Here is a 55,684-nt window from a genome sequence, read left to right on the forward strand (position 1 = left end):
TGAGGATAGTAATTTTGCGTATGTGCGTGTGGCTTCATTTGATAAAAATGTAACGCGTAATGTGGCAAGTGGCTTAAAGCAGCTTGGTAAGATTGATGGAATTGTGCTTGATTTGCGTAATAATCCCGGTGGAGTGCTTGATCAAGCGGTGGATTTAAGCCGTTTATTTATTAAAAGTGGTGTGATTGTCTCGCAAAAAGGACGCACCAAGCAGGAAAATATTGAATATAAAGCAAAAGGTGCATCGTATGGAGATGTGCCTGTGGTTGTGCTTATTAATGGTGGAAGTGCAAGTGCAAGTGAGATTGTCGCTGGAGCATTGCAAGACCATAAAAGAGCGGTGCTTATAGGGGAGCAAACATTTGGAAAGGGTAGTGTGCAAACGGTGATGCAGCTTGACCAAGATGAAGGATTAAAACTCACAACAGCAAAATATTATCTCCCTAGCGGTAGGACGATTCAAGCTGTGGGTGTTACTCCTGATATTGTGGTATATCCGGGTGCAGCACCAGAAAATGAAAATAGCTTCAGTATTAAAGAATCTGATTTGAAGCGGCATTTGCAAGGGGAGCTTGATAAAGCAAATGTAGATAAAACAAATCAACAAGCAAACAAGCCTGAAGCTCCAAAAGATGATAAAAAGCTTGTTACACAGAGTATGATATACCAAGATATTCAGCTTAAAAGTGCGATTGATGTGCTGAAGGCGTGGGGTGTTATAGGCACTTTTGGCACGAATAAAGCAAAATAAAAATCAAGTCAAACAAAGGAGAAGTATGCAAAAAGAAGCAATGTTGTATGAAGGAAAGGGTAAGAAACTTTTTGCCACAAGTGAAGAAGATGAAGTGATTGCGGAGTTTAAGGATGATTTGACAGCATTTAATGCTGAAAAAAAAGGTGCTGAATCTGGCAAGGGTGCTTTGAATTGTCAAATCAGCTCTTTACTTTTTGAGCTTTTAGCAGAAAATGGCGTAACGAGCCATTATATTAAACGCTTAAATGATATTGATATGTTATGTAAAAAAGTGAGTATTATTCCCATTGAAGTGGTTGTAAGAAATATTGCCACAGGCTCACTCACAAAGCGTTTGGGCATAAGTGAAGGGAGCGTGTTACCCTTTGCTTTGGTAGAATTTTATTATAAAGATGATGCGTTGGGCGATCCTATCATTAATGATGAGCATTGCAAGATTCTAGGCTTGGTTGAGGAGCAAAGTGAGCTAGAAGTGCTAAAAACTCAAGCGAGAAAAATTAATGATATTTTAAAGGATTTTTTTGATAAAAGGGGATTAAAGCTTGTTGATTTTAAGCTTGAATTTGGGCGAGATAAGGATTCTCAAATTATTTTGGCTGATGAGATTAGCCCAGATAGCTGTCGCTTTTGGGATAAGCAGACAAATCAAAAGCTAGATAAAGATAGATTTAGACAGGATTTGGGAAGTGTTAAAGTTGCCTATGAAGAAGTGCTAAAACGCATTTTAGAATCTTAATAGATGGAGAGAATATATGCAGGTTAGAGTTCTTGTTTCACTTAAAAATGGTGTGCTTGACCCACAAGCAAAGGCGATCTTTCACGCTTTAAATGCGCACGGATTTGAATCTTTAAGGAGTGTTAAGCTGTCAAAAGAGATTCTGCTAGATTTGCAAGAAGATAATGCGGATAAAGCCTATGAGATTGCAAAGAATATGTGTGAAGAGTTGTTAGCAAATGTTGTGATTGAAGACTATAGTATTGAGATTGTTCAATGAAAGTTGCTGTAATCTTGTTTCCGGGGACAAATTGTGAGTTTGACACGCAATATGCCTTCAAGTCTCTTGGGGCAGAGGTGTGTATTTTATGGCATAAGGAGAGTGAGATTCCCCAAGATGTGCAGCTTGTGGTTGTACCCGGTGGCTTTAGCTATGGGGATTATTTGCGTTGTGGGGCAATTGCGCAGTTTTCACCGATTATGAAAGCGATTAAGGAGTTTGCTCTAAAAGGTGGCAGAGTGCTTGGAATCTGCAATGGCTTTCAGATTCTTTGTGAGGCTGGGTTACTACCCGGAGTGTTAAAACGGAATGAGAATCTGCATTTTATTTCAAAAGTGCAGAGATTGCGTGTTGTGAATAAGAATAATGTCTTTTTACGCTCCTATGCTAAAAATCAAGAGATAGCTCTGCCAATAGCACACGCAGATGGCAATTATTTTATTGATGAAAGTGGCTTGGAGGCATTGAGGGCAAATGAGCAGATTCTGCTTGAGTATGTAGATAATCCCAATGGTTCAGTTGGCTCAATTGCTGGGGTGTGCAATGAATCTAAAAATGTCTTTGGGCTTATGCCTCATCCGGAGAGAGCTATTGAAATGGTGCTTGGTGGTTGCGATGGGGTGGCGATGCTTGATAATCTTTTGCAAAAAGTTTAAGGAGAGGGGAATGAAGCGACTTCAAACTTTTTTGTGGGTGTTGTTGTTTATTTTCGGGGTGAATCTAACTCAAGCTGACACACCATCAAAAATTGCCTATCTTAATGTGGAGTTTCCTAGTGCAGATTCAAGTTTGTATGTAGGGCAAGATATTGCTGTAAAGTATAGTCTTACTTTATTGTCTCAAGCTAAGCTTGTGAATGTTGAGTTTTTGGAGTTAAGTCAAAAAAATAATGTTGAGTTAAAAAATAAATCTACAAGTTGGCAGCAGGATAAGCAAGGAATCTTGCAAAATACTTACATTTATAAAATCAAGGGTAAAAATGTTACACTGCCGCCATTGCGTGTGAAAGTGGCATCTGCTGATGGGAGCTATGAGGAGGAAGTGGTTGCTAGTGGAGCGAAGTTTCAAGCTGTAGAACTAGGCAATAATCCAAATTATGCTAATGTCATTGCAGATTCAATGGAAGTTGTGGATTATAGTGCGAAAGAGTATGATGAGCAAAATAATGTTGTGATTTTTCAAATTGAAAGCAGAGGTGGCACTCTGGTGGGTATGAAGATCGGGCAGTATGCAAAACAGGGCTTAGAGGATAGTAAGGTTGTTGATGGTGTAACTTATGGAATCTACTATGTTGTGCTTGATAAGACTTTGCGTTCCCTGTCATTTGATTATTTTAATTTGAGCAACAAGCAGTTTGTCAATATTACTTTACCTATTAATATCTCGCGTAGCAGCATTGATGAGAGCGGAGATATTAAGCCTCGTAATACATTTTTGATATTTAAGAATCTTTTGATTGGTGGGCTTATTATTTTTATGGTGCTTGTATGGATTGTGTTTAAAAAAATACGCAAAATAAGTCTTGTCGTGCTTGTGGTGCTTGTGTTACTTTTGGCTTACAATATCTTTTTTAGTGCAACTTCGGGCATAGCACAAGTTGGGGCGAATATTAGCATTATCCCATCGCATAATTCTACGATTATGGAGGTAGTCAAAACACCTACAAAAGTGGATATTATAGGCGAGTATGAGGAGTATTATAAGATTATCATAGACTCTAAGGTTGGCTGGATAAGGAAAGAATATGTGGGCAAAAACTAGAGCAATTTTTGCGACACTCTCCATCGCATTGTATCTGCCCATCATTATCGTGCAGATTTATTTGACACGCTCTTCTCAAAATGGTAGATGGGCGAGAAAGCAATGTCGGTGGTTTTTTGGCTTGAATGGTTTGTCTGTGGAGCGTGTAGGTGAATATGACAAAGACGCACAGCTTTTAGTGATGAATCATCAAAGCGTTACTGATATTATTTACTTTGAAGGTTTTCACCCAGCCAATTTGTGTTGGGTAGCAAAAAAGCAGCTTGGTGAGATTCCACTCTATGGACACGCACTTAAAGCCCCTGATATGATTTTGATTGATAGGGAAGATAAGGGTGGGATTGTGTTTTTGCTAAAAGAAGCTAAGAAGGCATTAGCTCAAAATCGTCCTATTGCTATTTTCCCAGAAGGCACAAGGAGTAAGGGTGGTGAGAAGTTTTTGCCTTTTAAGCCAGGGGCTAGGATTCTAGCCTCCAAGCTCAAGCTTAGAATCCAGCCTGTGGTACTGATTAACACCCGTAAGCTTTATAACACTTCGCCTTTATCTATTGAGACAGATAAGGCTAGAGTGGTGCTTATGGAGGCTTTTACACCCGATTTTGAAGATAAAAATTGGTATAAAAAGCTTGAAGAGAGTATGCACGAAGTGTATCTTAAGCATTACGATGAGCTAAATAAGGGGAATTTAAGCAATAATTTGGCACAATCCTAGCTTTTTTGTTGCAAGATTCTGTTTATTTGAGCTTTTTGAAGGGATTTTGCTTTCATTTGTGCTTGTGAATTTTTAAGGCTTTTGTAGTTTTTGGGGTGTTAGCTCAGTTGGGAGAGCGCAACGCTGGCAGCGTTGAGGTCAGGGGTTCGAACCCCCTATACTCCACCATTTCTTTTATCAATAAATAGAATTTCTTGACTAATAAAATCAAACCCTAAAAATATATTCATTTTCCATAGGCATAGATTCTGTATGTAATGGCACATTGTAGAGTTGGCTTAAATACTTTGAAGTGAGTAGATGTTTGGCGTTTCCAAAAATAGCATTTGTGTCTTGTGGTGAATCTAAGCAATCAGTGATTTTATGAAGTAACACGACTTTATGCGACAAAAATCTAGCGTGTGAAGGAAAATGTGTGTTAAGAATAATGGTGCAGCCGTTGTTGCTAAGGCGTTTTAGCATATCTAAAATGGTTTTTTGATTATGAAAGTCAAGGTTTGATTCTGGCTCATCAAGGATAAGAATCTTTGGATTTTTAACTAAAGCCCGTGCAAATAGCACCATTTGCAATTCTCCGCCGCTTAAGTTAAGGCAAAGCTTATGCGTTAAATGTGTAAGATGAAGCTTGTCTAAAATATCGTGTGCTTGTTTAAAATGTGTCATATTTGGCTTAAATCGCACAGATGGATTGCACCCAAGTGCGACCATATCAAGCACCTTGATATTAAAGATTTGCGTCTTTGCCTGTGGGACATACGAGATAATTTTCCATAACTCTTGCTGATTGTAAGCTTTAAGTGATTTTCCAAGCAAGATACTCTCCCCAAGATTCCATTCAAGCAGCCCAACCATACATTTAAGTAAGGTTGTTTTACCCGCTCCATTACAGCCTAAGATACCTAGCACTTCACCTTCTTGTAGGGTAAGATGGATATTATTGAGAATCTGCGTATTTTTTCTTTTGAAACTTGCATTGTTTATGGCAAACATTTTATCCCCTTTGATTTTTGCGTAAAATATAAATAAAAAATGGCGCTCCAACAAGTGAAGTGAGAATTGATATAGGGATTTGTTCGCTTGAAAGTGTGCGTGATAGGGTATCAATAAGCATAAGGAATAACGCACCAATAAACATACTAAGCGGGATTAGCTTTGAATTTTCATTGCCAATAAGTAATCGTGCAATATGAGGCACAAGCAGCCCCACCCAGCCAATAACGCCACACATACTTATTGAGCAAGCAACAATCATTGTGCTTGAAATGATGATATAAGCTCGCAAAAGTGTGAGATTAACCCCTAGGCTTTTGGCTTCATCATCTTCTAGCATAAGGAGATTGAGCTTCCAACGCAAGATAAAAATAATGACTATGCCAAAGATAATGCCAATAAGATTGAATATGACATAGCTTTCCAATGCCACATCTAAAGAGCCTAAGAGCCAATAGGTGATGGTTGGGAGTGTGTCTTGTGGATCGGCAATGTATTTGACTATGCCTATAAGACTTTGGAACAAAGCCCCTACGATAATGCCGCTTAAAATCATTGTGGTGGTTTGAGATGGTGCATTTTTGTTATAGCCAATACACGCAACTAAAGCAAGTGAAAGAATACCAAAGATGAATCCAGCAATGCTGATATAATCCATACTTAATCCTAAAAGCAGTCCTAGCACTGCACCAAAACTTGCTCCACTTGTAACGCCTAAAATATCAGGTGTTGCTAAGGGATTGCGAAATAGACTTTGAAACGCCCCACCAGCTACACTTAATCCAGCACCAACAATAATGGCTACAAGAATGCGAGGAAGACGAAAATAAAAAATAACATTATTTTGCGTCTCATCTCCATTGCCACATAGCACTTGGATAATATCTTCAATGGGCAGAGCATATCTGCCACTGCTTAGACAAATAAGAGCAAAAATCACTATGATGAAAGAGCCTAAGATAGAGGCAAACATTGCTTTTAGAATCTGCATTAATAATTCCAGATATATTTAACAAAAACATTTCTACCCGGCTCTACAAGAGGATTTGTCAGTGCTATTTGGTGTTTTATGCTTTGGACGGTTACAGGGTTTCTGCCAACTTGATTAAAGAGATTATTTGCTCCAATTAAAAGCTCCATATCTTGTAGTTTTGTAGAAAAACCACCAAGTTTTAATCCCAAGTATAAATCTGTCATTGTATAGGCTTGTGTTGCCCTCTCTTCATTTGGATCTATGCGAGTTTTTGCTCCATATCCCCTTTGTGTGAGATTGACATACCATTTGTTAAATTGCAGTGATAAGGATACCTGACCATAAAGTGGTGCAAGATAAGCAATAGGCTTATTGTCTGTGAGATTTTCACCATAATTATAAGAGCCTACATAAGAAAGCATAAGCCTATCGTCAAAGAAGCTATGTTTCCCCTCAATTTCTACACCTGTGATGATTGCCTTTCCTATATTTTCATATCTATAAGCGTTATTTGTGTTAGCTATTGCACTTTGATAGGAGCTAAGGGCAAGCATATCAGTATAATGTGTAAAAAAGCCAATTAATGAAGCATAGTGATTATCACTTTGGAATCTAAAGCCAAACTCAGCACTTTGTGAATATTCTGGCTTGATAAGAGGATTTGCGATAGTGAGTGTTGAGCTGCCACTTGGTGTGACTTGCATACGCGTACCAGCACTTGGATTTTTGAAGTTGTGACTGACATTAATCACATTGCTTATATAGTCATTAAGAAAATACACTGAACCAAGAGAGCCTGTGATAGCACCGCTGTGGATTACGCTATTTTCATCAAGGAGGCGAGAGTTTTCAATATGGATGGCTTGATTATTGTTGGATTGTTCCGTACTTGATTTTGTTTTTGAAATTGTTGTGAGTACATAGTCTCCTCTAAGAGATGCCAAAAGATACCAAGATGGAGTAGCGCTAAAATCATCTTTAATAAATAAAGCAAAATCGGTGGTGCTAGATGGGCGGTTTGTTGTTTTGCTTGTGTTGTCTGCAAGATTATTTTGCCTTACTTGTGTTGGAGAGTAAGAGCTTTCAAATTCAGCTCCATAAGTAAGATAATGCTTGTTAATTCTACTATTAAACACTAAGCGTCCGCCAAAGTAGTTGTTGTTATAAACTTGTTGATGAATATTTTTTCCATCTGTAAATGCGGCGCGATTATTCCAAATATCTGTATCCCAATGTCTATAATAGAGATAGCTTTCCATAGATTCTGCAAAAGAGAGTTGAGATTTTTTCATTCCTACTCTTAAATAATATTCGCTGATTGGATCTTCACTCATTAAGATTCCATAGCTTGACCCCGGTGCTGCACCTAAACCTCCAGCACGATGAGATTCTACTCTTGTATAACGACCTTGAGTATAGTAGCGTGTAGAATCTTTGGTATAGCCAATGTTAAAATCCACGCCCAGATAGTTAAACGATGAATTTTTTGCTTTGTATGAGTTGTTTTCTTTAATGGGTGTAGTGTAGTCTTGTGCTGTTTTTGAGCTTACTCCAATAAGCATATCCCAGCCTCCCCCTCCGCCAAGCACTTCAGCCCTTCCACCAAAAAGATTATTCACACTGCCATATTCTAAAGCACGGATTCTAGCTGTGGCAGCAAAAGTATCGCTTTGTGTATTGTATGATGAAGTGCGAGATCTAAAATTTACAACACCATTCATAGCATCACTTCCCCATAGTGAGCTTGCCGGACCGCGTATAATTTCTATACTTTCAAAGGCGTAGGGATCAAGGGTGTTGAGTTCTAGCGTATTACGCCCAGAGTATCTCACACCATCTATCATCACAATAGAGCGAGAGCTATTGGAATTTTGCCCACGAAATGTGATTTGCCCATTAATGCCGCCAGAGCGGGAATATAAGATGCCGGGCACAGATTCTAGGATAGATTGTATATTACCATTGCTTTTTTGGAGCAAGTCTTTTTTTTCAACAACGCTAATTTGCTTAGATTGTAGCTCTATGGGTAACTCCGACATAATCACTTGTGCTTTGACAACAGATTTTTCAAGCTTGACATTCCTTTCTGCACTGCTTATTTTTTGTTCTTGCTCGTCAGCGTACATATAAAAAGGTAAAAAGGGAGCATAAAACAACAAAGAAAAATAGATACACTTTTTTTTGGTAGAGCGTCTCATTTTGAATCCTTTTTTTATTAAAATAAAAATAAGAGCGGTTATTATATTGAAATAAAAAACAAAATGCAATATAATCCACAAAGTTTATAAATTTACTTAAATAAAAGGATAAAAAGATGTCTAGTAAATGTGGTTGTAGTGGTTTAAAAAATAACTTAGAGAATCTTTATCATTATAAAGAGCTTGAATCTTTTGGTAAGATTGCTTATCTTGAATCAGGAAGTCTAAAAGAACAGAGTGTTTCAACACATTTTTTATATAAGCATATTTTGCAGTATGTAGATTTGTATAATGAATTTCACTCGCTTGATTTGAGCGGATTTTGTGCGGTTGTTTTGCCTATGGGGATTGATGAGTATTATCTCTCACGCTTTAAAGATAAGATTCTTAGTTTTCTTGAATCTGGGGGCGTGGTGCTATCTTTTATGAGTGATTTTATGCGGATTTTACCTTATAGTAAGGGCTATGTACAGAGTCAAGTTCCAATTAGAGATAGGGTTGTAAAGTTTGCTAAGAGTGAATCTGCGGCAATTATCTTTGATGGAGTAAGGGAATATGATATAAATCATAGGCGTGGTGTCAAAGGATTTTTTAATCGTGGGTTTTTTGATATGAGTGCTTTTCCACATAAAGTGGAGCATCTCTTAAGTGATTGTCAGGGGGAGTGTGTTGGTTATATTGATAGAGAATCTACCCAAGGTGTTATTCTATCAACAGCAAATGCGGATTTATTAAGTTTTGGGCTTATGGATAATACGACAGCAAGAAGAATGGGGTTTAATCTTCTGCAATGGCTTGGTAGGGAGTTAGGGCGGATTAAGCAAGATGGGGCAGCACACAAGATTGATAATGTTGGTAATGTTGATAATATGGCAGAGCAAAAATATAAGACTTCGCAAAATTCTTGTGATACAAAGCTTAATTATTTAGACTTTGTGCCTAATAAACATATACAAAGCCTTTCTTCCCATAAGCTTACAAATGCCATTATCACAGGTGGTAGCTCATTTCATAGATATTTTTTCACAAATAAAAATGAAAAATATGCGCATTTCTTCTCTAAACGCTGCCATTTTTTAGATTTACAATCTTTGAATCTTGAAGCGTTTGATTATATTGTTTTAAGCTCAAGAATGGACGCACATAGCTTGGTTAAGCATAAACAAAAGTTCATTTCCTATTTGGAATCTGGAGGACATATTGTTTCTTTTGGGGAGATTACACAAGATTATTTGCCAAACATTATATGGAGGGATTATCCTGTTAATTTTTGGTGGTGGCTTATCCCTAATGCAGATATGCCTTTATATGCCTTAGATTCAGATGGGAATAAGACAGAAGATTCTACAAAAGATGGTTTATTTAGCAAAATGGCGGTTAAAGATGCAAAGTGGCATTACCACGGAGCATTTTATCCGCCAAAAAATGCCCAAAATATATTGGTGAATGAATTAGATGAAAGTATTATTTACAAAGACACAACTTTTAAAGGAAACTTATATGTTACCTCTCTTGATCCGGAGTTTCATTTGGGGCAGGGATTTATGCCTACGACAGAATATTTTTTTGACACATTTATGCAGTGGGTTGAGAGTGATATTTTAGAGAATGATATTGTATGTGCGAAGGGGGTGTGATAATGCGTTTCATAATGCTATATGTGCTGCTTAGTGCCAATGTGTTTGGTGCTTTTCCCTATATGTATAAAGATGATAAAGGATATAGTGTTGAGATTCCAAAAAAGCCTACTCGCATTGTGATTGGGGGCGGTATGTGGCCATTACCATCTGTTATTATTATGCTTGAAAAGAGTGCAAAAAGTATTGCATATATGCCAAAATCAAGTAAAAATGCGTTAAAAAATTCCTTTTTACTTGATATGTTTTCCGAGATTAGTCGTATTTCAAGTGGAGAGAATGAAAATATAGAAGATCTTCTTTCACTTAAGCCAGATTTGTTTGTGTGTCATAGTGCAAATATCAAGCTATGTCAGGCAATGAAACAAAGCAAGATTCCAACAATAGAACTCAGTGTCAATAAATGGGGGTATAACTCATTTGAAACACTCAAGGGTTGGATTGCAGTGTTAGCCCCTATTTTAGATGTTGAGATAAAGGCAAAAAGATTTTTAGATTTTACTCAAAGTATTCAAGATGATATGATGAAAAAAGTAAGGGCAAAGCCAAATAATATTAAGCCAAAGGCATTGGTGATACATTATTTTGAGAGTGATAAGGCTATTTGGGCAGGTGGCATTTTTGCGGATTATTTATTACAAACAAGTGGCGGACAAAATGTTATTTCTAGTCAAAATATTGTAAAAATAACGCTTGAAGATATATACAAGCTCAATCCGGATATTATCTATATTAATAATTTTAATACGCTTATGCCCCAAGATATACTCAAAAGTTCATTGTGGAAGCCCATCAAGGCAATCCAAAATAAAAGAGTCTATAAATTTCCATTAGGCTCATATCGCCCATTTGCTCCAAGCGTAGATTTGCCTATTTTGCTTCAATGGCTCTATATGTGTAATTATCCAAATGAGATGGAGTTTGACACGCTTTTGCACTCTACTGAAATGTTTTATAGCACATACTTTGATTTACATTTGAGTAAAAAACAAATAATGAGCATTTTTTCTCCCACAAGGGAAGCTGGAGAGATTAAGTAGTGTTTTTTGTTGATTGTAATGTAGGATTACGCCTAAATTTTCAAGTTACATTAGGATTTGTTTAAGGATTTATTTTTTTTGCTACAATACGCAATTTGACTTTCTAACTTAAATTTCGTGGAGTGTCTTATGTCGCTGTATCAAATGCTTTCTCCTTATCTTTTCAAACTTGATGCTGAAAAAGCTCATAGCTGGGCTGAATCTTTCATTAAGCGTGTTATGCCTTTGCCGTTGGTGCAAGATTACATTGCTGGGAAAAATTGCGTGGTGGATAAGGTATTGAGCATTGAGGTTGCAGGTATGAGATTCTATAATCCTGTGGGCTTGGCGGCTGGATTTGATAAAAATGCTACGATGATAAAGGGGCTTAGTACCCTTGGATTTGGGTTTTTAGAGATTGGCACAATCACTCAAGCCCCACAAGAAGGCAATCCAAAGCCGCGTCTTTTCCGCCATACACAAGAGCAAAGTCTTCAAAATGCCATGGGTTTTAATAACCAAGGCTCACTTGCCATCTCAAAAAGGCTCAAAGAGTTTTATCCATACGCCATTCCACTTGGTATCAATATTGGTAAAAATAAAATCATCGCCCAAAGCGATTCGCTAAAAAATTATGAAAATGTCCTGCTTGACTGCTTGGAGGTCGGGGACTATTTCACTTTTAATCTTTCATCGCCAAATACACCAAACTTGCGTGATTTACAAAATGTTTCATTTGTGCAAGAGCTTTTTGCTATGGCACGCACCCATACGCAAAAACCACTCTTTTTGAAAATCTCGCCAGATATGGATAAAGATGAGATGTTAAAAGTTGTTGAGATGAGTGCAAAAAGCGGTGCAAGTGGGATTATTGCGACAAATACGACTATTGATTATACGCTCGTGCAGAATCCAAAGCAAAGTGGTGGCATTAGCGGAGCGGCGTTGAAGCAAAAATCAAAGGAGATTCTAAGAATCCTAAGTGAAAGTTTTTTTGGTAAGATTGTTTTGATTTCTGTTGGCGGGATTGATAGTCCGCAGGAAGCCTATGAGCGTATTAAGCTAGGGGCGAGTTTGGTGCAGGTGTATAGTGGGCTTGTGTTTCAGGGACCAAGCTTGTGTAAAAATATTAATGAAGGCTTATTGCAATGTATTCAGGCAGATGGCTTCACACATTTGCACGAGGCGTTGGGACAGGATATTAAAACCAAACCAAAGACACGCAAAAAGCCAGAGCCAGAAAAAGCACAAGATGAGAGTGTGAAAGATACGCAAGATTCAACAATTGTCATTAAGACAAAGCCAATAAGAGCGAGGAATAAAAAGGCAGATTCTAGCGAAGATGCACACTCTCATACAAAGCCAAAGAGCACAAAAGCCCCAAAAGTAGAATCTAAGACTAAAAAAACGAGAGTAAAAAAGGCAGATTCTACAAACGCAACAAAAGCTAAAAGTCCCCGCACAAAAAAAACACAATCTTTGCAAGATTCTACGCAAGCTTTAGAGACTACATCGCAAGCACAGCAAGATTCTGCACACGATTTACCCAAAGAGTGAGAATAGCAAGTGAAGATTCTAATTTTAGGAGTTGTGATGAGTGTTATAGCAAGTATCAATTCAGCATTTTCCACATCAAGTGTTCTACCTAAGCATTATACAAAAACGCTTGAGAATGGGCTAGAAATAGTAGTTGTCCCTCTGCATAATCAAAGTGGCGTGATTGAGACAAATGTATTTTACAAAGTTGGTAGTCGCAATGAGAGTATGGGAAAAAGTGGTATGGCACATATGCTTGAGCATTTGAGTTTCAAATCTACATATAATCTTAAGGCGGGTGAGTTTGATGAGATAGTCAAAGGTTTTGGTGGCGTAAATAATGCTTCTACAAGCTTTGATTATACGCGGTATTTTATTAAATCAAGTGCGGGGAATCTGGATAAGTCTTTAGAGTTATTTGCTGAGCTTATGAGCAATCTTGCATTGGAAGATAGTGAGTTTCAGCCTGAAAGGAATGTTGTGGCTGAAGAGCGACTTTGGCGGACGGATAATTCGCCTATGGGCTATTTGTATTTTCGCTTTTTTAACACAGCCTATGTGTATCACCCTTATCATTGGACGCCTATTGGCTTTATGGAGGATATTCAGGCGTGGAACATTGAGGATATTAGAGCGTTTTATGAGACTTACTATCAGCCACAAAATGCCATCGTGCTTGTGAGTGGGGATATTGAGCCAAGTGTAGTATTTGAGAGTGCTAAAAAGCATTTTGGAAGCTTGAAAAATAGGACAGATTCTATTCCGCAAGTTGAGGCAAAAGAGCCAAAGCAAGATGGGGAGCGACGCGTGATTGTCAAAAAAGATTCACAAGTTGAGTATCTCACAATGGGCTATAAGATTCCAAACTATTTGAGCAAAGATCAAGTGGCATTAAGTGCTATTGGAGAGATTCTAAGCAGTGGAAAGTCAAGTATTTTTCAAACCGAGCTTATAGACAAGCAGCAAATCGCTACGAGTGCGTATGCGTATAATATGGATTTAAAAGATGAGGGAGTGTTTTTAATCGTTGCTGCAGCAAGGCGGGGTGTGAGTGCAGAATCTGTGGAAAAAGAGATTTATATAATATTGGATAGACTTAAAAAGGGCGAGGTTTCTCAAGAGGAGTTAGAAAAGGTTAAAATCAATACCCGTGCGAGTTTTATATATAGCTTGGAGAGTGCTTCAAATGTGGCTGGGCTGTTTGGAAGCTATCTTGTGCGTGGAGATATTAACCCGCTTTTAAATTATGAAAAAGAGCTTAATGCGTTGAGCGTTGAGAAGATTAAAGAGGTAGCAAATACATATTTTATGCAAGATTCATTAAGTGTTGTCATCTTAAAAGATAATGAACAAGCAGGAACAAAGGAGTAGGCAATGGTGCAAGGAGCAATGAGTGCGTTAATCACGCCATTTAAGCAAGGGAAGGTGGATTTTGAAACCTATGAATCTTTGATTAAGCGACAAATCACTTATGGAATGGATGCGTGTGTGCCGGTTGGGACAACAGGAGAATCTGCTACGCTCTCACATAAAGAACATATGGAGTGTATTGAAGTTGCCGTGGAGGTTTGCAAGGGGAGTGGGGTAAAGGTGCTTGCTGGGGCAGGGAGTAATGCTACAAGCGAGGCAAAAGAACTTGCTATTTTTGCACAAAAATGTGGAGCAGATGCACTGCTTTGTGTTACACCTTATTACAATAAACCAACACAAGAGGGTTTGTTTGAGCATTACAAGGCTGTGGCAAATGCTGTGGAGATACCTGTAATGTTATATAATGTGCCTTCTCGCACAGGTGTGAATCTTGAGATAGAAACGACAAAAAGGTTACATAAGGAATGTGGCAATATTTATGCGATTAAAGAAGCAGCAGGGCTTATGGATAGGGTAGTGGCGTTTGGTGCGGAGGTGCCAGAGCTTGGACTCTTGAGTGGAGAAGATGCGATTAATTACCCTATCCTTGCAAATAATGGCAAGGGTGTCATTTCTGTTACGGGCAATCTTTTGCCCCAAGATATTGCTGATTTGACGCATTACGCATTGCAAGGGGATATGAAAAAAAGCTATGAGATAAATACAAAGCTTTATGAAATAAACAAAGTTTTATTTTGTGAAAGTAATCCTATACCCATAAAAGCGGCGATGTTTTTGGCAGGATTGTTAAAAAATTTGGAATATCGTCTGCCATTAGTAGCACCTTCTAAGGAAAATATGGATAAAATACGCAAAATTTTAGAAAAATACGAGGTGAAACAATGAATAATCAAAATTGCACTACAAGTTTTATGAAGGGCAAAACGCTTGTGATTAGCGGTGCTACGCGTGGGATTGGTAAAGCGATTTTGTATAAATTTGCACAAAATGGTGTCAATATTGCTTTTACTTATAATAAAAATGAGGAAGAGGCGGCAAAAATCGCTCAAGATGTGGAATCTAAGTTCGGCATTAAGGTAAGATTCTATCCTTTGAATGTGCTTGAGCCAGAGCAATATGTTGAGCTATTTAAAAAGATTGATGAGGATTTCTCACGCATTGATTTTTTCGTGTCAAATGCAATTATTTATGGTAAAAGTGTGGCGGGTGGATTTGCACCATTTATGCGTTTAAAACCACGAGGGCTAAATAATATTTATACAGCAACCGTTTTGGCATTTGTCGTTGGCGCACAAGAAGCAGCAAAAAGAATGAAAGAGGTGGGTGGAGGAGCGATTGTCTCTCTTAGCTCAACGGGGAATCTTGTGTATATGCCAAATTATGCTGGACACGGGAATTCTAAGAATGCAGTAGAGACAATGGTAAAATATGCAGCCGCAGAACTAGGCGAGTGGGGCATACGCGTAAATGCTGTAAGTGGCGGTCCTATTGATACAGATGCACTGAAAGCTTTTCCTGATTATGCCGAAGTGAAAGCCAAGGTTGAAGAGCAATCCCCGCTTAATCGTATGGGGACACCTGAAGATTTGGCTGGTGCGGCATTTTTCTTATGCGATGAAACACAGAGTGCTTGGCTCACTGGGCAAACCATTGTGATTGATGGCGGGACAACTTTTAAATAATCTTAAACTTATCATCTCTAATGTCTTCTTTTTTGAATCTTCAAAACTCAAATTTTTTAGGGCATATAAAGGCTGTGCTTGATATGCCCTACACCCCATTTGCTTGGCGTGATAAACAAAGCTACAAAAGAATGTTTGTGTGGCTGTGTATCTCTTTTATATTTGCAAGTGTATGTGTAGCTCCATTTTATGTGCAGTGGATTTGTGAGCTTTGTGATGTGCAAGCTCCTAAGATTCTTGTTTCTATTTTGGGGGTTCTGAGTATTGCAAGTGTGCTTTTTACGCCTAAAAATCGCCGCTTTAGCGTGGGATTTTTTGTTGGGGTGTTGTGGTTTTATTGGATAAGTTTGGGACTACGATATTTTGATATGAGTGTGCTTATCCCGCTTGTGATTGTGGCTGAAGCCTTGCTTATTGCTTGTGTATTTTACATTGGCTTGTGGTGTGAATGTTTGCTTTGGCGGTTTGGCTTTATAATGCTTTTAAGCTATTTTACGCCTCTTGGGTTTGATTGGATTATGCTTGAGAGCGTGTTTGCTTTTAGCTATTTTGGGGTGGATAAGCTAAGTTTGTGTTTAATCGTGCTTGGGTTGTGGGCTGCTATCAAGTATGAGCGATGGTGGAAGATAGTGGGGATTATATGTCTTATTTTTGCACTAGATTCTAAAACTTTTAGTGAAAATCCACCGCAGATTCCACTAAAAATTAAGCTTATAGAAAGTGAAGTGAGTCAGGATATTGCTTGGCGTATGGAGCAAATGGGGAGTATTTTTCAAACCTACATAGACCAAATAGAGAGGGCAAAAAATGAAGGTTATGAAGCAATTATGTTGCCAGAGAGTGCATTTTATGCGCCCTTAGATTCTAAGTATTTTTCTCATTTTGATAAGCTCATACAGATGAGTAAGGATATTGTAATTGTTGTTGGGGCATTGCGTGTGGAGCAAAATAATGAAGGCGAAGTGCTGTATTTTAATAGCACTTATAAATTTGAAAATGGCGAGATGACATTCCTTGATAAAGTGTTGCTTGTGCCTTTTGGGGAGCGTTTGCCTCAATCTTTGCTGCCTATTGTGAATGTATTTTTTGAAGGTATTGGGGGGTTTAGTCCGGGGCGTGAGTTTGGGTATTTTGACATTAAGGGTGTTAGGTTTAAAAATGCCATCTGTTATGAAGGGACAAATAGTGATTTTTATGCGGATAATCCTCAACTTGTGATTGTAACAAGCAATAATGCGTGGTTTGTGCCAAGCATTGAGCCGATTTTGCAAAAAAATCTTATGAAGTATTATGCAAGACTGCATAATAGCACGATTTTCCACGCTACAAATCTTTCTAAAGCTGCTATTATCACGCCTTAGCTCAAGGCTTAAAGTTTTTACACTTTTAAGCCGATGTTAGCTTATTGTGCTATCATACGCATTTTAGAATCAAACATAAGGAGTTAAAAATGATTCGTGTAAAAAGAATTTTCTTGTTACTTGCTTTGGCTGGGGGCGTGGTGTTTGCTGCTCCAAGCAAAAATAACAATGACATTAAAAAGCAGTTGTTGGGGAATTTTGCAAGTGGGTCAATTCTTAATGGCTCAAACAAAGCTGGGAATGTGCAACGCTGGTATCTTTTTAGCGAGGGACATTTGGGCTATTCATACTCAATGCTTGGTGATTTGAATCTGCATTCAGCTGATGTGGGATATTCTATGTATATCACATCTATTAAATCTGCAAGTGGGTTGCGTCCGTATGTTGGGACTGAAATTACTGCGCCAATTTATATAAAATCTGTTGGGAATTCAAATGCTTTTTGGAGCGGTGTGGATAATGGATTGCCCGGTGGGACAAAGGTAATGACAGATTTGGGCTTTAATGGTTGGGGTGTGCAAGTGCCGGTGATTGTTGGGGTGCAAGCGAGATATTTCTATATTCAAGGTATGGTGGGCTATGCTTATCACAGCATAAAGGATAATTTCTATATCAGCGAAACGCAAAATGACACTTCGCTTGATAATATCTATCACGGCTTGACTTACGGTATCGGTATGGGTGTAAAAGTATCAAATGTCTTTAGCGTGGGCTTACGCTATGTAATGGGGCAGATGACAAGCTCTTCACGCACACCGGGTGCATCAATCAATACAGATTCTGTGCGTTCTAAAGATTTTAGAGATGATTACCAACGCTTTTCTGTTATTTTTGGCGTTGTGTTCTAAGATTCCGCTTCTAAATAAATAGGGAAACTGCATTGTAGCCACCCTTATTGAATGGTGGCATTTTTTTTGCTTCATACCTTTGGAAAATTTCAAAGGTAGTATATGTCTCAACAAAGTTTTAACATCACTTCAGCCGTGCATTCAGCTTTTAGGCTTTATGAAGAGGAGCAATACCACGAGTGTGTGGATATTTGCATTCAGATTCTAGGTATAGATTGCACGCGTGCGGATATTTGGAATCTAGCGGGTATTGTTATGCTAAAGCTTGAGCTGTATGAAAAAGCAGTAGAGTATTTTGCCCAAGCTGCACATTTTGCATCAAATGATTTAAGTCATAGGATTAACCTTGCAGAAGCATATCGCCGCGGCGGGAATCCTAGGGCAAGTATTGATGAGCTAACTTTGCTTTTAGAGCAGGAAAAGGCTATGGAAGATAATCCAACTTTGCATTTTAATCTTGCAAAAGCCTATTCTGATATTGAAGATTCGCAAAACTCCATTAGACATTACACCATTGCCATTAAGCTTGATCCTAATGATTTGGGTGCGATGTTTAATCTTGCTAATGCACAAGTGAGTTTAAAGCACTTTGGAGAGGCGATTGAGCTATACCTCAATGCGTTAAGCAAGGGCTATCTTGATGCGGGGGTGAATCTGGCTAATACTTATGTGCAGATTGGGCTTTTTAGCGAGGCACTAGAAGTGTATCGCGGTATTTATCAATATTACAAAGATGATAGCGATTTTTTGTTTAACTATGCTAATGCGTTGAATTACGCCAATGCCTCGCCCCAAGATACACAAACACTTTATCAGCAAGCTATAGGACTTAATCCACAAAGAAGCGAGTATTGTATTAACTACGCACATTTTTTGCTCAAGCATTTGGATTTGACCAATGGATTTAGAATCTATGAAGAGCGTAAAAAGCTTCCAAATATGCTTCCACAGGGCATTACAAAGCTTTGGGAGCGGGGCGAGTGTTTGAGTGATAAAAATGTGCTTGTGTATCACGAGCAAGGGCTTGGGGATTCTATTATGTTTAGCCGTTTTGTGCCGTTGTTGCAAAAGGTTGCTAAAAATGTGATTGTGCTTATCCAAGAGCCACTTTTGCCACTTTTTCAAAAGTTTAACATTCCTTGTATTTGTGGTATCACAGAGGATTTAGAATATGATGTGGCAATCTCTCTTTTATCTTTGCCCTATGCCTTAGGTATATCTCATAAGCAGGAGTTAGAATCTTTGCCTTTGTGTGATACGCCTAGAATCAAAGCTCACAGGGTAAAAAAAATTGGCATTTGCTTTAGCACAGATTCTGCTTTTCCCGAATCTGCAAATAAGAATATTCCACTTGAAGTGTTGATGAATGCGTTAAAAGATGCGCAAAGCTTAGGTGTTGAGATTCACTCACTCAATAAGGCACATTGCGAGAATCTAGCTGATTTTGGGATTATCCAAAAGCCGATGAATGATTTTTTACAAACTTATGAGATTATCAAAGAGATGGATCTAGTCATCAGTATTGACACTGCTGTAGCTCATCTAAGCGGGAGTATGGGAAAACACACACTTGTTTTATTGAATAAACGCTATGATTGGCGTTGGGGCAATGGTATAAGCACGCCGTGGTATGAGAATGTGCTATGTATGATGCAAAGTAAAATTGGGCAGTGGAGCGATGTAGCTCATAATCTTAAGTCCTATCTGGGAAGCTATATCTAGGTTTTTGGCTTTTAGGCAGATTTTAGGGTGCTTTTTGAGATGCTTTCAAGGGATTGATACAAAAAAATTCCATTCAAAATGACAGAATATATTTTTGTTGGGCTTTTGCGTATGTTTTTGCTAGATTCTAGGAGAATCTAGCTTTTGAAGATTCTACTTCCAAAACTCCGTATCGTGGATACCGACATCTGCGGCTTTAAATACAGGGTTTTTACCTTCTTTGCGTTGTTTTTCATAGTCTTTTAGCACTTTTATAGCAATATTGCTAAGAAGCAAAATAACTACAATATTAATGCTTGCCATAAAGCCCATAAATACATCTGCGAGATCCCAAGCAAGTTGAAGATTGAGCTGTGCGCCGATAAAGACCATCGCCACTGCCGAAAAGCGAAAAATTTGCAGTGCGGTTTTATTGTGAGTGATGAATTTAAAGTTTGCTTCCGCGTAGAAATAGTTTCCAATCAGTGAAGTAAAGGCAAAAAGCACGATGGCTACACTGACAAAGAGCAAACCAAATGAACCAAAATGGCTTTGCATTACACTTTGCATAAGTGCCATTCCATTTTGGCTTGTTTGTGTGCTGATGTCCGCACAAAGCACCATAAATGCACTTGCCGAACAAATAATAAGTGTATCAATAAAGACTGAAAGCGTTTGCACCATACCTTGTTTGGCTGGGTGGCTTGTGTGTGCAGCAGCTGCGGCATTTGGTGCTGAACCCATACCAGCTTCATTTGAGAAAAGCCCTCTTTTTACGCCAATGACAATAGCACTTCCTGCAAAGCCACCAAAGATAGCTTGAAAGTTAAATGCCTCTTGTAAAATATTGCCAAAAATCATAGGGAGCTTATCAAGATTTATGCCAATGACAATGAGAGCCACCACAAGATAGCCAAACGCCATTACAGGCACAAGCACAGAAGAGATAGTAGCAGAGCTTTTCCCTCCACCAAAGAAAAAGAAACTCACAAGTGCTGCAAGAATAAGACCAACAAAGAGTGTGAAGTAGCCTTCATTAAAACTTTCAGCACCTACAAAATATTCAAATGCCGAAGTCAGTGTGTATGACTGCAAACCATTGAATCCATAGGTAAAGCATAAAATCAATGAGATGGCAAAGATGATACCAAGGGTGCGGGACTTGAGCGCGGTTTCTATATAATAGGCTGGACCACCTTTATAGCGATGCTCACCATCACTGCGTTTATAGACTTGAGCAAGGGTAGATTCTACAAATGCACTTGCTCCACCAACCAAAGCAGTAATCCACATCCAAAAAAGTGCGCCAACACCACCGCCGACGATAGCAACAGAAACACCCACAATATTGCCAATACCTACGCGTGAAGCCGTAGAAATCATCAATGCACCAAAAGGTGAGATGTGTTTCTCGTGGCTTTTTTCTTTTAACACCATAAAGGCATCTTTAAGGAAGCGAAGCTGAATGAATCTTGTGCGAATTGTCAAAAATAAACCGCATAAAATCAAAGCAAATACAAGCCAATAAGTGTATAAAAACCCACTTATATTGTTAATAATATCGTGAAAAACCTGAATAAAGCTCTCCATAGTTATCCCTTTGAGAAAAAAATAAAAAGGCTATTCTATCAAATAAAAGAGAAAGTTATGTAAAGTGATATGGGTGGAAGGCGATATAAAAATATATTTAATGTTGCATTTTTCTACATTTTTAGAATCTAGCGTATTTTATATGATACAAAAAGAAACATTATAGCCATTTTATAGAATCCAAAGCAGGATAGACTTTTATTATTAAAGGAGTTTTGGAAGTAGGTTTGAAAATTGTGCCAAAAAAATAAATGGAGATTTTATCGTAGTTAGTAGGAGTGAAAGTTTTGTCAAAAAGCTTGAAAGGGCTTTAACACCTAAGGCAAGAAATAAATACAAAAGATTCTAATGATAGCCTTGCGTTTTGGCGGTATTTTGAAGATTGATAACAAGCTCATCATAGCTGATATTTGCCTCTTTAAGCGTGTTGGTAAGAAGCTCAAATGATGCGTTCATACCGCCTTGAGATTCTGCTTGGCAAAGTTTGGGATACAAATCATTCATAAAACTCACGCCATTTTTGCTTGGGCGGCGGCGAACAGAGTAGTAGCCTATAATATTGTGATGTTCATCATATGAGGGTGTGATGTTGGCAAAGACCCAATATACATTCTTCTCACGCGAAAGATTCTTAACAAAGCCAAAAAATTCCCTGCCATTTTGCACATTATCCCATAAAAGTTTAAAGGCGATTCTGGGCATATCCTGATGACGAATGATGTTGTGAGGTTTATTGAGAAACTCTGATTCTCTATAGCCACTAAATTGTATAAAATCAGCGTTTCCATAAGTGATATGCCCTTTTAAATCTGTCTTTGAGGTGATAAGTGTGTTGTCTTCAAGGTAGATTTCCATAATCAAGTCCTTTTTGAAAGAATGGCTTAGAAATCATTATCGCATAAGCTCTTCATACTAAAGTTAAGTTATAATAATGTTTTTATTAAATCTAGCTTAAAAATGGAGTAAGAGTTGGAATCTTTGCTTGTGGCGGCATATAAACCACCTTTTGTAAGCTCAAATACTTATCTTGGGCGATTAAAAAGGCGTTTTGGTATCAAAAAAGGTGGCTACCTAGGCACACTTGATCCATTTGCACAGGGTGTGCTTGTTGTTGGGTTTGGAAGCTATACACGGCTTTTTCCACATTTACAAAAAACGCCCAAGGTGTATAGGGCGACTTTATGGCTTGGTGCAGATTCAGCAAGTTTGGATATTGAAAATATCACTTCTATTGAGTGTGTCAAAGAGCAAAGTTTAGCCCACATAAGTGAGATTTTGCATTCATTGCAGGACACTTTGAGCTACACTCCGCCAAAATTTAGCGCAAGACATATTAATGGTAAAAGGGCTTATGAGCTTGCAAGGCGTGGGGAAGATTTTACGCTGCCTCACACGCAAATGACAATTTATGATATAAAGCTATTGCATTACATCCACCCATTTTTGCATTTTGAAGTGAGTGTGAGTGAGGGGGCGTATGTGCGAAGTATCGGGGAGAAAATAGCACAGAATCTTGGTGTAAAAGGGGTGCTATCACATTTAGAGCGTGTGAGTGAGGGAAAAATGTATGTAAGCCAAGCTCAAGGGCTAAAGATTCTAAACCCCGTTGAATTTTTGCCATACAAAAGGTTGCACAATATGCAAAATTTTTATGATGATATGTATTGTGGTAAAAAATTTTTGCTAAAAAATACAGAAAAAGGCAAATATATAGTGTGTTTTGAGGATTTTTTCTCTATAATTGAAGTTTTGAGCGATGGCAGCGTAGAATACATTGTAAATAGGATAGGTGTATGTTAATACTTTCAAGAAAGCAAGATGATAGCGTGATTATAGGCGATGATATTGAGATAAAGATTATTTCTATTGATAAAGGGAGTGTGCGTTTGGGCTTTTCCGCACCTGAATCTTGCGTGATTTTACGCGGCGAGTTAAAAGAGGCTATCACTTCACAAAACAAACAAGCCTCTCAAGCTATGGATAAAAATGCTATAACGCAAATCAAATCCCTTCTTAAAACAAAACACAAAACGCAATAATGGGTTTTAAATGACTTTCCGTGTATATCCAAAAGTGAATATTTTTTTAAAAATCGTGGGCTTTGAGGCGGGATTCCATATGCTGAATTCCCGCTTTATCTTAGCTCAAGGTAGCCTGTATGATGAGATGTGTATCACGCAAAAAGATAGCTTTTGTCTTAAGGGTGATTTTGGCTGTGAGATGAGGGAGAATCTTATTTTTAAGGCAAAATGTGCTTTGAGTGAATATCTAAACCAACAAAGCAGGGAGACATTAGGCTTAGAATCTTTGCATATAGAGGTGCAGAAAAGGATACCACAAGGTGCAGGACTAGGCGGGGGCAGTGCGAATGCGGGGGCGTTTCTTAGGGGGGCAAATGAGATTCTATCTTTGGGGCTTAGAGAAGATGAGCTTATAGACATTGCTAAACATATCGGGGCTGATGTAAGTTTTTTTGCAAGTGGATTAAGAAGTGCAAATGTCAGTGGTAAGGGTGAGAAACTAGAATCTATGCAAGAAGTAGCGATAGAATGTGAGATTTACACGCCGAGCTTATTTTGTGATACAAAAAAGGTATATAGGGCATTTGCAGATTCTATTCAAAATAAATCTCGGCAATATTCCCCACAGGCTACGCAATGGCTTAATATGCAAAGCAGAGAGATTTTAAAAGTCCACTATACGCAAGAGGAGCTTAATGACTTATTTGAAAGTGCGTGCGTGTGTTATCCAAGCTTAAAAGATGTGGCAAAAGAGCTAGGCAAGGGTTGGTATTTTAGCGGAGGTGGCAGCAGCTTTTTTAGGCTAAAGGGAGAGGAATAATGCACGAGAGAGTGATTGCTAAAAATAAAAAAGCATTTTTTGATTATGAGATTTTGCAAACTTTAGAATCTGGCATTGCTTTGCTTGGTAGCGAGGTGAAAAGTATCCGTGCTGGGCGGGTTAATCTCAAAGATAGCTTTGTGAGAATCGTGCGTGGAGAGGCATTTTTGTTTAATGCACATATTTCATTTTTAGAGACAACTTTTACATATTTTAAGCCAAATGAGCGGCGTGAGAGAAAGCTATTGCTCCATAGAAAAGAGATTGATAAACTTTTTGGTAGCGTGAGTAAAGAGGGCTTGTCAATCGTGCCTTTGAGTATATATTTAAATAAAAGAAACAAAATAAAGCTCTCAATCGCCATAGTGCGTGGTAAGAAACTGCACGATAAGCGTGAAAGTATTAAGAAAAAAACACTTGAACGAGAAGCAAGGGCAAATATGAAAGACTATGGCAAAAGGATTTAAAACTGGGATTGTGCAATTGTGAATCTTGTTTTATTATTTGGCGTGGATTTTGTTTTTTGGTGTTTTTAAAAGAATTTTACCGCCCTGCAAACCTTAATTATCATAGTTGATTATAGGCTGTATAGATTTTCCATTTTAAGATTCTCTATTTGCGTATTTGTATGTTGTTTTTTTGATTTGTAATTCATAATTTAGCCCGTGCTGTTAGAAAAAAAATGTAAAATACGCCACTGCAAATTATAAAAGAACTTAAATGCACTCTAAAAGGGGTTTTAGGAATGAAAGAAATTGTTGATTATGGTGTGCTTGGAATCTTGGTGTTTTTAAGCATTGTTATGCTTGGCGTGGCATTGGAGCGGTGGTGGCTGTATCACAAGATTAACCTTAGGGAGTTTAAGGATAAAAGAGTGCTTGAACTCCTTTTACACAAACGCTTAACACTGATTGCTACGATTGGTTCAAATGCTCCATATGTTGGACTTTTGGGAACTGTTATTGGCATTATGGTAACTTTTGTAGAGATTGGCTCAAACTCACTTGTGGATACACAAAGCATTATGTCCGGACTCGCACTCGCGCTAAAAGCCACTGCAGCCGGACTTGTAGTCGCTATACCAAGCATTGTATTTTATAATCTTTTATTACGCAAGGCGGAGGTTTTACTCTCGCTTTGGGATATTACGCATAATCCATTGCAAAATACGCCAAAATCTATAACAAGATATGATGTGTAGCTAGGTGTCATAGGGGAAAAAGGATAATGAAAAAAATAGATTCGCTCAATCTCATTCCTTTTATTGACATTATGCTTGTGCTGCTGGTGATTGTGCTAACAAGTGCTTCATTTGTCGTGCAGAGCAGGATTCAAGTAGATGTCCCACAAATTGAGGATACACAAGGAAATAATGCAGATAAAAAGGATACACACAGCATTACAATCAATAAAGAAGGGCAGTTCTACCTTGATGATAAGGCGTTGGATTTGGAGGAGTTAAAGACACATTTAAGTGATTTTGATAAAAATACGCAAATCATTATTCGCGGCGATAGACAGAGTGATTTGGAGTTTTTTCTTAAAATTACAACAATGCTGCGTGATATGGGGATAAATGATGTCTATGTCATCACAGAGCAAAAATAAAGGCAAGGAGCGTGTATGCAAGAGATAAATTGGCTGATTAATATTTGTTTTACTATCATTATGGTGGGGCTTTTTGTGTGGGACTTTAGAAGTTTTGGTGAGCCTACACATAAGGATTTTAAAGCCATTATTATGAGTGCTGGGGTGCTTGGGACTTTTGTGGGGATTTTTGTGGGGCTTATGGGCTTTGATACTTTAGCTTTGCAAGATTCAGTGCCTTTATTACTTGATGGGTTAAAGACGGCATTTTACACCTCTATTGTGGGTATGGGACTTGCCATTACGCTTTCAATTATTCAGCGAGCAAAGGGTATTAAAAGCACGCAAGATATGAATATTGATTATATCCTTAATCAAGCCCAGAATCTAAGCTACCTTAAAGGTATAGAAAAGGGTATGGAAGGACTAAATAGTAAGACAATAGAGCTTCCTACAAAAAGCGATATGCTTCAAATCAACACCACAACAAACGCCCTTTTAGAATCTAGCCTAAAAAAGATTGACACTTCCTTGCAAGAGGCGATTAAGCAGCTTGCTTCAGGGGCTTCTAAAGAGCTGATTGCCGCATTGGAGCTTGTGATTAGGGACTTTAATCAAAATTTGCAAAATCAGTTTGGAGAGAATTTTAAAGAACTTAATAGTGCTGTTGGTAAATTGCTTGAGTGGCAGAATAACTATAGGCATAATGTGGAGCAAAGCCAAGCGTTATTACTTCAAACGCAAAATGCCCTGCAAGATAGCACAAAGGCTATGGGGCAAACTCAAGCGACTTTAGAATCTATCACAGCACAGAATAAAAGTGCAATGGAATTTTATGCCAAAACGCTTAGTGTGATTGAAGAGATGAAAAATAAGGGCGAGATTTTAGAATCTCAACTTCAGCAAATCTCTACACTTGGGGAGAATGCTAGAGTGTGCCTTGCTGATATGGACAAGTTTTTTGCAGGTGCGACACAGGGCTTTGAAGAGCTTAACTTTCAGGTTAAAGAACAGATGGGCAAACTTGAAGAGGGTATCAAAGAATATTTTAGTAAGCTTGATGAACACGCAAGTGAGAATATGGATAATCTTAGACGATTTATGGAATCTAGCTCAAAAGAAACTCAAACTTCCCTTACAGAGATTTTGGATAATCACACTTCGCTCTTCCGCACACAATGCAATACTCTAGCAAATGAGAGTGAGGAGCTACTCAAAGGGCTTTTAGATTCAGCAAATACACAACTGCAAACGCTAAGCAAAGAGCTAGAGAAAAATATAGAACACAATAGAGAATCTAGCACACATAATGCTGCGGAGTTTGCTAGACTGCGAGAGCATATTGCAACAAATCATAGTGCGATTGTAGAAAGCCTAGAATCTAGTCTATCGCGTTTAAATAGCCATAATGAAAATATTATGCAAGATATGTCAAAGGGTATGAAAGGTATGCAAGAGATGTATCTCTCAACTTTGAGTGCGAGTATGGATTCTGTAATGACAAAAGAACAAGAGATTATTAAAACAAGAGTAGAGGCATTAAGCGAGCTAGCACAAAAGACAGATTCTAATCTCAATACACAATATGAGCAGGTGAATAATTTCTTAAAAAAACTTGCGACAGAGTATTTGAAGATTATGCAAAAGCTTACAAAAGATTCTGTGGCAATTCCCAAAGATATGGGTGTGCAGGTGGTGAAAGATTTTGGCGATTTACAGCATAATCTTCTATCCCATCTTGGTAATCTTAATACGCAGATTCAGCATAATAGTATGCAGCTTGTTGAGCTTTATCGCAATGTGGAGAATCTGCTGAAAGAAAATGTTGATGGGAATAAATCCTTACACAATGAGATTAAAGAGACTTTTATGGGCCTTGATGATTCAATGCAGAGCAGTATGGAGAATTTCAAGGAGAATTATGAGTGGTTTTTGCGGCGTGTGCGTGAGCTTATCGGCTCAAGGCAGTAGAGGATACAGGGCAATAAAAGGATAAATAATGAAGCATAATCAGTGGATAAGCATTTCTGATATGATGGCGGGGATTATGATGATATTTTTGCTTATTATGGTCTCTTTTATGCTTATCACGCAAAAAACGCAAGAAGATTTGAAGATTCAAAATCAAAAGCTTTTGGAGCTCAATGAAGCAATGAGCGAGATTGCACAAAATTATTCTAATTTGCAGCAGGAGCTGTATGAGGCGTTGCTTAAAGAGTTTGAAAAAGATTTAAAAAAATGGGACGCACATATTGATGAGGATAATACCATTCGCTTTAATGAACCAGAAGTGCTATTTGATACAGGTGCAAAGCAGGTAAAGAAGCGATTTCAAGATATTTTAGATGATTTTTTTCCACGATATGTGAAGATTCTCTCTTTGCCAAAATTCCAAGATTCTATTGAAGAAATTCGCATAGAGGGGCATACTTCGCAAAGTTGGTTTTCAGCCCAAACGCTAGAAGAGCGATATTTGGGCAATGCTGAACTCTCACAGGCACGGGCATTGGAAGTATTAAAATATTGTTTTAATCTTAAAAAAATAGATTCACAAAAAGAGTGGCTTATTAAGGTGTTTCGTGCAAATGGATTGTCTTTTGCCAAACCCTTAGAGGATGATGACAAATCAAGGCGGGTGGAGTTTCGCGTCATCACAAAGGCAAATAAGGACTTGCTAAGAATCCTTGAGATCAGCAAAGATTTTGAGCCAAAATAACCTTTTTTTAAGTAAAAACTCGGCATAATCGCCGACTTTAATTTTAACTTTAAGGCAAAAGTATGAAAAGAACTTATCAACCACACAATACGCCAAGAAAGAGAACTCACGGCTTTCGTGCAAGAATGAAAACAAAAAATGGAAGACGCGTTATTAACGCAAGGAGAGCAAAAGGTCGCAAAAGACTTTCAGTGTAAGTTTTAAGATGAGGTTAGATTCGCTTAAAAATAAGGCAGAATTTGACTTTATCTACAAAAATGCACAGCGTTTCTTTCACAAAAACTTCGTGCTTTATGCACTTCAAATCTCAAGCATTAAACCTAGTAATTTCCGCACCCAAAAGTTTATAGATTCTCTTCATTCGCATAGTGCAGAGATGTATATTGGTTTAAGTATCTCACGCAAAGTTGGCAAGGCGTGTGTGAGAAACTTGCTAAAGCGGCGACTTCGTGCGATTATGTATGAAAATCGCTCAAAGTTGCAGGACTATATTTTTGTCATTGTGGCAAAAGAGGGGATTGTTTTAGCGGATTTTGCCACACTTCAAAGAGATATATTATTTGCTTGTTCTAAAATCTCTCAAAATTATCAAAAAACGCATAAAGCCCACTCTCCAAATAAGCCAAAGAGAATCTAAGTGTGTGTGCTATATAGGATTTATTCTTGTGTGTTTGTGGAGATTCCACGATGGATTTTGATTTTTTTAGTGAGGGTGTATAAAAGGTTTGTCTCACCTTTGAGCGTTGGGGCTTGTCGCTACTATCCAAGCTGTTCGGAATATACAATGTGGCTTTTAAAGTTTGATAATCCCTTTCTAGCAGGATTCAAATCCCTTGCTAGAATCCTAACCTGCAATCAGCTTTTTCGTGGAGGCATAGCCTACCCACAAGCTACTTTATCTTTTCAAAACATCATCTTTGAGCCAAAAAATGTGAAATATTGGTTTGTTCCTAGCACAAATAAAGCTTTTTTGGGTATAATGGGCGTTTTCAAAAAAACTTACACTATGCGAGTTTATATCATCAAATCACTCTAATAAAGGTAATATAATGTATCGTCCAAATGAACAAGATAGCGGTATGTCGCTTGCGCGTGTGCTTATAGCGGTTGGCTTATCCATTGCTTTTTTTGCTGTGTATGCGTATTTTGTCCCACAAAAGCCAAAAACGCAAACTTCACAAACTCAAAATACGCAAAAACCTACAGAATCTCAAGTGCAAACAGCTCTACAAACCTCCCAACCCACGCTAGAAAATTTGCAAGATTCTAGCTCTACGCAAATGGTAGAAGATTCTGCATTTTCCACCGCCACGCCGCAATCTCTCAAGCAACGCGTTATCGTCCATATAGAATCTGATAACTTTGAGATTGAGATTGACGCGTTGGGGCGGATTAAGCAAGTGTATCTTAAAGATGAGAAATTCACACGCCACGAGCAGCAAAGCCTTTTTGGTATGATAGGCGAGGTTTTAGGCTTTAAATCCAAGCCTAAGCTTGAGCGAGATAAACTCCAGCTTTTTGAAGATTCACAGCTTCATACAATGGAAGTGCGTTTTACTGATACGCAATTAAATAAAAAGGCGTTTGAAACGCCATATACAGCAAATATTTCACATATTAAGCTTAATAATGCCCCCTATGAGCTTACTCTAACACAGAATCTTGGCGATGTGGTGCTAAAAAAGATTCTCACCATTTACCCAAATCTCCACTATGATGTGCGACTTGAGCTAAATAAGCCAAATGTAGAATATTTTGTAAGTAATGGTATGCGACCTACGGCAGACCCCGATACCTACGCCTTTAGGGGTGTTATTACGCGTAATGTTAATGATGGTGTTTTGACAAAGGTAGAGGATAGCGATGCGAGTAAAGACTATCTTGCCAAAATTGCCGTAGATATGCGAGAATCTAGCTTTGTAGCGAGTGTGGATAGATACTATACAAGTTTGTTTTTTACAAAATCACCTAAGGGCTTATATGTCGTAGTCAGTGGCGATAATGCACATAATCCTATGCCTTATGTGCGATTTGAGGGGAATGCGGAGTTTTCTGGCTATATAGGTCCAAAATTTTATAAGCTCTTGCAGGGTATTGATGAGAGCTTGACCGATGCGGTAGAGTATGGACGCATTACCTTTTTTGCCAAACCGCTTTTCTTACTTTTAGAATATTTATATGATTTATGTGGGAATTGGGGCTGGGCGATTGTGCTTTTGACATTGATTGTGCGTGTAGTGCTGTATCCTTTGACATATCGTGGTATGGTATCTATGCAAAAGCTTAAAGATTTAGCTCCAAAGATGAAAGATTTGCAAACGCGTTATAAAGATGACCCACAAAAACTTCAAATACATATGATGGATTTATACAAAAAACACGGAGCAAATCCAATCGGTGGTTGTTTGCCGCTTATATTGCAGATTCCTGTATTTTTTGCCATTTATCGTGTGTTACATAATGCTGTGGAGCTTAAAAGTTCAGCGTGGATTTTATGGATAGATGATTTATCAGCTATTGATCCATATTTTGTGTTGCCGGTGCTTATGGGGCTAAGTATGTATGTATCCCAAAAGCTCACACCATCAAATTTTACAGACCCAATGCAAGAGAAAATCTTTAAAATGCTTCCATTAATTTTTGCCATTTTCTTTATTGTGTTCCCTTTCCCTGCCGGGCTTGTGCTGTATTGGACTGTGAATAATATATTCTCAATTATTCAGCAAATGCTTATCAATAAGGTTATGGAATCTAAAAAAGCTAAGGAAATAGCCCTGCATCACGAGAAGCACGAGCACAACAAAGAGATTCGGCAACAAACACATAAAAAGCAAAAGGGGAGAAAATGAAAAAGATTGTAGAAAAAACATTAGAAGCTGCCCTTATCAAAGCATCAACGGAATTGAATTGTTCTGTTGCAGACTTAGAATATGAGATTATTCAAAATCCAAGCAGTGGTTTTTTGGGTTTGGGCAAAAAGGAAGCAATTATTGTTGTTGAGACAAAAAATAATCGTTTTGAATCTGCTCCTAAATCAAGCTCACCACAGGTATATGCAGCTCAAAAAAGTAGTGCAAATAGCCATACACAAGAAGTAAATCAAGTAGATAAAGATGTAAATCCACCTACAAGCTTTGCAGAATCTGCAAATAAATCAAGTGGCACAAAGCAGGAGCTATTCTCTCAATCTTATAGAGATGAATATGCTTTAGATTCTCAATCAATTTGGGGTGGGGAGCAAAGCTACAAATCGCCAAGATCCGCCGATTCTACACGAGATGATGAAACCCGAGATGATGAAGCGAATATAGCCCAAATCCGCAGTGAGATTGAGACATTATTTTCATTTCTCCCATTTGAGATTCATCATTTTGAAGTAAAAATGTATGATGCAAATACACTTTTTGTGTATATTGATGGGCGTGATTGTGCCTTGCTCATAGGCGAGAGGGGCTATCGTTACAAAGCTCTTTCATACTTGCTCTTTAATTGGATTAATCCAAAGTATGGCTACGCACTTCGCCTTGAGATTGCAGAATTTTTAAAAAATCAAGAAGAAATGATTGATGTGTATTTGAAAGATATTGTGCGACTTGTCAAGCTTAATGGCAGAGCGCAGACAAAAACACTTGATGGAATCTTAGTCTATATTGCTTTGAGTAAGTTGCGGGGTTTATTCCCTGATAAGTATGTCTCTGTGCGACAAAATGAGGCTGATGAAAAATACATCATCATCAACGATTTTAGACGCTAGCACCATTGTTGCCATTGCCACACCTGTAGGGGTTGGGGCAATTAGCATTGTGCGATTGAGTGGGGAGCTTGCCTACAATATCGCCTTAAAACTCACACATAGAACTTCCCTTAAGCCACGCTACGCACATTTATGCCAAATCTATGATGAACATACCGCTATTGATGAAGCCATTGTGCTATTTTTCCCAAAGCCTCATAGCTACACTACACAAGATGTATGTGAAGTGCAGTGCCACGGCGGAATTGTGAGTGCTAGGAGTATTTTGGAGGTTTGCTTAAAACTTGGAGCGAGACTTGCAAATGCTGGGGAATTTACAAAACGCGCTTTTTTAGGCGGACGCTTGGATTTAGCCCAAACTCACGCCATTGCTGGAATCATACAATCTCAAAGCCTTGAGGCAAATAAGATTTTAATGCGGCAGTTAAAAGGAGAGCTAAGCGAGTTTGTGCAAACAAATCGTGAGAAGCTATTGACACTTCTTGCTTTTAGTGAGGTGAATATTGATTATAGTGAGGAAGTGGAGCAAGACTATATTACGCAAATGCAAGATTCTCTAAGGGAGCTAGAATCTTGCTTTAAGGATATTTATGAAGCCTCTATGATGCGTCTTGGTGTGATTGATGGCTATACGCTAAGTATCGTGGGGAAGCCAAATGTAGGCAAAAGCTCATTGCTTAATGCCTTGCTAATGTATGAGCGTGCGATTGTGAGTGATGTGGAGGGGACTACGCGTGATACGATTGAAGAGAGCTTGCAGATAAATGGCTCAATTGTGCGGATTGTAGATACAGCTGGGATACGCCAAAGTGCGGATAAAATAGAGCAGATTGGTATTACAAAGACAAAACAGGCTTTAGATAGGAGCGATGTGATTATTGCACTTTTTGATAGTTCAAGGGCATTTGATGAAAAGGATAAAGAGATTTTGGATTTGCTCTCCACTCATACAGACAAGCATATTTTACTTATTTTGACAAAGAGTGATTTACCATTGGTCTTTGAAAGAGAGCGTTTGAGTGAGTTTCAAGCACAGAATCTTTTGCAAGAAACCCCCCTATATATCAGCACAGAATCTAGCGGGGCAAGGGCAGTTATAGAAGTGCTAAAAAATGTAATAGACACGCATAGTGGTGGAGATTGTCTTATCCTTACTTCGCAGTATCAGCTAGAGAGTTTGAAAAATGTGCTAGATTCTATTACCAAAGCCTATGATGTGCTAAATCTAGGCGAGTTAGAGTTGTTTTCATATCATATACGCGACTGCATTACCGCCCTTTCAAATATCACTCACCCCTATGAAGATTCACAGCTTTTAGATAAACTTTTTGGGACATTCTGCCTAGGCAAATAGGCTAAAATGCAAACTAAATGAAAGCAGAATCTTGAATCTTGACTTTTCACGCTCTTTTGTGGAGCATAGAGAGATTTTTAATCGTGGTTTTTGGATTAAACGCGATGATTGCATTCATCAATATTGCAATGGCAATAAAGCGCGGAAATTTGCAGGGCTTTTAGATTCTACACATAAAGTTTGGATAAGCTACGGGGGCAATCAGTCTAATGCGATGTTTGCTCTTGCCTATCTTGCTTTAATCAAGGGTGTGGCGTTTCACTATGTGATGCCCTCTTTTTATGGAGAGCCTGTTGGGAATCTTAAAATGTCCTTAGGCTTTAATATGACTCCGCATATATTGCCCTTTGGCTCAAGTGTGGCTCAGCTAGAATCTTATGCAAAGTCTTTGTGTTTTGATAATGCCCTTTTTATCCCGCAAGGTGGAAGCGTGGAGTTAGCACAAAAAGGTATGAATGCCTTAGCCAAAGAGCTAAGCCAAAGCATTGGTGGGAGTCCCATTATTTTTTATACAAGCGGAAGTGGGGTTGGCGTGGTGGCGTTACAAAGGGCGTTAGATTCTTATTTTCCTAGAGCGTCTTTGGTGGTGCTTTCTTGTGCTAAGGCGGATTTAGAGCAGCAATTTTTAGCTTATGCTCTTACACCCCCGCTTATTTTGCACTCTCCATTTGCCTTTGCTAAGCCAAAAAGGGAGATTTGGCAAATGAGAGAGTATCTTAAAAGTAGAGGGCTAGTGTGTGATCTTATTTATGATAGCGTTGGCTTTTACATTATACACAGGCATTTGGCAATGTTTGAAAATAGGGAGCTTGTGTTTATCCACTCTGGCGGACTACTTGGCAATATCTCACAAGAGCTTCGTTATAAAATACACTAAATCTTATAAAATCTTACATTTTGTTACATCAATTTTACTTTTTCTTATCATTTGCCTTGTTTTAAGGCAAATGGGGGGGGGGGGTGCTACAATCACTCCGCTATGTTTTTAAAAACAAGCAAAAATTACAACAAGGAGAATAACAATGAAAAGATTGTTAGTGAGTTCTATTGCAGCTATGGCTCTTACAAGTAGCGTAGTTGTAGCAGAAGAAAGCGGAGTATTTGTAGGTTTGGGCCTAGGCTTTGGTGGAAGCAGTGTTAAAACTGAAGAGTCAAACGGCGGTGCATCAACAAAAGACACAGCTAATGGCAGTGGCTTAAACTATGGCTTAGTAGCTGGTTATAAGCAATTCTTTACTGATAGCTTTGGACTTCGCTATTATGCAAATATTGACTACAATAGCTCTAAAATCAAAGTGGATACTGGAAAAGTAGCATTAAATGCCATTAACTATGGTGTGAATGTAGATGCACTTTATAACTTTGTAAGCTCTGATGGTATGGACTTTGGTGCATTCTTAGGTCTTGGACTTGGTGCTAATACTTGGAGTGGAAAAGCAGTAGATGGATTTAAAGAGCAAATTAAAGCTTCTGGTAAAAAGGTTTCAACAACAGGCTTTGATTTAGCTCTTAATGCTGGTTTGCGTGGTGTATTTGCCAAACAACACGGCGTTGAAATTTTTGCAAGAGTGCCTTTTATTGCAACGACAATGTTTGATATCAAAGATGGCACAGTGAGCGTAAAAGCTAGTGCATCTCGCAACTACAATGCAGGTGTTCGCTATACATTTAGCTTCTAAGATTTTTAGAATCTATAAAGCCAATTCTAGCTTTTTTTTAAAATATAAAAAGCTAGAGCATTTTTTTCATCAAAACTTCTAAAATTTCCTTTTTACAGAATCTCACAGGACTTGTGCTAAGCAAATATATAGGGCTTGGGATTCTGTAATGTATTACCAGTTTTTATCTCTTTGGCATATTTATTTTATATTATTTGCATATCAAATATAAATAGACATTGTCATACTAAAATCTTTAAAGATTCTAGTATTGTAGCCTTACTTGCTTTCTGTTTGTCTCTCCACTTGCGCGTGGATAGAATCTCCATCTAGTGTGAAAAGCACACTTCCTCCTTCGCTCACTTCATCACGCAGGATTAAATCAGCGAGTTTATCCTCCACCTGCTCATATAACGCCCTTTTTAGCGGACGCGCTCCATACACGCTATCAAAGCCAACTTTTGCAATATGCTCCTTAGCTTCTTTAGTTAGAGTAATATCTATGCCTTTTTCCTTAGCCTTTTTAGCAAGAGATTGAAACATAATATCCACAATTTGCGTGATTTGCTCCATTTCTAGAGGATTAAAAATAACAACATCATCAAGGCGATTTAAAAATTCAGGTTTAAAATACATTTTCAACGCTTCTTTGACAGCATTTTGCTTCTGTTCTTTATCTTGTATCTCTAGAATCTTATCGCTTGCGATATTGCTTGTCAAAATAATAATAGTATTGCTAAAATCAACAATCACCCCTTTATTATCGGTCAATCGCCCATCATCAAGCACTTGCAGTAAGATATTAAACACATCAGGGTGAGCTTTCTCTACTTCATCAAATAGCACAATACTATAAGGTTTAGCTCTTATGGCTTCAGTTAGCACTCCACCTTCTTCATAGCCGACATATCCCGGAGGCGCACCTACGAGTCGGCTTACAGCGTGTTTTTCCATATATTCACTCATATCAATTCTAACAAGTGATTTGGCATTGTCAAATAAAAATTCTGCCAAAGTCTTGGCACATTGTGTTTTACCAACTCCCGTTGGTCCCAAAAATAAAAAACTTCCAATAGGACGCGTAGTATCGCTTAGCCCAGCTTTATTGCGTTTAATCGCCCTAGCAATAGCTTTAATTGCAGATTCTTGCCCCACCACGCTTTTTTTAAGCTCAGATTCTATATCTAAAATCCGCTCTTTTTGACTTTGGAGCATTTTTTTGATAGGTATGCCACTCCAGCGGCTCACCACACTCGCGATACTTTCCTGCGTTACGGCATTTTTAAGCAAAGTGCCATTTTTTTGCATTTGTTCCCATTGTTCTTGCAGTTCGGTTTCTTTGCTTAGGGTTTGTGGAATCTTGCCATAGTCAATTTCAGCTGCTTTGCTATAATCTCCACTTCTTTTAGCATTTTCAGATTCTCGTCTTAGGCTATCAAGACTAGCTTTGATATTTGCAATTTGTGTGAAGACATTTTTTTCCTGCTCAAAGCGACCATTGAGTGAGATTCTCTCCTCTTTGAGATTTTCTAGCTCTTTGTCAATCTCTATAATTCTTGCTTTGTTTGAATCTATGTTTTCCATATTGAGCGCTTGTTTTTCCACCTCCAAATTAGCAATTTGCTTTTTGACTTTACTAAGCTCCAATGGCTCGGATTCTATTTGCATTTTAAGTTCAGCAGCTGCCTCATCAATCAAATCAATGGCTTTATCAGGCAAAAATCTATCCGTGATATATCGTGCGGAAAGCTTTGCTGCGGCAATAAGGGCTGAATCTGTAATATTGACATTATGGTGAGATTCAAGGTTTGGCTTAATCCCACGCAGAATCTGCAATGCCTCATTGATACTTGGCTCATTTACGCTGATTGGCTGGAATCGGCGTGTGAGTGCGGCATCTTTTTCAAAATATTTGCGATACTCTTTGAGTGTGGTTGCACCAATTGTGTGCAACTCTCCGCGTGCAAGGGCGGGTTTTAGGATATTTGCCGCGTCCATACTGCCCTCACTTGCTCCAGCTCCTACGATTGTGTGAATCTCATCAATAAACAAAATCACATTGCCTGCTTTTTTGACTTCATTAACGACATTTTTCAATCGCTCCTCAAACTCCCCTCTATACTTTGCCCCAGCGATTAATGCACTCATATCAAGGGCGATGAGCCTTTTATTTTGCAAACTCAAAGGCACGGATTTTGCGATAATTCTTTGAGCCAAGCCCTCTACAACAGCGGTTTTCCCAACGCCGGGTTCGCCTAGTAGAATAGGATTATTTTTACTTTTGCGTATGAGAATTTGCATCATTGCATTAATCTCATCATCGCGTCCAATCACAGGATCAAGCGTATTTTCTAATGCCTTTTGTGTAAGATCAATACCAAATTTGCTTAAAGATTCTAGATTGTCATCGCCACTTTGAGATTCTATTTTGCTCTCCCCTCTTAGTGCAAGGAGCGTCTTTTTAAGCTCGGTAATATCCATAAATGGTTGAAAAATATTTACAAAATCTCGCTCTTTAAGGTTGGCGATTAAAAACATATCCACCGCAATGAAGCTATCATTATTTTTTGTCGCCTCACCTTGAGCAAGATTGAGTGCGTTTGAAAGCTCCTTGCTAATACTTAGGTTTTCCTTTGAGACTTGAGAGCTTTTTGGCAAGTTATTGACTTGACTTTGGGCTTGTAGCGTAATGGCAGATTTATCAACATTCATTTTGTTTAATGCTTGATTAAGCACACTTTGATGATTGCTCAGCAACGCCCAATACAAATGCGATGGAGCAATTTCTTGATTTTGTGAATGAAGCGCAAGTGAAGCTGCACTATCAATAGATTCTTTGAGTTGGTTAGTTAGTTTATCAAATAAATTCATAGCAAACTCCTTTATGTTTTATATGAACTGCATTATATAAGTTTAGTCATTTAATGTCAAGTTTATTTATAAAATAAGTGATAAGTTTTTCTATATTTCATAGAATCTTTGCTAGATTGCTAAAAATTTAAGATTCTATTTGAATTTAGTGAGAATCTTTTGTATTTTTAAAAATATTTTTTATATAATGCGACGCAAATTTTACTTTTTTTTAACATAAGGAGGACAAATAAATTGAAAAGGTTTCTCATTGGCACTTGCTGTTTTGTTGGGCTAAGTGCCTTTGGTGTGGAATACAAGCTTGGAGGGAGTGCGGAGACTTTTGGTAAATTTGGCTTTAATAATGGAGCATATAATCAAGCCGCACAGAAAAATCCCACAGATAGCTATGCATCTTTATTTGGGGCGATGGAGCTTGATGTCAAAGCACAAAATGGGCTAAGTGCGGCTTTGGGCGGTGCGATTAATGCTTTGGTGTATGATAGCACTTTTTCGCAAGGTGGAGAATCTTTAGGAAATGGCTATATTGGCGCGTGGTTTGGCTACAAAGGCGATAAGGCAATGGAAGCTAAGCAGTATATTTTACATAATGCGTTTGTTGGCTATGAGGGGGAGTATTTTGGCTTTAAGGCTGGGCGATATGAGAGTAGTGGGCTGGACTGGTTTGGTGCGTGGAATCAAGGCGGTGAGCTGTATATCAAAAATGACTTATTCAAGCTTTGGGGTTTTTACTCCGATAGCAGGGCTATGGCGTATAGCAATTGGTTTTGGGACTATACGCGTTTTAGTGTAGCTGGTAAGGGTGTGTATGCTGGTGGGTTGGATCTTGGCTCGGATTCTGTAAAACTTTCGCTCTATGCTTATGGTTCGCAAGATCGCTTTGTAGCACCGGGTGTGAAGTTTGCGTGGAATGAGGCTCTGGGAGAACAGCTCTCAAATGAGTTTGTGGCTATTGGGCTATTCCCTATAAATGAAGAGAATCCCAAAGGAATGAGCGGTGGAGCTGCGTTAGCGGGTGTAGATACGCTCTTTGGCGATAAGCTTGAGAAATACACACAAACGCTTTTTATTAGGGAGCAGGTAAATTTTTACAAGCATTTTGCGGGGATAATGCTCTATAAAAATTGGGGCAATGCAAATGCGTGGATAGGCTCATATGGCGATCCATTTAATGGGTTTGATATTTGGATAGGAAGTGCATATGATAAAGGCGCGTCTTTAAGCGATATGATAGGACGCAACGCAATGACAAGCATTGGCTATGTTGGTGGAGATTATGGCGATTTTGCTTGGCAGATTCTAGGGCGGCACACACAAAGCCCAAGGAGTAATGAAGATAGCCTTGCATTGACTTTGAATCAAAGGCTTTATAAGGAGCTAAGTATGCGTGTAAAGATTGAGTATTTTAATGATATGACAAAGGCGGGATATTCTGTCGATGGTAAGGCAAGTCCGCTTGCGCGTAATCAAAGAAATGATAGAAGTCATATAATGACTTGGCTGATACAGAGATTTTAAAAAAGGTTTCAAATGAAAAAGATAAAAAGTTTAGCCCTTTTGGTTTGTGGGGCGTTGATATTTAGTGCGTGTGGCACAAAGATGAGTGATGTAAATCCAACTGCTGGTGTGATAGGGCATCCTACAGATTCTGATCCGTTGAAAATAGGCTCAAAGCCCAAGCCACCAGCAAAGCAAAGCACACCTACACTTGTTGTTGGACCCATAGTTGTGCCTGAAGATCAAAATAAACGCTTTAATACAAGAGTGAGAACACAAATCACCGAAGAGATGGTGGGGAAAAGCTCACGCAATGCCGTGTTGCCTATCAAGCACCCACCACTAGTTGGGAGTAGTGGAGTAAATGCACCGCCTATTCCACCGCAAAATGGAGATTGGATAGTATTGATGTCGCCCGGTGGTGCGGCTTTGACCGTGTGGGCTTTGGCACAGGGGAATTGGATATGGGGCTATACACTTATTGATAGTATAAGCTTTGGTGGTGCACGCGTGTGGCGACTTAGATTCTTTGATAATGATGAAGTGATGATTGAAAATAACGAGACACGAACTTGTCTCAATGGCTATAAAAATGGGCTTATCCATATGGCGTGTAATACAAAAAATCGCTACCAAAGATTCAAACTCATTCCTATGTCTAATGAATCTTTTCAGCTTAAAAATGTAGGCTTGAATCAATGTGTGCAAGCACCCATAGGCAATATTTTCGGCGATTTCCATAGGGTAACAAGTATCTTTTTAACCAAATGTGCGACAGGAAGCAATTTAGATCAGCAGTGGTATGTTGCCCCACCGACTTTTTTAGTGCGTCCTTTGTATAGGCGGGATATTGATAAATGAAAATAATGGCAGTAAAAATAATGGAGGTAGCAAAAATGGGCGTAAAAACAATAACAATAGAAAAAATGATAAAAGCAATATGTGCTTGGCTTTGTGTTGTTGGTGTAGCATTTGGTGCGATTGATGATTTTAAGACTGCTTCTTGGAATCTTCAAGGCTCTTCGGCAACATCTGAAAGCAAATGGAGTGTGAGTGTGCGGCAGCTCATAAGTGGAGAAAATGCAGCTGATATACTTGCCCTGCAAGAGGCGGGGTCTTTGCCACAAACGGCAACGCCCACTCAAAGGACTTTTCAAACGCCACAGGGTATTCCTATTGCTGAATATACTTGGGATTTAGGCTCTCGCTCTCGTCCGGATATGGTGTATATTTATTATTCTCCGGTTGATGTTGGAGCAAATCGCGTGAATCTTGCTATTGTTTCTAGGCGAATGGCGGATGATGTGATTGTTCTGCCACCACCCACAACGGTTTCTCGTCCCATTATTGGAATCCGCATAGGTAATGATGTGTTTTTCTCAATCCACGCTTTGGCTAATGGCGGAAGAGATGCACCTGCGATTGTAAATTCCGTATTTAATCATTTTAGGGGACGATCAGATATTAATTGGATGATTTTGGGGGATTTTAATCGTAGCCCTGCAAGCTTGCGGCTTGAGCTTAATTTGGAGACGCGAGTAAGGACGGCGATAGTTGCTCCAAATATAGCCACACAAAGAAGCGGAGGCATACTTGATTATGCAGTGATAGGGAACTCTGGAAGCGGCTTTAGAGAACCGCTTATTGCAGCTGTTTTGATGTTGGCAAATTTCCGCACACAGCTCGTGTCGGATCATTTTCCTGTGAATTTTAGAAGATTCCCACCAAATTAAAAAATATACAAAAAAGGATATGTGATGAAAAAGCTATGTTATGTTGTATTGATGCTTGGCGTGATGAGTGTAGGGAGTATGGAGAGTGTCGCTGAAGAGGGTGTGTCTGGTTTTAGCTTTAATAGTGGCGGAAGAAGAGATGATTTTGAGAATGTTACACGGCGTTTTCAAATACGCAATGTGCGAAATGGCATTGCATTAAATATTGATAGGAAGGGCGATTTTAATACGCAAAATTGGTTTTTGCGTGATTTTGGGCTTAATCCTAAGTTTATTAAAGGTAAAGATCCTTTGGCTAAAAGTTGGGGCTTTGGCTATGTGCAGTTTGTTGATCCGCGTAATCAGGATAGATGTCTATCTATTGGTGAGGATGGTTTTTTGCATTACAAGTCTTGCAGGGGTGATATACAATCAAAGGCATTTGAGAGTATATTTTCGATCATTCCCACAAGCAGTGGGGCGGTGCAGATACGCTCTCTAGTGCTAGAAGCCAATGAATGTTTGAGTGCGTTTGAAAATCCAAATGTGCCTATTGAGCGGCGTTTTGGCATACAGCCTTGTTCGCTTGATTTTGATTTTTTGATTGATACAAGTGAGCTATTTTTCTTTACACCCGCACTTGTGGAGGCTCGTCCTTTGGCGAGATGAAGTGCTTATTGTGTGAAGCAATAGCTCAAAATCCAGGCTTGAGAATTAAAAAATGTGAAGTGTATTTAAGAGATTGTTTTAGGAATATCAAATTTGCAGGGACTTATTTAACTTTTTCTAAATACTCACCTGTTTCGGTATTGACCTTAATTTTTTCGCCCTCCAACACATGGAAAGGCACATGCACAACAGCCCCCGTTTCGAGTGTGGCTGGTTTTTTACCTCCGCTACTTGTATCGCCTTTGAAGTTTGGTGCGGTTTCTGTGATTGTTAGCTCCACAACAAGTGGCACATCAACGGAAATCGCCTTATCATTATGGAATAGAATCTGCACATTTAGCCCATCAAGCATCCATTTTGCCACTTCACCTACTTGATCTTCATTCAGTGCGATTTGCTCATAGGTAGTTGTGTCCATAAACTGAAAAGAGCTGCCATCGTGGTAGAGAAACTGCATTGTCTTTTCTTGTAAATTCGGCTCTTCGCATTTATCACCCGCGTGGAAGGTCTTTTCAATCACTTTGCCATCAAGAAATGACTTAATTTTAGCACGGACAAACGCCGCACCCTTACCCGGTTTTACGTGTTGATACTCTGTGATTCTGTATGGAATCCCATCAATTTCAATTTTTAGTCCTTTTTTGAGTTCGCTCATTCCAATTGCCATTGTTTAAATCCTTTCAAGTAGTGTAAAAAGTCGCGTATTATAGCATTTGTGTGTGGTATTTGCAATTAAGATTTGGCGTTTAGGGGGATAAATTTAAAGATTAAAAGAATATTTAATAATAAAGTGAAAATGAGAGTTGAAGCAAAGAATATAGAATCTTACAAAGATTCTATATTATAGATAAGGGGTTTGTTTAATAGCTGATTTTTCTTCCCTTATATTTTTCCAGCACTGCCTAGCACACCCATTCTCTCCACCATAAGTTTGGTAACAAATTCCATTGCTGGAGTGAAGAATTTGCGTAAGTCAAATTGTGTGTTATCGCTATTTGCCACACTTCGCACTTCAGCGATAAAGGCAATACGCAAGTCTGTGTCGATATTTACCTTATTAATCCCGCCTTTGACTGCTTCTTGTAAAAATGCAAACGGCACACCTTTGCTGCCCTTCAAATCCCCACCTGTGGCTAGGAAAGCTTCTCTCACATAATCTGGTATCGCACTTGCACCGTGCAAAACAAGCGGAATATTTGTGCGGGCTTTGACTTCTTGGAGACGCTCAAAGTCAAGCTTTGGCTCACCCTTAAACTTAAATGCCCCGTGGCTTGTGCCAATGGCAGGGGCTAGATAATCCACCTGTGTGGCTTTGACAAACTCTTCTGCTTCATCAGGATTAATAAGCACCGCATCTTTTTCATCAACGGAAATATTATCCTCAATCCCCATAAGTCGCCCAAGCTCCGCTTCCACGCTCACCCCCTTGCTATGGGCGTATGCTACCACTTCTTTTGTCATTTCTAAGTTTTCTTTAAAAGGGTGGTGAGAGGCATCAATCATCACGGAAGTAAATCCTGCATCCACTGCTTTTTTGCAAGATTCAAAGCTTGTGCCGTGATCTAGGTGCAATGCCACAGGGATATGCGGGTAGCGAGAGGATAGAATCTTTACTAAACCTACTGCCATATCAATCCCCATATACTTGATAGCCCCTTCACTGGCTTGGACAATGATGGGGGATTTTGCCTCATTTGCTGCCATAAAGATAGCATTTAGCATTTCAAAATTCACAAAGTTAAATGCCCCAACACCATAGCCCTCTTTATGGGCTTTGTTTAGAATCTCAATCCCTGAAACAAGCATATTTTCTCCTTGTATGATTAAAACTTATTTTGTGATTTGAATCTTTGCTTTTTCACGCAAAGCCTGAATCTTTTGTATCATACCGCCCTGTGCGTTTTGCATTTTGATTTGCTCTTCAATGATTTTTTTGGCTTCATTATAAGGAATGACTTTTGGCTCACTTTTTTTGATGAGATAAATCACGTGATAGCCAAATGGCGTTTGCACAGGCTCTTGCGTATATGTGCCGGGTTTAAGATTTGAAGCAGCATTAGCAAAGTCTGGGTGCATAACATTGCGTTGGAATGTCCCTAAATCCCCACCATTTTTAGCTTGCTTTGAAGCTGGGTCAATGGTTTTGGCATTTGCAAGTTCAATAAATTTAGATTCAGCTTTTTTACCTGCTTTATCAAGCTCTTTAATAATATCTTTTGCTTCAGATTCAGTTTTTACCAAAATATGTCTTGCACGCATTTCTTGGTTAATAAACATACCCTCATTGTTTTTGTAAATTTCTTTAATTTGTGCATCATTCATACTTGGCATTTGAATCTGACTCACTTGCTTTTTTGTCCATAGGTCAATAAGAAGCTGGTCTTTGATGTTGTTAATGGCTTCGGTGTATTCTTTAGAAGTATCAAGCTTTTCGGTCTTGGCAGCCTTAAGAATGAGCTGACGATTAACAAGCTCTTGGATAACCCCCTCTTTTTCTTGATCAGAAAGTTTAGCATAATTGAAGTTAGGGATACTTTGCTTCAAAATTTCTAAATCCTTATCCGTAACTACTGGTTTGCCATCAATGGTAGCGTAAGTCTTAGCTTGTAAAGATGCGATAGCTAGGCTTAAAAAAAGCGCACTAAGAAGTTGTTTTTTCATAAGTAATTCTCCAAAATTTAAGATTTAATGGGATTGTAGCAATCAAAGTTAAATAGACTTTAAGCCTAGATTCTACTTTGCTGTATTTTGAGTATTAAGCTCTAAGGCTATGGATTTGGCAAGCTCAATGGCGTGTGGAATGCTGGGCTTTGGGCTAATGTGGGCATTAGTTGTAGAATCAAAATATGAAAGGGTGCTTTTGCCAATGGCAATAGCGATATACTCATCTTCCCAGCCAAAGCTTGATACAAAGCTTTTGTATGCACTTGGTGCGGTGAAAATCAGCACACTCTGTGGCTTTGGCTTAAGATTCTGCTCTAGGATAAGAGGCGTATTAACATAGGCTATGGCTTCTTGAAGTGGGATTTTGGCATTTTTGAGCGTGGTATTGAGATGTGAGATTATCTCTTTGGCACGAAAATAGAGTGGAGAGTGATTTTTAAGCAAAGGGATAATCTCTTTGGCAAATTCTTTTCCGTGAGCTTTTTGACCGACAAACTCTACTCTCGCATTATGTTTATAGAGAAGCTCCGCACTTTTTGGGCTTATCACAAAGCTTGGAATCTCTCTCCATTTGGTAAGATGTGGATTGTAGTGCGGCGATAGGGGCGAGGCAGATTCTAATAGGGATTGTATAGCATAGCGTGAAGTGAAAATAAAGCTATCAATGCCCTCTAAAGTATGTGTGATAGGGCAAAAAGTGATTGTGTTTGTAATAAGGCATTTGACATTTTTTATTGTGCGTGTGCCTATGAGTATGATTTCATAGGCATTATTATTCATAATTGTATTTGAAAGCTTCATAGGTTGCAAGTAATTTTGTTCTATCAATTTTGCTCTTTGGTTTAAATTCTGCCAAAGAGTCGCAAGTGTCAGTAAAGTCTAAAAATTCTATAATCTTATGATATTGTGGGCGATTGTTAAAATCGTGGATTAGAATCTTGGTGTTTGGATTGCAATAAAGAAGAGTCGCTAAAGCACAAGCAACCCTAAAACGCCCATCTATAAAAACAATATTGAAGTCATTTTTGCTTTGAAATATTTGCGAGGAATAGTTTGGGAAAGATTCCTTCCTGTCTATATCTAATGGCGTTCCCCACGCTCCAACTCGCCCAATATCTATGTGGTGAAAGTTTAAGCGTTTTTCTTCAAGGGCGTGAGTAATAAGATGCCACTTACGAAGATATGTGATCCATTCTAGGCTAGATTCAATACTTGTAATTTTCATTTGTGAGTGTAGAAGTGCCAAAAAAGTTGAGCCACCAGAGCCAAATTCAAGATAATCCCCCCCCCCCACAGCATTCAAAGAGATTTTGCATATATGCTTTTTCAATTTGGGACATTACAAGTGGATATTTACTCGGCACGAGATTTGGTTGCTCAAGTGAATACTCCCTTTCCTGTATTATTCTTTTGATTTTTGACTTAACAGAAGATAACATCATTAATCCTTTATTGTGAGAGTTTGTTTCGGCATTCTAGCAGTAAAATAGCTTTTTTAAAAGTGTCTATGGCATTTTTCTTAAAGTGTTCCAAAAAATAAGCCAATACTGCCACTGATGATAAGCGTAATACCAAGGATAAGGCTAATGAGTGTGGCAAGCACTTCGGGAAACACAACAAAAAGTATGCCAAGCAGCACATATAGCCCACCCATAATCATCACGCCACTAGCGAGATTTGAGATTTTTGAGATTCTCCACGCGTGGATAAGCCACAAGATTCCTTTCAAAATAAGCCACAAGGCGATAAGAAGTGGGATAAAACTTTGTGCTATTTCTTCTCCACCAAAAAGCAACACTAAGCCAAATACACAAGATAATAGCCCGTCTATAAGTATCATCATAAAACGCGTTTGAAAAAAATACACAAGGCTTCCTAATCCGCTAAATAACATAATAAAGCCTACAAGATAGGCAAGGACAATCATCGTATCATTTGGATTTGCGATACACACGATACCTAGGACAATGAGCGAAAGGCTAAAAGCTAACCAAAGTATGCTTTTAAGATTCATATTTACTCCTTATGATGAGATTTGAGTTTGAGGTTGGGATTTTGAGATGGATAGCACCAAGCCAATGGCAATGCAATTGGCAATTAAAGAGCTGCCACCATAGCTTAAAAATGGCACGGCTATGCCTTTTACAGGCGTGATTCCGGAGATTCCAAACGCATTAATAATGAGCGAAAAGCCAATGAGTAGCCCAACGCCAATGCAAAAAAGATAGTGCATTTTGTTTTGAGTACGATTAGCAATGCGAAAGAGCAAAAGCAAAATATAGGCAAAAAGCACTATAACCCCAAAAAGCCCAAGGAAGCCAAGCTCTTCTGTGATGCCTGCTAGAATAATATCCGTATGCACATCGCTTAAAAATCCAAGCTTGATAGAGCCTTCCCCCAAGCCAGAGCCAAAAAACCCGCCATTTGACATAGCATTTGTTGCGTGGTAGATTTGATATGGTTCAGGTAATCCGCTCACGCGCAGATTTTCCGCCCAGCCTTGAGGGAGCAATGCCAAAACAGAATCTTGTGCGCTTGCCCACCACGACTTGACACGCAAGATTCTATGTGGGCTTGTGATGATGGCTAGAAAAGCCGTGCTTATCGTGCCTAGAAAGATAATACCTAGCAGCCTTAAGCTTCCTCCAGCAAAAAGGAGCATCACCCCTAGTGTGAGTGCTAGGAGAATAACCTGCCCTAAATCATTTTGTAGCACCGCAATAAGCACCACAGCTGCGATAAATAGAAGTAAATAGGGGATAAAGATTCTAATCTCATCTTTAATGGAAAGTCGCACATTGCTGACAAATTTACGAGAAAAGCTCCACGCCAAAAAATACACAAACCCAATCTTAAAAAGCTCCGAAGGTGCAAGCGAGATGAAAGAAAGTCTAATCCATCGCTTTGCCCCACCAGCAGAGCTTACAAAGCTTTGAGGGAGGAAGTGCATACCCACCATAAGAATAATGGAGATAAGAAAAATGCCAACGCCTATGCGTTTAAAATGAGCCTCAACATCAAGCTTTGAAAGCAGCCACATAAGCAAAATGCCAAAAATAACGGCTATAAGTTGTCTTATAAAAAAATGAAAATGCGTATAGCCATTATGACTTGTGATATATGCTGCAAGTGAATATGACATCACCACACTGATACAAGATAAAAGCGTAACCGCATAAAAAAGCCTAGAATCTGCCATAAATCTCACTTTATAGTAATTTTTAAAGCGTTAGAATACCAAAGAATAGCCAAAAAATAGCAAACTTTTAATCACAAAAGCACCCCCTGCCCCCTTAAAGCAAACCTATTCTTGCTCTTACCTTTTGCTTTTTTCTCGCTAAAAGTTTCTTTGACTTCGTGTAGATTTAGCTCCAATTGCGCTTCTTTCAAAAAATGCTGATAATTTGTGATTCTACTCTCCGCAAGAGTGAGATAAGTTTTAGCATTATCAATGCCTATAAAATCGCAGTTGAGTATCTTTGCGGCAATGCCTGTTGTCCCACTGCCACAATATGGATCAATCACAACGCCACCATTTTCATTTAAAATTGAAAAAATGCACCGCAAGGGCAATGCGAGTGGAAATGGGGCGGGGTGGGCGTTATTACTCTCTGGTCGGATTCTCCAAATGGAGCTTAAAAGTGCGTGGCGACTTTGTAGTTCTTCTCCAATGAGATTTTTACCCTTTGGCTTAATAAGCCAATAAATCCTTTCTTCTACCTGCCAGAATCTCCAGCCGCGAATATTCCCTGCAATGCCCCTATCCCAAATAATTTCCTGCCTTAGATTCCACTTTGTTTGAGAAATCCATTGCAATGGATGGAGTAATTTGCCCTTTTCCCATCGGATTTTGTGGTTATAAAAAAAGCTTCCCCCATCTTTTGTGATTCTATAGAGTTCATTTAGCACGGCGATTTGATTTTCTTGGTATGCTTTTTCATCAAGCTTATCACAAGTATTATCGTATAAAACATTCTTAACAAGCCAGCCTCTTTTATTCTCTTGCTTATTGTAAGGCGGCGAGGTTACGCCCATATCTATGCTATCATTTTCTAGCTTTTGAAGCTCGCTTAAAGTATCTCCGCAAATTAACATTGATTTGCCTTTAAAAAAGCGAATAAGTTTTTTTCTAAAAATTTCTCATACTCTTCTAATTGCGGACAAACATAAATGGTATGAATATCTGCATCTTTGTAATGAGCAAAGCTAAACGATGCACTTCGTAGATAAAGTCCTTTTACATCTCCATTTGGAAATTTTTTATTAAGTTGTAGTTCTAAATGTTTTAAAAAATGAGTGTCATTAAAAGAAAATTCAAAGAGATAAAGCAGTTTCCCATCTACAAATCCACTGATAAGCATATTTAAATGTTCTTGCTTGTCTTTGTAGAATCTTGCCCAAGTGTAATCAGTAAAGTTTCCACCACCATTTAGTTTTTTGTTTTCATTAGAGCGAATATTTTTAGGTTTTGCTTCGCAGTTTATAGGTTTGCCGAAGCTGTTTTGACGAAAACCATTAAAGCCTAATTTTTCAGGATTATGTGTATAGCCTGCTAAGGTAACACTTAAAGCCTCTCTAATGGTAGAGCTGTTCTTATCGTTAATATAAGTTGTTAAAAGCTCACTTAAAAGGGCAATGAGCGTGTCTTTTGATTGTCCCAACAAGTGTGTGCTAAAGTCAATATGGGAATTAAGCGAGTAAATTTTAATGAGTTCCTGCAGATTTTGTGTCATTGTGTCCCTTTGTATCTATTGTATCAAAAGGACACTATTTTAGTATATTTTCATAAATACTGAAAATTGTTATTTTGGTTGATGTTTATATGCTACACCACTTTTTTAATGCGTCTCCATACACCATTTGCATCTTTTTTGACAATCTTTGTATTCGCGTGAGAATCTACTATCTTGTCAAAGTAAGATTCAGCTATGCCCATTGTTTGGCAAATGTCATATTTGGCAAGTGGGTCAAGAATATGGTCTGCTTCATTAATATAAAGCAAAGCCTGCTCTCGCTCAATTGCACCTTCTCTACAAAGTCTTGTCGCCATATCTGTTGTGCGTTGTGCGCCAAATTTGACAAACTTGCACCAATATTGCACCATATAGCCAATGCTATCAATTTGTGCAAAATGCTCAACAGAGCCTTGCCTATACCATTCGTGAAAGTCCTGTAAATCTTTAAATCCAACGCTTCTAGCTTCGTGCATTGAATCTAAATAGCCATAGGGATAAATTGCTCCCATAAATATAAACTTCAGCTCATCTGTGCTTTGCTTATGGAAAATATTTAGCTCCTTTGTGCTGCCGTATTCATAGGCTGCATCTTCGCCATAGAACACATCTCTTACTTTAAATGCTTTGGCAATCTTTACCACTTCACTCTCAAAGCTCCCCAAACGCAATTCAGCCAACATATAGGGATTTAAGTATTTTTCAAAGCATTCTTTCATTTCTTGTTTGCAGGTTTTGGGTTTGTAGCGGTAGATAATGTGGTCTGCATCAAAAAACTCCGCGATATTATTGAGATTATGCACTCCTGCTTGTGTGCGAGTGGATTCATCATAAGTGGTGATAAGCAAGGGATTTTTAACATTATGATTTTGCACAAGACGCTTGACAATCATATGAGAATCTTTCCCACCACTCACGCCAATCACGCAATCATAGTTCTCTTCCCCCCCCCCAGCTAATTGTTTGCTTTGCTCCAAATGCTGAGTGAGCCACTTTTGCCTTGCTTGAAAGTCAATGTCTTTTTTTGCTTTTGCATTGATGCACGCACCGCAGATACCATTTTCTACATAAAGATTTGGGCGATACTCCATAGGGAATCCGCAAATTGCACAGCCTGTAATTGTCTCCATTTTTACTCCTTTAAAGTTTTTTTGAGATTTTGAAAATTTGAGTTAAAAAAATTCTAGTTTTAGCTTTAATGACACCTCCTTATGGATTGGAATCTAGTCCAAAAATATCTTTTATAACATTGTGTGAATTGGGTAAGATTCTGTGATTTGGGTAAGAGCCTACAACAACGCTATTGCTAGGCACATCAGTATCTATAATAAAGGCATTTGCCCCAAAGATGACATTATCCCCTATCTTACATTGACCAATAACTCTACTTCCACCATACATAAGTATGCCTTGCCCAAAAGACGGATAATGTGTAATGCCATTTTTCTTACTTGAGCCAACGCCGCAATTATGATATGCACAAAAATAATCACTATACTCTGCCCTGCCTAGCACACTCCCTACAGGGTGAGTAAGCATAAAAATCTTAGGTAACTTCACTTCATAAAACATATCAACGCTATGCAATGCCTTATTTAAGCAATATATTTGCGTAGCACAATCAATTTTATTATGACTATAAAGAGTGTGCGCAAGATAGTATAAAAACACAGCATATTTGTCGCTATGGTAGAAGTCATTTTGATTGAGGTGTTGTGCGTAGTATTTGCCAGATATGTGCGTTAAGCAAGAGGCAAAATACTCCATTGCGATAAGCAAGTCAGCAGATTCTATAAGGTTTTGGTTATATTCAAGCGGAAAGAGTGAATCTGTTTGCCTATGGATAAGTGCGGATACAAAAGGGAGTAGGGTGGTCATAGCACTCCCCCTTGTGTAAGGGGTGTTATTTTATAATGATTAAAATCCCCCAGTTGAGCAGCATTCCTGCGGAAATGGTTAAGCGATGCTTTGTTGGGTTGGATTGTGTGAGATAAGGATTGTGTTGAGATTGTGTGAGATTGTGTTTTGCCCCCCCCCCCATATAATTCTCGCTGTTGTCGCTTCGCTCCCGCTCACTCTTAACACTTTGAGCAAAGCCCAAAGTGTCGCCTAAAGCTCCACGGGTGGCACTCGCTTGATTTTTATTCCCGTTGTGTTTCACGCTGCAATTAGCTTTTGTGGAAGCAGATTCTCTTTTAGCTCCTAAATGCCAAAAAGCATTGCAATTAGATTCAGCACTATCAATAGCTAGAGTAAAGCTCCCTATGCCCCTTTGTGAAAAGTCGCGTTTAAAATCTATTTGTGGATAAAATGGCACAATCCTAACGCATTGCACCCCCTCTCCACACATATCCACAATGCTTTGTTTGCAATAAGTATTGTAATAGCCATTAGTGAGCGGCTCTTTAGGGTTGCTTTGGTTATAGCTTGAAGGGCGGGTTCTATCACAGATTGTTGTGTATAAATCCACATCAAATTCTGTGTTAAACAAACTTGAAGCATACAATCGCCCCTTAGGCTTTAAGATTCTTAATATCTCTTGCATAACACGACTAATGTTTTCTTTATCCACCCAACCCAAAGTTTGCCAGCAAAACACCAAATCAAAGCTAGAATCTTGCAAAGGTAAATCCCTTAAATCCCCTTGTATAAATTCCATTCTATCTTTAGATTCAGCATTTATCTCTTTTGCTAATTCTAATCCATCTTCATTATAATCCAAAAGCACAAAACTCGCATTAGGAAAAAAGCTAGATAGATGATAGCTTAAAGTCCCACCACCACAAGCTAAATCTGCAATTCTATAAGGAGCACTCTCATCTAATTCCCCTTTGTTTATAGCATCTAAAAGCAAAGATTCTAAAGCTTTTTGCTGTTCTGTTTTATTGATAGATTTAGCGTAATAATCTTTTGCTAGATTCTTATCTGCTTTCATCGTGCGTAGATAATTGTCTTGCGTTATGTTCTTTTGCATTTGTTACTCCTTTTGATTTTTATTAACGCGTTTAGCGACATTGTTTGTTTTCCCTACTTCCACGGGAGCATTGCTATACACAAGAGAATCACTCCTATCTGTGATTTGGTCGCACACTTTACAAATAAGATTTGATGAAAACACTTTATTTTCTTTAAAGATTCTCTGCACATTTTTGATAGGCTCTCCATTTTGTATCTGCTTTAAGCTTTGTGTGTGTAAATTCCCCATAATAAACTTTCTATGTGGGTCAAAGCAGCACAGGCTCACCTCCCCATTTTCTCTAATAATCATATCTCTGCCATAGATTCTATTGCACTTTGGGTGGTCTTTTGCCTCGCTAAAAGCTTTGATTTCTATGCTATCTTTTAAGCCCTGCAGCTCAAGCGTATCGTAGAATCCACCAAAATTATGCGGCTTCCATATTTGAATCTCATCTACCCTTTTTTCCCAATACTCTTTCCACTGCTCTATGTGATGTTTATTTTGCTTTAAAATCACATAATTGAAGCTAAGATAGGGACGCTTATCATAATCTAAGATTCTGTGGATATTCTCCCATACGCGTTCAAACTTCACACTTCCCTTATGCACGCTCTCATAAGTTTGCTTATCCATACCATACATACTTACACGCAAAACATCAAGATATTCTAGCAAGGGCAATTTCTCTTCTGTGATAGCATTACAAGTTGATGAGCTTTGCAATTTGCAATCAGGGATTTCATCTTTGATATATTGCATATATTGCAAAAGAGTCTCTTTCTTACACATAAAAATATCACCATAGCCGCCAAAGCCTATGGTCTGCCCCCCCCTGTTTGTCTAAAATGCTCTTTTAAGCGACTAACACAAAGTTTGTAGGTCTCCCAATCCATAGTTTTAAAGCGGAATGGATACTCATCTCGCGGACACATAATGCAGTTTGCATCACAAATTGTAGTAACCTCTAAGCAAAAATTTTCTTCCATTGTTTTCTCCTTTAATTATATTTTCTAAACACAGGCTTCACTACATCGCCTACAAGGTAGTTTGCCACGCCATTTTGCAATGCCTTTTTATACACTTCAAGGCTCTTTGCCACTGCCTCTAATGTGTAATCAAGCTCCTTTTGCTTATGAGCATAACTCATCGCAATGCAAGGAAAAAGAACATTGTGTTTTAACATTTCTTGTAAGAAAAGTGTGCGGAATGCTAGGCTAGATTCTCCTTTTTCATCAAAGGTAAGGATATAGGGCTGACATTCCACGCCTGTGGCGACAAAATGCTTCTCAATACCCAAATCCTTAGCAATTTGATTAATACCGCCAACAAGCCTTCGCCCATAGTCCCATAAATAATCAACGATATTTTCCTCTTTTAAGATTCTGTATGTTTCTACAAATGCACCAAGTGGCGACATCTCCGCGCCGTGTGTCGTAGAGAGGAGAAATACCCTTTCACTCCCAGCAAACTCAATACTCCCTAGCTGCATAATCTCTCTTTTTCCAGCCACTGCAGCCACTGAAAAGCCATTTGCCATAGCCTTGCCAAAGGTGCATAAATCCGGCGTTACTCCATAGTAGTGCTGCGCACCTTTAATATGCCACCTAAAGCCTGTAATCATCTCATCTAGAATCATCACTGCACCATTTTTGCTGCAAAGCTCACGCACATTTTGCAAAAAATTATCCCGTGGATGCTCTAAATTTGAAGGCTCTAAAATCACACAGGCAATCTTGTCTTTATGCTTATCAAAAAGGGCTTCTAAGGAAGTTATGTCATTGTAGTGGAATATAAGCGTATCATCTTGACTGCTTTGTGGGATACCGCGTTTAACTTCAGTGCTGCCAATAAACCAATCATCATAGCTAAAAAATGGATGTTCCAAACATCGTGCGATAAGTGTTCTGCCCGTGTAAGCACGAGAGAGCTTAACAGCCGCACTTGTGGCGGTGCTGCCGTTTTTGGTAAATTTCACCATATCTACTGAATCTATGGCGGCAATAAGCGTTTGGGCGGCTTGTAGCTCTATGAGTGAAGGGCGTGTGAGATTATTACCATTTTCAATCTGCCTTATAGCAGCGGCATTTATCCGCTCATCAGCATATCCCACACACACTGCACGCAAAGCCATACCATAGTCTAAAAACTCCTTTTCATTTTCATCATAGACATACGCCCCTTTGCCGCGTTTTAGAATCTGCGGTGCATTGCTTGGGTATTGGTCGTATCCGCGTGAATAGGTATGCGCTCCACCCGGAATGGCTTTGAGTAGTTGTTCTTGGTAAGTCATTTTATCTCCTTTTTAGCCTTCAGCTTTGAGCGATAAAGGTGTGATTGCTTCATCTTGCTTCGCTGCGATGTATGTTTAATACATCTCATTCGCAAGATTTGCAAAACGCACCTTTCTCATCTCAAATCTTGGAAGGCTGGTTTGTTTGTTTTTTTTCGGCTTTTCTTTGCGGTTAAAATCGCTGATTCTACGCTCACAAGCGGCGTCATTACCGCTTAGGTAACTCCTTGCTTGTTCGCTTGAAAACGGATTTTTTGTTTTTATTTCACCTCCCTTTAACCCTAAGCTACTTTGTCGCTTCTAAAATCCCCCAATTCATTAGCATACCTGCGGATATTTGCAGTCTTGTGGGGTTACACCTAGCGTTGTCTTTGCGGTTAAAATCGCTGATTCTACGCTCACAAGCGGCGTCATTACCGCTTAGGTAACTCTTTGCTTGTTCGCTTGAAAGCAGCGATTTTTCCTCGCAAATACTTCCGCTTGGGGTTATCTTGCTTGAATCATTCTCCTCCGCTTCAGTCCCCTGCGGGGGGGGCACTCATATTTTCATCGCTCTTTGTCTCTCCTACAAACGCACCGCCAAAGTTTTCATCTACTTGGATAAGATGAGAATCTTGTAACACTTTCACACTATATGTGGCAATGCCTCTGTGTGTCGTGCGTGGGAAGTCAATCTCTGGCATAAAGGGGTGGATAGTAAAAGCATTGTAGTTTTGTAATATGCCTTGCATTGTAGGGAGGCTAAAGGTCGTGTATCGCCCCCAAATTCCAGCCTTGCCAGATTCTCTTGTCAAGTCTTTAAAATCACAGACTATATCCACATCAAATTCTGTATTAAAAAGACTAGAAGCATAGAGTTTGCCCTTTGGCTTTAAGATACGATGCACTTCGTTGATAATGGGCTGCAGGGCTTTTTCATTGAATATTAAAAACACTCCCCAACAAAACACCAAATCAAAGCTAGAATCTTGCAAAGGTAAATCCCTTAAATCCCCTTGTATAAATTCCATTCTATCTTTAGATTCAGCATTTATCTCTTTTGCTAATTCTAATCCATCTTCATTATAATCCAAAAGCACAAAACTCGCATTAGGAAAAAAGCTAGATAGATGATAGCTTAAAGTCCCACCACCACAAGCTAAATCTGCAATTCTATAAGGAGCACTCTCATCTAATTCCCCTTTGTTTATAGCATCTAAAAGCAAAGATTCTAAAGCTTTTTGCTGTTCTGTTTTATTGATAGATTTAGCA

58 protein-coding genes, 1 tRNA gene and 1 pseudogene (1 of these 60 only partly in view) are annotated in these 55,684 nt (G+C 38.7%); 36 read left to right on the forward strand and 24 right to left on the reverse strand.

Annotation, left to right across the window (positions count from 1 at the left end; translation table 11 throughout):
- The 7 genes from EBF12_RS05865 to EBF12_RS05895 form a co-directional block, all read left to right on the forward strand.
- Positions 1-751 carry the 3' portion of a S41 family peptidase gene (locus EBF12_RS05865; RefSeq protein ID WP_121726820.1) on the forward strand. The gene continues 602 nt to the left of window position 1, outside the view, so only the last 751 of its 1,353 coding nucleotides appear in the window; its start codon lies beyond the left edge, outside the window; its stop codon occupies positions 749-751.
- Positions 752-776: 25 nt separating this feature from the next.
- Positions 777-1,490 (forward strand): phosphoribosylaminoimidazolesuccinocarboxamide synthase, encoded by a 714-nt coding sequence (gene purC / locus EBF12_RS05870; protein WP_121726821.1) that lies wholly within the window; start codon positions 777-779, stop codon positions 1,488-1,490.
- A 16-nt stretch (positions 1,491-1,506) separates the two neighbouring features.
- Entirely contained in the window at positions 1,507-1,749 is a 243-nt protein-coding gene (gene purS, locus EBF12_RS05875; protein ID WP_121726822.1) for a phosphoribosylformylglycinamidine synthase subunit PurS, read from the forward strand.
- Entirely contained in the window at positions 1,746-2,405 is a 660-nt protein-coding gene (gene purQ, locus EBF12_RS05880; protein ID WP_121726823.1) for a phosphoribosylformylglycinamidine synthase subunit PurQ, read from the forward strand. Before purS ends, purQ begins: the two co-directional genes overlap by 4 nt.
- A gap of 10 nt (positions 2,406-2,415) precedes the next feature.
- On the forward strand, positions 2,416-3,510 hold the full coding sequence (locus tag EBF12_RS05885; RefSeq protein ID WP_121726824.1) for an SH3 domain-containing protein: 1,095 nt from the start codon (positions 2,416-2,418) through the stop codon (positions 3,508-3,510).
- The gene (locus tag EBF12_RS05890) at positions 3,494-4,222 is read left to right on the forward strand and encodes a lysophospholipid acyltransferase family protein (protein WP_121726825.1); all 729 of its coding nucleotides are present in this window, start codon (positions 3,494-3,496) and stop codon (positions 4,220-4,222) included. The genes EBF12_RS05885 and EBF12_RS05890 overlap by 17 nt, the downstream gene beginning before the upstream one ends.
- Positions 4,223-4,314: 92 nt before the next feature.
- Positions 4,315-4,390, forward strand: a tRNA-Ala gene (locus EBF12_RS05895).
- Between the two features lie 39 nt (positions 4,391-4,429).
- Here the strand turns inward: EBF12_RS05895 and EBF12_RS05900 are convergent.
- Genes EBF12_RS05900 through EBF12_RS05910 form a run of 3 tightly spaced genes read right to left on the reverse strand, consistent with a single transcriptional unit; the run spans position 4,430 to position 8,383 of the window.
- Entirely contained in the window at positions 4,430-5,212 is a 783-nt protein-coding gene (locus tag EBF12_RS05900; protein ID WP_002957305.1) for an ABC transporter ATP-binding protein, read from the reverse strand.
- Between the two features lies 1 nt (position 5,213).
- Entirely contained in the window at positions 5,214-6,203 is a 990-nt protein-coding gene (locus EBF12_RS05905; RefSeq protein WP_002957306.1) for a FecCD family ABC transporter permease, read from the reverse strand.
- On the reverse strand, positions 6,203-8,383 hold the full coding sequence (locus EBF12_RS05910) for a TonB-dependent receptor (protein ID WP_244196405.1): 2,181 nt from the start codon (positions 8,381-8,383) through the stop codon (positions 6,203-6,205). Before EBF12_RS05910 ends, EBF12_RS05905 begins: the two co-directional genes overlap by 1 nt.
- Before the next feature lie 116 nt (positions 8,384-8,499).
- Here EBF12_RS05910 and EBF12_RS05915 point away from each other — a divergent pair, with 116 nt between their 5' ends.
- The 9 genes and pseudogenes from EBF12_RS05915 to EBF12_RS05955 all read left to right on the forward strand — a co-directional run bounded on the left by EBF12_RS05915 (position 8,500) and on the right by EBF12_RS05955 (position 19,559).
- Positions 8,500-10,020, forward strand: a complete 1,521-nt coding sequence (locus EBF12_RS05915; protein ID WP_121726826.1) for a hypothetical protein — start codon at positions 8,500-8,502, stop codon at positions 10,018-10,020.
- 2 nt (positions 10,021-10,022) lie between these two features.
- A complete protein-coding gene (locus EBF12_RS05920) occupies positions 10,023-11,060 on the forward strand; it encodes an ABC transporter substrate-binding protein (RefSeq protein WP_121726827.1) in 1,038 nt (345 codons plus the stop codon).
- A gap of 129 nt (positions 11,061-11,189) precedes the next feature.
- Positions 11,190-12,245 (forward strand): annotated as a pseudogene (locus EBF12_RS05925) (quinone-dependent dihydroorotate dehydrogenase); the annotation flags it as partial.
- Between the two features lie 387 nt (positions 12,246-12,632).
- Positions 12,633-13,946: a M16 family metallopeptidase gene (locus EBF12_RS05930; RefSeq protein ID WP_121726829.1), complete on the forward strand. Its 1,314-nt coding sequence runs from the start codon at positions 12,633-12,635 to the stop codon at positions 13,944-13,946.
- Between the two features lie 3 nt (positions 13,947-13,949).
- Complete coding sequence (dapA, locus tag EBF12_RS05935; protein WP_121726830.1) at positions 13,950-14,831, forward strand: 4-hydroxy-tetrahydrodipicolinate synthase; 882 nt, start codon at positions 13,950-13,952, stop codon at positions 14,829-14,831.
- The gene (locus EBF12_RS05940; protein ID WP_121726831.1) at positions 14,828-15,628 is read left to right on the forward strand and encodes an enoyl-ACP reductase; all 801 of its coding nucleotides are present in this window, start codon (positions 14,828-14,830) and stop codon (positions 15,626-15,628) included. Before dapA ends, EBF12_RS05940 begins: the two co-directional genes overlap by 4 nt.
- A gap of 20 nt (positions 15,629-15,648) precedes the next feature.
- Positions 15,649-16,989 (forward strand): apolipoprotein N-acyltransferase, encoded by a 1,341-nt coding sequence (locus EBF12_RS05945; protein ID WP_244196406.1) that lies wholly within the window; start codon positions 15,649-15,651, stop codon positions 16,987-16,989.
- A gap of 89 nt (positions 16,990-17,078) precedes the next feature.
- Positions 17,079-17,837 (forward strand): hypothetical protein, encoded by a 759-nt coding sequence (locus tag EBF12_RS05950; RefSeq protein ID WP_121726832.1) that lies wholly within the window; start codon positions 17,079-17,081, stop codon positions 17,835-17,837.
- A gap of 102 nt (positions 17,838-17,939) precedes the next feature.
- Positions 17,940-19,559, forward strand: coding sequence for a tetratricopeptide repeat protein (locus tag EBF12_RS05955; protein ID WP_121726833.1), 1,620 nt, complete (start codon positions 17,940-17,942; stop codon positions 19,557-19,559).
- Positions 19,560-19,712: 153 nt separating this feature from the next.
- On the opposite strand, the gene EBF12_RS05960 is transcribed toward EBF12_RS05955, so the two are convergent.
- Together EBF12_RS05960 and EBF12_RS05965 are read right to left on the reverse strand one after the other, a co-directional pair.
- Complete coding sequence (locus EBF12_RS05960; protein WP_121726834.1) at positions 19,713-21,128, reverse strand: alanine/glycine:cation symporter family protein; 1,416 nt, start codon at positions 21,126-21,128, stop codon at positions 19,713-19,715.
- A 345-nt stretch (positions 21,129-21,473) separates the two neighbouring features.
- Positions 21,474-21,989, reverse strand: coding sequence for a PAS domain-containing protein (locus EBF12_RS05965; protein WP_208630956.1), 516 nt, complete (start codon positions 21,987-21,989; stop codon positions 21,474-21,476).
- Positions 21,990-22,097: 108 nt separating this feature from the next.
- Here EBF12_RS05965 and truB point away from each other — a divergent pair, with 108 nt between their 5' ends.
- From truB to EBF12_RS06045, 16 genes are all read left to right on the forward strand, one after another.
- Positions 22,098-22,928, forward strand: a complete 831-nt coding sequence (gene truB / locus EBF12_RS05970; RefSeq protein WP_121726836.1) for a tRNA pseudouridine(55) synthase TruB — start codon at positions 22,098-22,100, stop codon at positions 22,926-22,928.
- Complete coding sequence (locus EBF12_RS05975) at positions 22,922-23,167, forward strand: carbon storage regulator (RefSeq protein WP_121726837.1); 246 nt, start codon at positions 22,922-22,924, stop codon at positions 23,165-23,167. Before truB ends, EBF12_RS05975 begins: the two co-directional genes overlap by 7 nt.
- Positions 23,168-23,177: 10 nt before the next feature.
- The gene (locus tag EBF12_RS05980) at positions 23,178-23,969 is read left to right on the forward strand and encodes a 4-(cytidine 5'-diphospho)-2-C-methyl-D-erythritol kinase (RefSeq protein ID WP_121726838.1); all 792 of its coding nucleotides are present in this window, start codon (positions 23,178-23,180) and stop codon (positions 23,967-23,969) included.
- Positions 23,969-24,436, forward strand: a complete 468-nt coding sequence (gene smpB / locus EBF12_RS05985) for an SsrA-binding protein SmpB (protein WP_121726839.1) — start codon at positions 23,969-23,971, stop codon at positions 24,434-24,436. Before EBF12_RS05980 ends, smpB begins: the two co-directional genes overlap by 1 nt.
- Positions 24,437-24,714: 278 nt before the next feature.
- Positions 24,715-25,170 (forward strand): TonB-system energizer ExbB, encoded by a 456-nt coding sequence (gene exbB, locus EBF12_RS05990; RefSeq protein WP_121726840.1) that lies wholly within the window; start codon positions 24,715-24,717, stop codon positions 25,168-25,170.
- 26 nt (positions 25,171-25,196) lie between these two features.
- Positions 25,197-25,577, forward strand: a complete 381-nt coding sequence (locus EBF12_RS05995) for an ExbD/TolR family protein (protein ID WP_121726841.1) — start codon at positions 25,197-25,199, stop codon at positions 25,575-25,577.
- A 15-nt stretch (positions 25,578-25,592) separates the two neighbouring features.
- Entirely contained in the window at positions 25,593-27,527 is a 1,935-nt protein-coding gene (locus EBF12_RS06000; RefSeq protein WP_121726842.1) for a hypothetical protein, read from the forward strand.
- Positions 27,528-27,555: 28 nt separating this feature from the next.
- On the forward strand, positions 27,556-28,272 hold the full coding sequence (locus EBF12_RS06005; protein WP_121726843.1) for an OmpA/MotB family protein: 717 nt from the start codon (positions 27,556-27,558) through the stop codon (positions 28,270-28,272).
- Between the two features lie 62 nt (positions 28,273-28,334).
- The gene (rpmH, locus tag EBF12_RS06010; protein WP_011114959.1) at positions 28,335-28,469 is read left to right on the forward strand and encodes a 50S ribosomal protein L34; all 135 of its coding nucleotides are present in this window, start codon (positions 28,335-28,337) and stop codon (positions 28,467-28,469) included.
- Between the two features lie 8 nt (positions 28,470-28,477).
- A complete protein-coding gene (gene rnpA / locus EBF12_RS06015; RefSeq protein ID WP_121726844.1) occupies positions 28,478-28,909 on the forward strand; it encodes a ribonuclease P protein component in 432 nt (143 codons plus the stop codon).
- Positions 28,910-29,308, forward strand: coding sequence for a membrane protein insertion efficiency factor YidD (yidD, locus tag EBF12_RS06020; protein WP_244196407.1), 399 nt, complete (start codon positions 28,910-28,912; stop codon positions 29,306-29,308).
- Positions 29,309-29,321: 13 nt separating this feature from the next.
- Positions 29,322-31,121, forward strand: a complete 1,800-nt coding sequence (yidC, locus tag EBF12_RS06025; RefSeq protein WP_121726845.1) for a membrane protein insertase YidC — start codon at positions 29,322-29,324, stop codon at positions 31,119-31,121.
- Positions 31,118-32,026: a Jag N-terminal domain-containing protein gene (locus EBF12_RS06030; protein WP_121726846.1), complete on the forward strand. Its 909-nt coding sequence runs from the start codon at positions 31,118-31,120 to the stop codon at positions 32,024-32,026. Before yidC ends, EBF12_RS06030 begins: the two co-directional genes overlap by 4 nt.
- Positions 31,989-33,380 carry a tRNA uridine-5-carboxymethylaminomethyl(34) synthesis GTPase MnmE gene (gene mnmE, locus EBF12_RS06035; protein WP_121726847.1) on the forward strand — a complete coding sequence of 464 codons (1,392 nt, stop codon included), beginning with the start codon at positions 31,989-31,991 and terminating at the stop codon, positions 33,378-33,380. The genes EBF12_RS06030 and mnmE overlap by 38 nt, the downstream gene beginning before the upstream one ends.
- Positions 33,381-33,411: 31 nt before the next feature.
- Positions 33,412-34,257: a 1-aminocyclopropane-1-carboxylate deaminase gene (locus EBF12_RS06040; RefSeq protein WP_244196408.1), complete on the forward strand. Its 846-nt coding sequence runs from the start codon at positions 33,412-33,414 to the stop codon at positions 34,255-34,257.
- Between the two features lie 145 nt (positions 34,258-34,402).
- Complete coding sequence (locus tag EBF12_RS06045; RefSeq protein WP_121726849.1) at positions 34,403-35,059, forward strand: outer membrane protein; 657 nt, start codon at positions 34,403-34,405, stop codon at positions 35,057-35,059.
- A 258-nt stretch (positions 35,060-35,317) separates the two neighbouring features.
- On the opposite strand, the gene EBF12_RS06050 is transcribed toward EBF12_RS06045, so the two are convergent.
- Entirely contained in the window at positions 35,318-37,909 is a 2,592-nt protein-coding gene (locus EBF12_RS06050; protein WP_121726850.1) for an ATP-dependent Clp protease ATP-binding subunit, read from the reverse strand.
- A 234-nt stretch (positions 37,910-38,143) separates the two neighbouring features.
- Here EBF12_RS06050 and EBF12_RS06055 point away from each other — a divergent pair, with 234 nt between their 5' ends.
- The 4 genes from EBF12_RS06055 to EBF12_RS06070 all read left to right on the forward strand — a co-directional run bounded on the left by EBF12_RS06055 (position 38,144) and on the right by EBF12_RS06070 (position 41,787).
- Positions 38,144-39,427 (forward strand): outer membrane family protein, encoded by a 1,284-nt coding sequence (locus tag EBF12_RS06055; protein WP_121726851.1) that lies wholly within the window; start codon positions 38,144-38,146, stop codon positions 39,425-39,427.
- A gap of 12 nt (positions 39,428-39,439) precedes the next feature.
- Positions 39,440-40,267, forward strand: coding sequence for an RICIN domain-containing protein (locus EBF12_RS06060; RefSeq protein ID WP_121726852.1), 828 nt, complete (start codon positions 39,440-39,442; stop codon positions 40,265-40,267).
- Positions 40,268-40,332: 65 nt separating this feature from the next.
- Positions 40,333-41,139: a cytolethal distending toxin subunit B family protein gene (locus tag EBF12_RS06065; RefSeq protein WP_121726875.1), complete on the forward strand. Its 807-nt coding sequence runs from the start codon at positions 40,333-40,335 to the stop codon at positions 41,137-41,139.
- Between the two features lie 24 nt (positions 41,140-41,163).
- The gene (locus EBF12_RS06070) at positions 41,164-41,787 is read left to right on the forward strand and encodes an RICIN domain-containing protein (protein WP_014666912.1); all 624 of its coding nucleotides are present in this window, start codon (positions 41,164-41,166) and stop codon (positions 41,785-41,787) included.
- Between the two features lie 103 nt (positions 41,788-41,890).
- Here the strand turns inward: EBF12_RS06070 and efp are convergent, their stop codons facing one another.
- The 18 genes from efp to EBF12_RS06145 all read right to left on the reverse strand — a co-directional run.
- Positions 41,891-42,454 (reverse strand): elongation factor P, encoded by a 564-nt coding sequence (efp, locus tag EBF12_RS06075; RefSeq protein WP_121726853.1) that lies wholly within the window; start codon positions 42,452-42,454, stop codon positions 41,891-41,893.
- A gap of 215 nt (positions 42,455-42,669) precedes the next feature.
- Positions 42,670-43,593 (reverse strand): class II fructose-bisphosphate aldolase, encoded by a 924-nt coding sequence (locus EBF12_RS06080; protein ID WP_121726854.1) that lies wholly within the window; start codon positions 43,591-43,593, stop codon positions 42,670-42,672.
- Between the two features lie 24 nt (positions 43,594-43,617).
- Positions 43,618-44,448 (reverse strand): peptidylprolyl isomerase, encoded by an 831-nt coding sequence (locus EBF12_RS06085; protein WP_121726855.1) that lies wholly within the window; start codon positions 44,446-44,448, stop codon positions 43,618-43,620.
- Positions 44,449-44,520: 72 nt separating this feature from the next.
- Entirely contained in the window at positions 44,521-45,279 is a 759-nt protein-coding gene (locus EBF12_RS06090) for a uroporphyrinogen-III synthase (protein ID WP_244196409.1), read from the reverse strand.
- On the reverse strand, positions 45,224-45,781 hold the full coding sequence (locus EBF12_RS06095; RefSeq protein ID WP_244196410.1) for a hypothetical protein: 558 nt from the start codon (positions 45,779-45,781) through the stop codon (positions 45,224-45,226). Before EBF12_RS06095 ends, EBF12_RS06090 begins: the two co-directional genes overlap by 56 nt.
- Complete coding sequence (locus EBF12_RS11270; RefSeq protein ID WP_167444793.1) at positions 45,723-45,890, reverse strand: hypothetical protein; 168 nt, start codon at positions 45,888-45,890, stop codon at positions 45,723-45,725. The genes EBF12_RS06095 and EBF12_RS11270 overlap by 59 nt, the downstream gene beginning before the upstream one ends.
- 80 nt (positions 45,891-45,970) lie before the next feature.
- Complete coding sequence (locus EBF12_RS06100; RefSeq protein ID WP_244196411.1) at positions 45,971-46,465, reverse strand: HdeD family acid-resistance protein; 495 nt, start codon at positions 46,463-46,465, stop codon at positions 45,971-45,973.
- Between the two features lie 9 nt (positions 46,466-46,474).
- On the reverse strand, positions 46,475-47,650 hold the full coding sequence (locus EBF12_RS06105) for an FtsW/RodA/SpoVE family cell cycle protein (protein WP_121726857.1): 1,176 nt from the start codon (positions 47,648-47,650) through the stop codon (positions 46,475-46,477).
- Between the two features lie 71 nt (positions 47,651-47,721).
- Entirely contained in the window at positions 47,722-48,546 is an 825-nt protein-coding gene (locus tag EBF12_RS06110) for a DNA-methyltransferase (RefSeq protein WP_121726858.1), read from the reverse strand.
- Positions 48,540-49,184: a hypothetical protein gene (locus EBF12_RS06115; protein WP_121726859.1), complete on the reverse strand. Its 645-nt coding sequence runs from the start codon at positions 49,182-49,184 to the stop codon at positions 48,540-48,542. Before EBF12_RS06115 ends, EBF12_RS06110 begins: the two co-directional genes overlap by 7 nt.
- A 92-nt stretch (positions 49,185-49,276) precedes the next feature.
- On the reverse strand, positions 49,277-50,314 hold the full coding sequence (locus EBF12_RS06120; RefSeq protein WP_244196412.1) for an adenine nucleotide alpha hydrolase family protein: 1,038 nt from the start codon (positions 50,312-50,314) through the stop codon (positions 49,277-49,279).
- A 79-nt stretch (positions 50,315-50,393) separates the two neighbouring features.
- Positions 50,394-51,062 carry an LbetaH domain-containing protein gene (locus EBF12_RS11825; RefSeq protein WP_244196413.1) on the reverse strand — a complete coding sequence of 223 codons (669 nt, stop codon included), beginning with the start codon at positions 51,060-51,062 and terminating at the stop codon, positions 50,394-50,396.
- A 25-nt stretch (positions 51,063-51,087) separates the two neighbouring features.
- Positions 51,088-52,158, reverse strand: a complete 1,071-nt coding sequence (locus EBF12_RS06130) for a class I SAM-dependent methyltransferase (RefSeq protein ID WP_121726860.1) — start codon at positions 52,156-52,158, stop codon at positions 51,088-51,090.
- Positions 52,159-52,161: 3 nt separating this feature from the next.
- A complete protein-coding gene (locus EBF12_RS06135; protein ID WP_121726861.1) occupies positions 52,162-52,932 on the reverse strand; it encodes an SPASM domain-containing protein in 771 nt (256 codons plus the stop codon).
- 26 nt (positions 52,933-52,958) lie between these two features.
- Entirely contained in the window at positions 52,959-53,129 is a 171-nt protein-coding gene (locus EBF12_RS11275; protein ID WP_165815620.1) for a hypothetical protein, read from the reverse strand.
- Between the two features lie 11 nt (positions 53,130-53,140).
- Complete coding sequence (locus EBF12_RS06140) at positions 53,141-54,433, reverse strand: glutamate-1-semialdehyde 2,1-aminomutase (protein ID WP_121726862.1); 1,293 nt, start codon at positions 54,431-54,433, stop codon at positions 53,141-53,143.
- Between the two features lie 286 nt (positions 54,434-54,719).
- On the reverse strand, positions 54,720-54,971 hold the full coding sequence (locus EBF12_RS11830) for a hypothetical protein (RefSeq protein ID WP_244196414.1): 252 nt from the start codon (positions 54,969-54,971) through the stop codon (positions 54,720-54,722).
- Positions 54,949-55,684, reverse strand: a 736-nt coding sequence (locus EBF12_RS06145) for a class I SAM-dependent methyltransferase (protein ID WP_244196415.1), incomplete at its 5' end; no start/stop codon positions are given. The genes EBF12_RS11830 and EBF12_RS06145, both read right to left, overlap by 23 nt.

This window comes from Helicobacter labetoulli (assembly GCF_003670275.1).
Classification (GTDB): domain Bacteria; phylum Campylobacterota; class Campylobacteria; order Campylobacterales; family Helicobacteraceae; genus Helicobacter_C; species Helicobacter_C labetoulli.

Coding starts and splice junctions, on each gene's coding strand:
- EBF12_RS05890 (WP_121726825.1), top strand. CDS start 3,494: ATGTGGGCAAAAACTAGAGCAATTTTTGCGACACTCTCCATCGCATTG.
- EBF12_RS05900 (WP_002957305.1), bottom strand. CDS start 5,212: ATGTTTGCCATAAACAATGCAAGTTTCAAAAGAAAAAATACGCAGATT.
- yidC (WP_121726845.1), top strand. CDS start 29,322: ATGTATCGTCCAAATGAACAAGATAGCGGTATGTCGCTTGCGCGTGTG.
- rpmH (WP_011114959.1), top strand. CDS start 28,335: ATGAAAAGAACTTATCAACCACACAATACGCCAAGAAAGAGAACTCAC.
- EBF12_RS06115 (WP_121726859.1), bottom strand. CDS start 49,184: ATGACACAAAATCTGCAGGAACTCATTAAAATTTACTCGCTTAATTCC.
- EBF12_RS06100 (WP_244196411.1), bottom strand. CDS start 46,465: ATGAATCTTAAAAGCATACTTTGGTTAGCTTTTAGCCTTTCGCTCATT.
- EBF12_RS06065 (WP_121726875.1), top strand. CDS start 40,333: ATGATAAAAGCAATATGTGCTTGGCTTTGTGTTGTTGGTGTAGCATTT.
- smpB (WP_121726839.1), top strand. CDS start 23,969: ATGCACGAGAGAGTGATTGCTAAAAATAAAAAAGCATTTTTTGATTAT.
- EBF12_RS06060 (WP_121726852.1), top strand. CDS start 39,440: ATGAAAAAGATAAAAAGTTTAGCCCTTTTGGTTTGTGGGGCGTTGATA.
- EBF12_RS06110 (WP_121726858.1), bottom strand. CDS start 48,546: ATGTTAATTTGCGGAGATACTTTAAGCGAGCTTCAAAAGCTAGAAAAT.
- EBF12_RS05945 (WP_244196406.1), top strand. CDS start 15,649: ATGTCTTCTTTTTTGAATCTTCAAAACTCAAATTTTTTAGGGCATATA.
- EBF12_RS05920 (WP_121726827.1), top strand. CDS start 10,023: ATGCGTTTCATAATGCTATATGTGCTGCTTAGTGCCAATGTGTTTGGT.
- efp (WP_121726853.1), bottom strand. CDS start 42,454: ATGGCAATTGGAATGAGCGAACTCAAAAAAGGACTAAAAATTGAAATT.
- EBF12_RS11270 (WP_167444793.1), bottom strand. CDS start 45,890: ATGTTATCTTCTGTTAAGTCAAAAATCAAAAGAATAATACAGGAAAGG.
- EBF12_RS05940 (WP_121726831.1), top strand. CDS start 14,828: ATGAATAATCAAAATTGCACTACAAGTTTTATGAAGGGCAAAACGCTT.
- EBF12_RS06080 (WP_121726854.1), bottom strand. CDS start 43,593: ATGCTTGTTTCAGGGATTGAGATTCTAAACAAAGCCCATAAAGAGGGC.
- EBF12_RS06130 (WP_121726860.1), bottom strand. CDS start 52,158: ATGCAAAAGAACATAACGCAAGACAATTATCTACGCACGATGAAAGCA.
- EBF12_RS05980 (WP_121726838.1), top strand. CDS start 23,178: ATGACTTTCCGTGTATATCCAAAAGTGAATATTTTTTTAAAAATCGTG.
- purQ (WP_121726823.1), top strand. CDS start 1,746: ATGAAAGTTGCTGTAATCTTGTTTCCGGGGACAAATTGTGAGTTTGAC.
- EBF12_RS06045 (WP_121726849.1), top strand. CDS start 34,403: ATGAAAAGATTGTTAGTGAGTTCTATTGCAGCTATGGCTCTTACAAGT.
- EBF12_RS05930 (WP_121726829.1), top strand. CDS start 12,633: ATGAGTGTTATAGCAAGTATCAATTCAGCATTTTCCACATCAAGTGTT.
- EBF12_RS05950 (WP_121726832.1), top strand. CDS start 17,079: ATGATTCGTGTAAAAAGAATTTTCTTGTTACTTGCTTTGGCTGGGGGC.
- EBF12_RS05995 (WP_121726841.1), top strand. CDS start 25,197: ATGAAAAAAATAGATTCGCTCAATCTCATTCCTTTTATTGACATTATG.
- rnpA (WP_121726844.1), top strand. CDS start 28,478: ATGAGGTTAGATTCGCTTAAAAATAAGGCAGAATTTGACTTTATCTAC.
- EBF12_RS05885 (WP_121726824.1), top strand. CDS start 2,416: ATGAAGCGACTTCAAACTTTTTTGTGGGTGTTGTTGTTTATTTTCGGG.
- EBF12_RS11825 (WP_244196413.1), bottom strand. CDS start 51,062: ATGACCACCCTACTCCCTTTTGTATCCGCACTTATCCATAGGCAAACA.
- purC (WP_121726821.1), top strand. CDS start 777: ATGCAAAAAGAAGCAATGTTGTATGAAGGAAAGGGTAAGAAACTTTTT.
- EBF12_RS06050 (WP_121726850.1), bottom strand. CDS start 37,909: ATGAATTTATTTGATAAACTAACTAACCAACTCAAAGAATCTATTGAT.
- EBF12_RS06070 (WP_014666912.1), top strand. CDS start 41,164: ATGAAAAAGCTATGTTATGTTGTATTGATGCTTGGCGTGATGAGTGTA.
- EBF12_RS06140 (WP_121726862.1), bottom strand. CDS start 54,433: ATGACTTACCAAGAACAACTACTCAAAGCCATTCCGGGTGGAGCGCAT.
- EBF12_RS05960 (WP_121726834.1), bottom strand. CDS start 21,128: ATGGAGAGCTTTATTCAGGTTTTTCACGATATTATTAACAATATAAGT.
- EBF12_RS05905 (WP_002957306.1), bottom strand. CDS start 6,203: ATGCAGATTCTAAAAGCAATGTTTGCCTCTATCTTAGGCTCTTTCATC.
- exbB (WP_121726840.1), top strand. CDS start 24,715: ATGAAAGAAATTGTTGATTATGGTGTGCTTGGAATCTTGGTGTTTTTA.
- EBF12_RS06135 (WP_121726861.1), bottom strand. CDS start 52,932: ATGTGTAAGAAAGAGACTCTTTTGCAATATATGCAATATATCAAAGAT.
- purS (WP_121726822.1), top strand. CDS start 1,507: ATGCAGGTTAGAGTTCTTGTTTCACTTAAAAATGGTGTGCTTGACCCA.
- EBF12_RS06105 (WP_121726857.1), bottom strand. CDS start 47,650: ATGGCAGATTCTAGGCTTTTTTATGCGGTTACGCTTTTATCTTGTATC.
- EBF12_RS06120 (WP_244196412.1), bottom strand. CDS start 50,314: ATGGAGACAATTACAGGCTGTGCAATTTGCGGATTCCCTATGGAGTAT.
- EBF12_RS05955 (WP_121726833.1), top strand. CDS start 17,940: ATGTCTCAACAAAGTTTTAACATCACTTCAGCCGTGCATTCAGCTTTT.
- EBF12_RS06000 (WP_121726842.1), top strand. CDS start 25,593: ATGCAAGAGATAAATTGGCTGATTAATATTTGTTTTACTATCATTATG.
- EBF12_RS06030 (WP_121726846.1), top strand. CDS start 31,118: ATGAAAAAGATTGTAGAAAAAACATTAGAAGCTGCCCTTATCAAAGCA.
- EBF12_RS05975 (WP_121726837.1), top strand. CDS start 22,922: ATGTTAATACTTTCAAGAAAGCAAGATGATAGCGTGATTATAGGCGAT.
- EBF12_RS05910 (WP_244196405.1), bottom strand. CDS start 8,383: ATGAGACGCTCTACCAAAAAAAAGTGTATCTATTTTTCTTTGTTGTTT.
- EBF12_RS11275 (WP_165815620.1), bottom strand. CDS start 53,129: ATGGAAGAAAATTTTTGCTTAGAGGTTACTACAATTTGTGATGCAAAC.
- mnmE (WP_121726847.1), top strand. CDS start 31,989: ATGAAAAATACATCATCATCAACGATTTTAGACGCTAGCACCATTGTT.
- EBF12_RS06005 (WP_121726843.1), top strand. CDS start 27,556: ATGAAGCATAATCAGTGGATAAGCATTTCTGATATGATGGCGGGGATT.
- dapA (WP_121726830.1), top strand. CDS start 13,950: ATGGTGCAAGGAGCAATGAGTGCGTTAATCACGCCATTTAAGCAAGGG.
- EBF12_RS05915 (WP_121726826.1), top strand. CDS start 8,500: ATGTCTAGTAAATGTGGTTGTAGTGGTTTAAAAAATAACTTAGAGAAT.
- EBF12_RS06085 (WP_121726855.1), bottom strand. CDS start 44,448: ATGAAAAAACAACTTCTTAGTGCGCTTTTTTTAAGCCTAGCTATCGCA.